Consider the following 56,695-nt stretch of genomic DNA (forward strand, 5'->3'; position numbering starts at 1 on the left):
ACACCCCAGTCCGTCGATCCGGCGACCACCACCGCGTCCGGCCGCTCGCGCAGCAGGCGCAGCGTCTCGGCCAGGGTCTCCTTGCGGAGGAACACGCTGTCGCTCTGGGCGTACGAGGTGGCCACCGGCGCGGGCGGCGCCTGCTCGCGGCGCTGCGCGAGAGGGTCCCCGTCGGTGGGCGCGCCGACGGCGAACGCGGCGTCGCGGATCGGCCGGTAGCCGGTGCAGCGGCACAGGTTGCCGCTCAGCGCGTGCAGGTCGAAACCGTTCGGGCCGTGTTCGGCGTCGCAGGCACCGTCGGCGCCCTTGTCGGCGCCGCTCTCCGTGCCGGTGTGGGCGCGGCGGTCGGGCCGGTAGTACTCGGCGGCCATGCTGCAGACGAACCCCGGCGTGCAGTAGCCGCACTGGGATCCGCCGCGGACCGCCATCTCCTCCTGGACGGGGTGAAGGGTGGGCGGGGTGCCGGGGGCTCCGGGGGTGGCGAGGCCTTCGGAGGTGACGACCTCCTGGCCGTCGAGGGCCGCGACCGGGACCAGGCAGGCGTTGACGGCCACCCAGTCGGTGGGCTTGTTCACGCCGGGTCGGGCCACCAGCACCGAACAGGCGCCGCACTCGCCCTCGGCACAGCCCTCCTTGGTGCCGGTCAGTCCGCGCTCGCGCAGGAAGTCCAGCACCGTGGTGTGAGGCGGAGCCGGTGCGAGGGGCGCCTCTTCCCCGTTGACAGTGATACGCGCCGTTACCAAGACGGGCCCCCGATGAAGTGCGCGATGGGTCGATGGATCATGTTCGCCAATGTCGGGCAGCTTTCTGTGCTCGGACGCGCCACAGGACAGGAGAGGGCGCGGAACGGCACGCGGCAGGCGTGCCGGAAGGGTGAAGGGCGAAGGGCGAAGAGGGGGAGAACCCGGGGAGGCCCCGGGGAAAGCACGGTGAACGGCGCCGTCAGCAGCCGTGGGCGATACGCCCGGGGACCCAGGCCGCGGTGTGGGCGAGGCGTGTCAGATCGGAGCAGGTGTCCATCCGCCGGTCGCCTCCTCGCGGGCGTCGTGGGTCGATGATGACCGCAAGCTAATGCCCGGCGATCACAGCGTCAAGAGCGTCCGCCTCACCCTCGAAGCCGATGAATCGGGCGAGATCGCGATGCGATGGACCATCCCGCCCTACGACTTCGACGCCGAAGACGGGTGACGAGCAGAGGTGTCCGGGCCCTCAGGGAGGGCGAGGAGGAGGGGCGAGCCCAGCCGGGCGTCCGGGTGCATGCCGAGCAGGTGGTGCACCACCCCGGACAGGCCGGGGAGCAGCCCGGGTGTGAACGCCTCCTTGGCGAGACCGCCGACCGGGCCCCGCTGTTCGATGCCGGTGAGCAGTTCGCCGTCGGCCCGCGCGGCCGACGGGCCCTCGTAGCCGTCCAGGGCACGCAGGCGGTGCAGGAGTTCCGACAGGCCGAGGTCGCCGTGGCACAGGGTGTGGCTCCAGCCGAAGCCCTCGCGCAGGCCGGCCGGGCCCGAGCGGAGCGCCGTACGCAGGTGCCGGGCATCGCCCGTACGCGCGTGGAGGTCGATCGCGGCCAGCCCGATGCCCGTACTCCCGTGGCACCAGGCGGTGGGGTGGTCCACGTCCCCTCCGATCCGCGCGTCGACCCAGGCGGCCACCTCCGGCGCGTACAGCGACTCCTCGAAGTCGTGTGCCAGGGAGCCGAGTTCCTGCCAGCGGTCCCGGTCGGCCGGACTCCCGGCCGCGGAGAGACCGAGCCGGGTCAGGGCCCATCCGGCCCCGGTGGCGCCATGGGCGAACCCGCCGATGCCCTCCGGGAACATGACAGTGGACCACCGCGCTCCGCGGTCGTTCACGACCGCCGTCCGCTCCAGCTGCCGGCCCGCCTCCGCTGCGACGTCCAACCACCTTTCCTCGCCGGTGAGTTCGGCGAGGTCGAGGAGTGGGACCGGTACGCCGGCCGCACCGCTGAGCACGTCCAGTGCCCGGTCCTCGGCCAGGACCGCCGGAGTCAGCAGCGCGGCTCTGGCGCGGGCCCGGTCCAGCAGTCCGGGCGTCCCGAGGAGGCGGTGCAGCGCGGCCCAGGTCCACACCTGGGAGGCGATGCCGGTGAACCCGCCGATCTGACGGGTCGGCGTCGAGTCCTCGGTGGCGGCCAGCACTTCCAGGGTGCCGGTCAGCACGGATTCGACGTCGTGCACCTGGTCGGCCCGTCCGGCGCGCTGCTCCCGCAGGTACGCGGCGAGCGCGACGGCGACACCGCCCTGCCCGGTGTAGAGGTCCGCGCCGAGCGGGCGGATCGCCCAGCCGTAGTCCGTGAGTACGGGACTGATCCAGGTCGCTGTGGCGTCGGTGCCGCGTACGGCGGCCGCGCAGACCGTCCCCACGGCCTCAGCCGCGAGCGCGCGCCGGCGTCGGTCCAGGTCGTTGGCGTGCGGGGAGCGGGCGGGTGTGCGTACCCGTCCGGGAAGGCGGCGCTCGTTCAGGTAGGCACCGACCAGCGCGCTGCGAATGGTGTCCCGCTCGCGTGGCAGGTCCGCGTGCCGCCACCCCGCCAGGGAGGAGGACAGCAGCTCCGCGTCCACCCGCGTGTCGAACACGGGGACGTCTCCGACGAGGAGGTCCGCGATCTCCAGGTCGATCACCGCCGGTTCGCGGGGCGCGCCCGGGGCGGCGAGGGCGTTGCGGTGGAGGATGTCCCGGGCCCGTGCAAGGGCGGCGTCGGGGTCGTGCAGAGAGGCGGGGTGCCAGAGCATCCGGCCGATGTCCGTGTACGTCTGGGTGGGCCGGCGGATCCGGCGCACCCGGCAGCCCGCGAACCTGTTTACGAGCGGGCCGAGTTCGCCGGTCGCGTCGAGCCCGGCCAGGGCTGCGGCGACCGCGTCGAAGCCGGCCAGCACCCGGTCCCAGTGGCGGATCAGCACAGGCTCGGGGCTGGGGTGGTTGCGCGCCGGCGGCAGGTCCACCTCGTCGACCTCCAGCCGCGCGGTGTCCCGCCCTCCGTCCGTGATGACCGGGACGCGGATGCGCGGCTGCTGCCCGGGCAGGCCGCCGGCCGCCGAGAGGTCCACCCCGGCCAGGGCGTACCCGTCGGTGCGCAGCGGAAGGATCCCGGTCCGCAGCACGGTGGTGCGGATCGTCCGGGCGGCCTGGTCGACGGCGTCGCCCCGCCCACTCGGCGCGACGTCGATGTCCGGGGTGAACAGGGCCTCGGCGTCGACCACGACGGGCACCGGGCCGTCGGCCACCAGGTTCTCGGCGTGGAGGTCGGTTCCGCCGAGCAGGCGCATCACCGCCAGCCAGCCGCCCAGGCCACGGTAGAAGCGGGCCAGCTCCGCCTCGTCCCGGCAGTAACGGTGCTCGACATGCTCGGCCCAGCCGTAGCCGTCGCGGACCACCACCCTCGGCACGCCCAGGTCCTCGGCGCCGGGGACGGCTTCGACGAAGGCACGGAGGGCGGCGTCCACCGCCACAGGCCGCGGCTTGTACATGACGGCGGCGTCCTCGAAGACCAGCCGGGCCACGGCCCGCCCGCCGTGATGGGTGTCCCCGCGGGCGAGTTCCACGCCGCGCAGCGGACCCGGATCGGCGCCGAGCAGACCGGCGACGGCCCGCCGGTCGTCGCCGAACCGGACCCCCAGCTCCACGGCCCCGTCGATCAGCAGCCGCCCGGAGTCGAGGGCCCGCGGATGCAGCGCCGGGTACCGTCGCCGCAGGGCCTCGCCGAAGCACGGGGCGCAGGCGCGCGTGAGGAAGGCGTCCCAGCGGGCGGACGGGTCGGCGCCCGGCAGCTCGCCGGCCAGGGAGGCGGCCCGTAGCTCCAGCAGCAGTACGCGGTTGAGCCGAAGCTGGAGGGTACGGCGGAGGGCGTCGCGTGCCGCCTCGCGCAGCACCTCGCGCTCCTCGGGGGCCAGCCCGGTGATCTGCGGCAACCGGCGGTCCAACTCCATGAACAGAGGCTCCGCGAAGGTGTCGACCGGACCCGCGAACCACCCTTCGGGGGGCGGCCCTTCGGCCGCGCGGGCCGCTGCCACGGATTCCACCATGTTGAGTCCTCTCCTGACGGCTGGGGCGGTCTGCCGCGCACCGGGCCGCCCGGACGCTGAGGCCCGGCCGGCCCGGCCGGGGAACCCGCGGCGGGCTCCCCGGATGGTGCGTTCGGTGCGGTGCGGCGGCTCGTCAGCAGCAGTAGCTGTGCAACGAACCCGTACAGCTGCTGCACCCCGTCAGCAGGGCCTCCGTGCCGTCGGTGAGCGCGGCCTCGCCGGCGGCGCCGCCGACGTAGAGCGGGCCGGCCGGATTGTCGGAGCCGAAGGCCGTTTCGGCGCCCTGGAGCCAGGCGGTGACGATGTCGTCCGTACGCGTCGCGGACATGAGGGGCATGGATTCCTCCTGTGTTTCGACGGAATGGCGCGGAGCTCCAGAATCCACCGGAGGCACCTCATCCGGGATCCGCCAGAACCGGCCAATCACCCGAGGGCGGTCCACGCGGCGCCAGGCCGCCCTGACACCTTCCTCACGCCGTCGGCAGAAACGTGCCGAGGCCGGGCGCGGCAGGGGTAAGCCGCTGGGTAGAAGGCATCCCGCCCCTCCGGACCACCGGATCCCACTGCACCGCCGCGTGCCCCCGAGCGTACGGCGACCGCGCCCGTCACGGGGCGCGGTCCACGTACATCCAGCCAAGCACCGTCCGGCAGACGGACACCGTGAGAATTCGAGCCGCCACCGGCCCGGGTGGGCTGCCCGACGGGGCCGCTGCCGGGCCACCCGAGAGGCGTCAGGCGGGACGGCGCGGCTCGTCCGTGCCAGGGGCGGGCGGGGCCGGGGCCGTCGTCCCGGCCCGGTGGGCCGGTCCCGCGCCGTGGTCCGGCGTCGCGTGGCCCGCCGGCCGTGCCGCGGTCGTACCGCCTCCCGCGGGGACGCTGTCCAAGGCGCCGGGCATCGTGAGTCCGAGGGCGGCCAGGCCCGCGGCCACGACGCGGGTGCGCCGGGGGAGGCCGGCCCGCCCGCCGCGCCGGGCGGCGGCGCGGGTGCGTGCGGTGCTCGCGTGGTGGGCCGGGCGAGCCGGCACCCGCGGGTCGGCCAGGGCCCGGGCACAGGCCCGGGCGTCGGGCCGGACCTCGGGCGCCTGGGCGGTCATCGCCCTGAGGAGTCCGGCGAGCTCTGCCGGCAGGCCCTGCGGGAGCACCGGAGGGCGGTCCAGATGCGCGAGCGCGGCCTCCAACGGCGTTCCCCCGTACTCCGCTTCGCCTTTCAGGGCTTCCAGGAGCACGAGACCGAGGCTGTACACGTCGGCCGAGGGGCCCGTGGGCCGGGCCAGGGCCTGTTCCGGAGCCATGTAGGACGCGGTGCCCGTCAGTCCGCCGTGATCGGCCGGAGCGGGCCCGTCGGCCGTGCCGAAGGGGCGGGCTATGCCGAAGTCGACGAGGTGTGGGGCGTCCGCGCCGTCCAGGATGATGTTCGACGGTTTGACGTCGCGGTGGACGACACCGCGTGCGTGCACATGGGCGAGCGCCGAGGCCAAGGACGCCCCGAGGCGGCAGGTCTCGGCGGGGGAGAGGGGGGCGCGTTCGATGCGCCGGCGCAGGGTCGTCCCCCGCACGAGCTCCATCACCAGGTACGGGTGGCCCTGGTCGCGGCCGGAGTCGTAGAGGGTCACCAGGCCGGGGTGCCGCAGCCGGGCCAGCAGCCGGCCCTCCTGCTCGCACTGCGCCTCCGGCCGGCCGGCGGGCGAGGACCGGAACAGCTTCACGGCCACGGCCCGTCGCAGACGCAGGTCCAGCGCCTCGTACACGTCGGCGGCGCCGCCGCGTCCCACCATGCCGTCGAGCCGGTAACGGCCGGCGACGTCGTGAACCGTCAGCCGGAGATCCGGATGGATGGGCCTCGCACGGACCTGCATCGGTTCTCCCTGGGGGTGATTTTCGGCCTTGAGGTGCCGGCCCTCGGCCGGTGTCGCGCCGTGCTCGGGCGCGTGGTCCTCCAAGTGACGCGTGCCCCGTCGAGCCGTGAACATCCCCGTGCGCACACGGGGACGGGGTCGCCCACAGCGTGTGGCCGATCGGCGTGAACCACGGAAGCCCGGGTACGCGGACGTCATCCAACCCCGATGGAGGGAGCAACCATGGGTCTGGGAGCGTTCATCATCCTGATCGCCGGCGGGGCCATCCTCACCTTCGCCACCGACTGGGAGCTCGAAGGAGTCGACCTCGATCTGGTCGGGATCATCCTGATGGCGGTCGGCATCATCGGAACCGCCGTCTACACCAGCGTCCTTCGCCGCCGCCGCTTGGTCGTCCCGCCCGTGGCCCCCACGGCCACCGAGGACGAGCGGCGCGGCCTGCTCTGAGCGGTGCGGCTCATGGCGCGGAGGTGTGCGGAGACCCGCACCGTCCGCGGCGGCGCACTCCACTCACCCGTACAGAAGCGACGGACACGACTCACGCGAACCGATGGAGGGTGGCACAGCAGTGACCGACCACGGATGGACCTACAGCATCGAGTCCGGCCACCTGGCGGGCACCGATCTCACCGGATGGCGGGTCGAGGCGGCCGACGGCCACATCGGAAAGGTGGACAAACACTCCGACGAGGTCGACGACGCCTATCTGGTCGTGGACACGGGAGTCTGGATCTTCGGCAAGGAGGTGCTGATCCCGGCGAGCGCGGTGACCCGCGTCGACCTCGACGCCCACACCGTCCACCTCGGCCTGGCGAAGGAACAGGTCAGGGAGGCACCCGAGTTCCACTCCGACAAGCACCTCGCCGACCGGCAGTACCGCGAGGACCTCGTGGCGTACTACCGCGGCGGCGGCCCGTTCTAGCGCCGCGCTGCGCGGGGCGGACGTCCCGCGCGAGGAGGTTTGCGGCGGGCGGGCCCGGCGAGACGAGTCGGGGAGCGTGGTCACACGCCGGTTCTGAGGGAGGCGGGATCCCCGCCTCCCCGGTCGGCCGCGCACTCCCTCCTCGCGCGCCCCGTGCACTCCGCCCCCCCGTGCGCCGTTTGCACTCTGTCCCCGTGCGCCCCGCGCACGCCACCCACCCCGTCCATCCGTCCCTGGACACCCGATACTTCAGGAGGTTATACGTATGATTCCCCTGCTGCTCGTTCTCCTTCTCGTCCTGCTGCTCTTCGGCTTCGGCTTCGCGATCAAGGCGCTCTGGTGGATCGCTGTGATCGTGCTCGTCCTGTGGCTGCTGGGCTTCGTGGCCCGGCCCAAGGGGGGTACGGGCCGTTGGTACCGCTGGTAGGCGGCCCGCCCCCGGCGAGTCCCGTAGGGCATGAGCGAGCCCGGCGCCTTCCGGAAGGAGGGCGCCGGGCTCGTCCGTGTGCTCAGGCGGTCAGTACGGAGTCGTCCTCGGGGCGCGCGCCCGGGAGGCGGTGGCGGGCCGCGATCAGCGCCGTGTCCACGTCGCGTGTGCCGGTGGAGACGCACAGGGTGTACGCCAGGTCGTCCATGCGCCGGCGCACCTCGTCGCCGCCTTTCTCGGCCTGGAGCGCCTGGAGCGTCTCGTACTGTTCGATCAGACTGCGCAGAACCACGGGATGGGCCATGAGCACGTGTTGCTCCCCTCGTCGGCGGGGCGTCGGCCGCCCGGCTCGACGCGTCGTGTACCCGGGCCCCGGCACCGCATGCCGACGAGCGCCGAGCCGGCCGGCCGACGACGTGTTCCGGCCGCCTGACGCAGCACCGCTCTCCTCCTGTCGATCACGGAAGGGTAGGGTCGTCATCATTGCCATACGGCAACGGTCTGAGGCCGGAGCCGTCATGGGAACGCGGGTGGCGAAGCACGGCATCGTGTCCTCGCCGCCCGTGAGCGGAAGCCTGACGGCGAACGAGGATGGGCATGTCTGAGATGACGATCAAGGGCTCCTCGATCGAGGGGCGGCCCGGGCCGGGCGCCGTGCCGGAGCCCCAGCTCCGGCAGTTCCTGGCCGGCCTCACGGCGGTGCGGGACGGTGACTTCGGCACCCGCCTGCCCGACGAGGCGGACGGCCTGATGGGCGAGATCTCCAGGGTCTTCAACGGCATGGTCGACCAGCTCTCCCTGTTCACGTCCGAGGTCACGCGGGTGGCCCGCGAGGTCGGCACGGAAGGAACGCTGGGCGGGCAGGCCGTGGTCCCCGGCGTCTCCGGTTCCTGGGCCGACCTGACCGACTCGGTGAACGCCATGGCCGGCAACCTCACCACCCAGGTCCGCGACATCGCCCAGGTGGCCACCGCCGTCGCCAGGGGAGACCTCTCCCAGAAGATCGACGTGGACGCGCGGGGAGAGATCCTCGAACTCAAGAACACCATCAACACGATGGTCGACCAGCTCTCCTCCTTCGCCGACGAGGTCACGCGCATGGCGCGGGACGTGGGCACGGAGGGCATCCTCGGCGGTCAGGCCGACGTGAAGGGTGCTTCCGGCACCTGGCGGGATCTGACGGACTCGGTCAACTCCATGGCGGGGAACCTCACCGCACAGGTGAGGGCGATCGCCCACGTCGCCACCGCCGTCGCCAACGGCGATCTGTCGAAGAAGATCGCCGTGGACGCGCGTGGCGAGATCCTGGCGCTGAAGACGACCATCAACACCATGGTCGACCAGCTGTCCTCGTTCGCCGCCGAGGTGACCCGCGTGGCCCGGGAGGTCGGCAGCGAGGGCCGGCTCGGCGGGCAGGCGGAGGTGGAGGGCGTCTCGGGCACCTGGAAGCGCCTGACCGAGAACGTCAACGAACTCGCCGGGAACCTCACCCGCCAGGTGCGCGCGATCGCCGAGGTCGCCAGCGCCGTCGCCGAGGGCGACCTGACCCGCTCGATCACCGTCGAGGCCTCGGGCGAGGTGGCCGAGCTCAAGGACAACATCAACGCGATGGTCGGCTCGCTGCGGGAGACCACCCGGGCCAACCAGGAACAGGACTGGCTGAAGTCCAGCCTGGCGCGGATCTCCGCGCTGATGCAGGGCCACCGTGACCTGGCCGTCGTCGCCGAAGTCGTCATGGACGAACTGACCCCGCTCGTGGCCGCCCAGTACGGCGCCTTCTACCTGGCGGAGGAGGGAGCGGACGGCGTCGAGCTGGGACTCGTCGGCTCCTACGGACGTCCCGCCGGCGACCGGGGCAAGGACCGCTTCCGGCTGGGCGAGTCGCTCGTCGGGCAGGCCGCCCGCAGCCGCCGCACCATCGCGGCCGAGAACGTCCCCGCCGACTACGTCACCATCTCCTCGGGTCTCGGCCACACCTCCCGCGGCAGCCTGGTGGTGCTGCCGATCGTCGTCGAGGACCAGGTCCTCGGCGTCATCGAGCTGATGTCCTTCAGCCCCTTCACCTCCGTGCACCGGGACTTCCTGGAACAGCTCATGGAGACGGTGGGCGTCAACCTCAGCACGATCGTCGCCAACGCCCGTACGGACGAACTCCTGGACGAGTCCCAGCGGCTGGCCGGCGAACTGCGTTCCCGGACCGAAGAGCTCCAGGTGCAGCAGGAGGAACTCCAGCGCTCCAACGCCGAACTGGAGGAGAAGGCGGCCCTGCTCGCGACGCAGAACCGCGACATCGAGGCCAAGAACCTCCAGATCGAGCAGGCCCGGCAGGAGATCGAGGACCGCGCCCAGCAGCTCGCGCTGGCCTCGAAGTACAAGTCCGAGTTCCTGGCCAACATGAGCCACGAACTGCGCACCCCGCTGAACAGCCTGTTGATCCTGGCGCAGCTGCTGGCCCAGAACCCGACGCGAAACCTCACGGCCAAGCAGGTGGAGTACGCCGGCATCATCCACTCGGCCGGATCCGACCTGCTCCAGCTGATCAACGACATCCTCGACCTGTCCAAGGTCGAGGCCGGGAAGATGGACTTCAACCCGGAGCGCGTGCCGCTGCGCCGGCTTCTCGACTACGTCGAGGCCACCTTCCGGCCCCTCACCTCGCAGAAGAGCCTCGCCTTCACCGTCTCCACCGCCGCGGGCATCCCCGTCGACCTGGTCACCGACGACTCGCGGCTCCGGCAGGTGCTGCGGAACCTCCTGTCCAACGCCGTCAAGTTCACCGAGCACGGCAGCGTCGAACTCCGCATCGAACCCGTGTCGGACGACGCCCTCCCGGCGACCGTCCACCGGAGCGGCCCGGTCGTCGCCTTCCGCGTCACCGACACCGGCATCGGCATCGCCCGCGAGAACCTGGAGGCGATCTTCGGCGCCTTCCAGCAGGCCGACGGGACGACCAACCGCAAGTACGGCGGCACGGGCCTCGGCCTGTCCATCAGCCGCGAGATCGCCTATCTGCTCGGCGGCGCCCTCACGGTCGCCAGCGTGCCCGGAGAGGGCAGCACCTTCACCCTCTACCTGCCGGTCACCCGCCCCGACTTCACCGAGCACCCCGCGTCCGCCGGCCCGACGGCGGACGGCCGAGCGCTCCCTCCGGCCGAAGGGCCGGACCGGGACGACACGCCCACCCTCCGCACGCGGCCCGGCGCGCCGTCGGCCCGGCCGGCGCGGCGCCTGCTCGTGATCGAGGAGCGCCCGCGCGGGCTCCTCGCGCTCGTCGCCGAGAACGCCGTCACCGAGCTCGCCGCCGACGGCGGGCGGGCCGACCGGGAGGACGTCGAACTGATCGCGGTCGTCGGCCCCCAGGAGGCGGCCACCGCGCTGGCCACCGAGCCGTTCCACTGCGTCGTGCTCGATGTCGACATGGCGGACGGCGACGCCCTGCGCTTCCTGGACGCCATGGACGGCGACGAGGCCCTGCGTACCGTCCCCGTCCTCGCCCACAACAACCGCCGCATGGCCGCCGAACAGGAGCGCGCCCTGCAGGAACTGGCCCGCCGGCGGCCGTTGGAACTCCTGTCCAGCCTCGACGAACTGCGTGAGCGGATCGCCCTGCACCTCTCCGCCGAGCAGCCCGGCGACGTCGTGCCGCTGGTCCGGGGGGAACACCAGGCCCCTGAACCGCAGACCATCGACACCACGCTGCGCGGCCGCACCGTCCTGGTGGTCGACGACGACGCCCGCAACCTCTACGCCCTCAGCGGCATCCTGGAACTGCACGGCATCGCGGTCCTGCACGCCGAGAACGGCCGGAAGGGGATCGAGGCCCTGCTCGCGCACCCGGCCGTCGACCTGGTCCTGATGGACGTGATGATGCCGGAGATGGACGGCTACACGGCGACCGCGCGGATCAGGGAGATGCCGCAGTTCGCGCGCCTGCCCGTCATCGCGGTCACCGCCAAGGCCATGCCGGGGGACCGGGAGAAGAGCCTCGCCGCGGGTGCCAGTGACTACGTGACCAAGCCCGTCGACGCCGACGAACTCATCGCCTGCGTCGGCCGCTGGCTGAACGACGGCTAGTCCCGTGGGCGCCCTTACCGGCCCGCACCGCACCCCGCGGCGGGCACCGCGTCTTCCCGGCGCGCCCCGTCCCCGTCCGTCCGGCGGCCCCGATGCCGCCCTACCCGAGGAGCCGTCGACGTGAGTGGCCCCGACCGCCGTGGCGGAGACCTGTCCGCCGTCCCCCTCGGGGCGGGTGCTCCCGCGCCGGACGCGGCCGCGGCGGCCGACCGCGTACCCGCCCCCACCGACGGCGAACGGCTGACGGAGCGGGAGCGCGGGACGGTCGGCCGGCTGACGGCCACCGTGGAACGGCTGCGTGGCGAGGTGCGGGCCGCCCACGCGGCGGCCGAGGGGCGTGCCCTGGTCGAGCTCGCCAAGGGAGTGCTCGTCGAGCGCCTGGGGTGCGGCCCCGCCCAGGCGGACCGGCAACTCGCCGAGCTGGCCGCGCGGGCCGGGCTCTCCCCGCTGGAGCTGGCCGCGGACATCATCAACCAGGCGGCCCGTGACCGGGTCGCCGAGGTCACCGGCGACTTCCTCAGGGCGGCCGTCGGCGAGGACGAGGCTGCGGGCGAGCCCGGCGATCACGGTGCTTCCGGCCCGGCCGCCGGGTCCGACGCCTCGGTCGGGGTACGCCTGCGTACGGCCGAGAGCGCGGCGCTCAGCGCGGGCGACACCCAGTCCGTCGCGGAGTCGCTGCTGGCCCACGCCCTCGAACCCCTGGGCGCCGTCGCCGTCGCGATCTGGACCACCGGCCCGGACGCCTCGCTGAGCCTGCGCGGCCACGCCGGCTTCGGCTCCGACGAGGCGGCCCGCTGGCACCACGTACCCCCGGGCGTGACCACCGCCGCCCGGCAGGCGCTCACCGCCCGCCGTACGGTCCGGTATCCCTCCCTGGCAGCCGCCGGGATCCCTTCGATCGGACGCGCACGCCACCCCGACGGCGGCCGGGTCGTCGTCCCCGCCGGGACCGGCGGCCGCATCCACGGCGTGCTGGAGATCTGCTGGGCCCGCCCCCTGGACCCGCAGCCCCAGGCCGTGGAGCGCCAGCTCGAAGCCCTCGCCGAGCTCTGCGCCCACACCTTGGAAGCCCTTCCCCCGCAGGCCGCGCCGACGGGTCTGCTCGTCCCCGGCGCGGACGCGGCGCTGGAACTGGCCGAACTCGCCGACGGGCTCCACGACCCCGCCCTCGTGCTCACCCCCCACCTGGACGAGGAGGGGAGGCTGGCCGACTTCCGCATCCGGCACGCCAACGCGCGCTTCCAGGACCCGGCCGGCCGGCCCCGGAGCGCCGTCGACGGGGCGCTGCTCCTGGAGGCGTACCCCGCGACGGCGGGCGGGACCGAACTCTTCGAGAGGATCGAGCGGGTCTACGCCACGGGCGAGCCCTTCCGGTCCCGGCGGACGCGGCTGACCGCGCTCGTGGACCAGGTGCCGCTCTCCTCGCTCGCCGACATCAGCATCAGCCGGCACGGGGGCAGCGTCTTCCTCATCTGGCGCATCGAGGACGAGTCGGCGCGCCTCGCCAGCCTCCTCCAGCATGCCCAGCGGCTCGGCCGGGTCGGCGCGTTCGAGGAGGACGTGCTCACCGGCGAGATCACCTGGAACGGGCAGCTCTTCGAGCTCTTCGGGCGGGAGGAGAAGGAACCACCCGTCTCCCTGCGTGACCTGGCGGCCCATGCCCATCCCGACGAGGCGGACACCATACGGCGGTTCCTCCACTCCGTCCTGCACCAGCGGCGGGCGAGCTCGACGGCCTTCCGGCTCCTGCGCCGGGACGGGGTCACGCGTCACATCCGGGTGATCGCCGAACCCGCCTTGGGCGCCGACGACCAGCTCCAGGCGGTCCGGGGCGCCTACCAGGACATCTCGGCGCAGCACTGGACCGAGGTCGCCCTCATGGCCACCCGCGACCGTCTCGTCGCCACGGAGGAGGAGGCGGCGGAACGCCACCGGCTCACCCTCCAGCTCCAGCACGCCATCATGCCCCCGGCCAAACCGCCGCTCGACGCGCCGGGACTCGCCGTCGCCGTGCGCTACCGCCCGGCCGAGTCGGAGTCCATGGTCGGCGGCGACTGGTACGACGCCGTCGTGCTGCCGTCCAAGAAGGTGCTGCTGTGCGTCGGTGACGTCGCCGGCCACGGCGTGGAGGCCGCCACCGGGATGGTCGTGCTGCGCAACGCCCTGCGCGGTCTCGCCGTCACCGGCGCGGGGCCGGGACAGCTGCTGACCTGGCTGAACACCGTCGCCCACCATCTCACGGCCCAGGTCACGGCCACCGCCGTCTGCGGCGTCTACGACCCCGAGAGCCGCACCTTGCGCTGGGCCCGTGCGGGGCACCTGCCGCCGGTGCTCGTCCGGGGGAGCGAGGCGGCCGACCTGCCGCTGCTCGGGGGAATGCTCCTGGGGGCTCTCGCCGAAGCCGAGTACGAGGAGGCGGAACTCCGGCTCGAACCCGAGGACACCGTCCTGATGTACACCGACGGTCTCGTCGAGCGGCGGGACACCTCCGTGCACGATTCCGTCGCCCAGCTGCTGGCCACCGCCCGACTGCCCGCCGACAGTCTCGAAGGGCGGCTGGATCTGCTGCTGTCGCGCAGCAAGTCGGACACGGACGACGACACGTGTCTGATCGGTGTCCAGGTGACCTGAGCGCCGATCGCCCACCCCCACCCCCGGTCCCCACCTTGGAAAGCAGGGAACATGTCCGAGCGAGAACCCAACCTGGACGTCGGCGTCACGATCCGTGACGCCGACACGGCGGTGCTGGCCCTGGCGGGTGAGCTCGACATGGAGAGCGCCCACCTGCTCCAGGACGAACTGAGCGAACAGCTGCGGCAGAAGCGAGCCCATCTCGTCCTCGATCTCTCCGCACTGGGCTTCATGGACTCCTCCGGTCTGAACGTCCTGATCAGAGCGCTCCACCAGGCACGCGCGCTCGGCGGAGACGTGCACCTCGCCGCGCCGACGTCGGCGGTGCGACGCATCCTGGAGATCACCGGCGTGACGACCACGATCCCGCCGCACGCCGACCTGGCCGAGGCGCTGGCCGCCGCCGGCGCCGCGAGATAGACCACGCGACGGACACAGGTGGCGGGACCGGTGCCACGGGACCGCGCCACGGGAAGAAGGAAGCGGGAGAACGTGCACGAGATCGCCGACGTGGAGCAGGCGCTCCGCAGGGCAGCTCCGCACCGGCTGGTGAGCGTCGTGGAGGACGCCCTGCGGGAGCACTACGGCGCGCTGGGGGTGGAGTTCCGTCTGGCCGACTACGGACTGCGAACGCTCCAGCTCGTCGAGCGCCCACCCGGAGCGGTGTCGTCGGTCCCGATCCACGACAGCCCCCAGGGGCGTGCCTTCGGCGCCCAGGAGCCGTACGTCACCGACGGAGCCGACTCGGTCCGGGTCCACCTGCCCGTCACCGTGAGGGGGGACCGGATGGGCGTCCTCACCGCCGGGTTCCCGTCAGGGGCCGACGTCGGGGCCATGCTGCCCGGACTCGGTCAGGTCTGCGAGGCGCTCGGGCACGAGATCCTGGTGGCCGAGCGCGACACGGACCTGTACGTCCTGGCGCGGCGGGCGACGCGGCTGACCCTCGCCGCCGAGATGCAGTGGCAGCTCCTTCCCGGCCGCTCGTGCGCCCGCCCCGAGTTCGCCCTCGGCGCCCATCTGGAACCGGCCTACGCGATCTTCGGGGACAACTACGACTGGTCGGTCTCGGCCGGTCGGCTGACCCTGACGGTCACCAACGGCATGGGGGAGGGGATCGAGGCCGCCCTGCTGACGAATCTGGCGATCAACGCGCTCCGCAACGCCCGCCGGGCCGGTCTGGGCCTGGCGGACCAGGCCGCCCTGGCCGACCAGGCCGTGTACGCGCAGTACCGGGGCAGCGCCTTCGTGTCGGTACTGCTGCTCTCCTTCGACCTCGTCACGGGTGAGGTGGAGGCCGTGGACGCGGGCTCGCCCCGTCTGTGGCGGCTGCGGGGCCACACCGTCGAGTCCGTCTCCTTCGAGGCGCAGCTGCCCCTCGGGATGTTCGAGGACTCCCCCTATGTGACGGAGCGCTTCACCGTGCGCCCGGGGGACCGTCTGCTCTTCGGCAGCGACGGGGTGTACGCCGCCGTCTCGCCCGACGGGGAGAGTTACGGGGAGCGGGCCCTGGCGCGCGCGCTGAGCGGGACCCGGCTGCTCCCGCCCACGCACGTGCCGCAGGCGGTGCTGCGTGAGCTCGCCGCGTACCACGGCGGGACCCCGCTGGAGGACGACGCCCTCGTCGTCTGTCTCGACTGGCACGGGACCCCGTCATCATTTGCCGCGTGACAACTGTATCCTTGAGGCAACATCTGGCTCGTGCCCGGTCGGACGCGGCAAGGATCAGCGGAGGGGTGGCAGTGGGGACATGGGGTGTGCGGCCGGCCGGAGCCGGCGGCGCGCGGCGATCAGGCCGAACTGACGTCCTTCAGCGACGTGCCAGGGCGTGACGAAGCCGACGGCGCGTCCTGCTCCAGTGCCTCCTGGAACCCGGTGAGTCCCCGCAGCAGCGCCTTGCGGCTCGTCGGCGACATGGCACCGATGACCGCGAGCAGGGCCTCCTCGCGCTGGTCCCGGAGGTCCCGCAGGTACGCCTTGCCGTGGGCGGTCAGGCGCAGCTCCAACTGCCTGCGGCTCACGGAACTGGGCAGCCGCTGGACGAAACCCAGCGCCTCCAGCCGGTCGCACATGCGGCTCACCGATGGCGGCGCCGACCCGAGCAGGTCGCCCAGTGTGCGGAGGCTGATCCCCTCCTCGCGGTCCAGGCTGTACAGCACGCGCAGCTGACTCGCCGACACCGGCGTCGGCGACACCATGTCCCGGCCGCGTTCCCACAGCACCTCCAAGAGCTCGATGAGCTCCCGGGCGGCCTCCGTCGTCTGCTGCCGCTCCCGCTGGGACGGGGCGGGGTTGCTGTTCATGCCTGCCGACACTCCTCGGGCGTCCGGGGCCGAGGACGTCGGCCTGCTGACGGACCGGTCATCCCCACATCTCTCCAGAAGGCGGTACGGACTCGGTGGATCGACACGTGACAGTGGAAAGCGCACTGCGCGGGGCGGCACCACACCTCCTCCTGGACTCCCTCCGTACCAGTCTCGCGCAGCTGTACGCCGCGTCCTCCGCCGACCTGCTGCTCATCGACTACGGGTGCACGTCCCTGCGGCCCGTGCGGCCCGTGCAGACACCCGCCCGGGTGCGGCACGTGCCGGTGGACGCCGGGCCCGCCGGTCGCGTCTTCCGCACGCAGCAACCATATCTTTTCCGTGATGACGGGCCCACGGCGACCGTTTTCCTTCCCGTCACCGTCCGCGCCGACCGGCTCGGCGTCCTCGTGGTCGTCCTCCCCCCGGAGCGCGCCACCTCGCTGTCCGTCGCGAGCCTCGGCCGCGTCGCGGAGACGCTCGGACACGCCCTGCGGGTCGCCGACCGCCACACCGACCTGTACCGCAGCACCCGCAGGACGCGCGCCCTCACCGTCGCCGGGGAGATGCAGTGGGACACCCTGCCGGGCCGGGCCTGCACCGGTCCGGCGTTCGACCTGCACGCCTACTGGGAGCCCGCCTACACCTCGGGAGGGCACCTCCTGGACTGGAGCGCGACCGAGGACGAGCTGCTGCTCGTCGTCGCCGAAGGCACCGGCCCCGGCACACCGGCCGCCCTGGTCAGCACCCTCGCCCTGAACGCGATCCGCAACGCCCGGCGGGCCGGACTCGACCTGGTCGGTCAGGCCAGCCTCACCGACCAGGCCCTCTACGGCCAGCACCGGGGGAAGAGCTCGCTCGCCGCCCTCCTGCTGCGCGTCGACCTGACCAGCGGCGCCGTCGAGATCGTCGACGCGGGGTCGCCTACGCTCTGGCGGATCCGAGGGACGACGACCGAGCGCATCGAACTGGACCGCCAACTGCCCCTCGGCATGTTCGAGGACACCGTCTACGCGACACAGCGCCTGCGCCTCCAGCCCGGCGACCGGCTCGTGTTCGTCGCCTGCGAGCCGGCCGACCCGCCGTCCGACGGGCCCGGCGAGGCACTGCCGGACGGCCCGGTCGCGCGGGCCTTGGCGCCCGCCCGCCATCTGAGCTGCGCGGACGCCCCCAGAGCCGTCGTCCGGGCGCTGCGGGGGACATCCCCCGGCCTCGCCGTCCCCGACGCCGCCCTCGTCGTCTGCCTCGACTGGCTCGGCCCCGAGACCGGGTGACCCGGTGCCGCACCGCCCTCAGGCGGCAGCGGTCCGCCCCGGCCGCCGCCGGCTCCCGGGCGCGACGGTGACGGAACATGATCCCGGATACGGGCGGTGTGGAAACCGTGAAGTGGGAAAAGCGTTGTACGAGGTGCCCAGCGCGCCCGCCCATCCGTACGAGGGGAGTGCCAGGGCCATGACGGACGCCATCACCGCCGAGCGAGCCACGTCGGAACCCCTGCTGTCCGCGAGCGCCGTGTTCGACGGCACCGCCGACGACGGCGTGATCGGGGCCGCCCGCGCGTTCACCGTGGACTTCCTCACGGCCGCGCCGGCCGTCCGGCACCGACCGGTGACGCAGGACCGTGTCGACCTGGCGACGCTGGTGGTCAGCGAACTGGTGACCAACGCGGTCCGGCACACGTCCGGCCCCTGCCGGCTCCTCCTCGAGCTGCGGCAGGACGTCGTGGAGATCTCGGTGTTCGACCGTGCCGCGGCCGCCCCCGTACCCCGCGGACACGATCCGCGCCGGATCGGACAGCACGGCCTTGAGATCGTCGTCGCCGTGTGCGAGAGCGTGGCGGTGGAGCCGGACGCGGAGGGCAAGCGGGTCCGGGCCCGTCTGTCCCTCCTGGCCCGAGCCCCGGGGACGGGGTGAGGGACTGGCCCCGGGTCAGGGTGAGGGAGTCCGGCCCCCGCACGGTGCGTGCGGGGGCCAGTTCAGGTTCCTAGGGGGACGCCGTCCGGACGTCAGCGCCGCTCGTCGGAGGTGCGGCGTACCCGCCGTCGCAGGGAACGGCGTTCGTTCTCGGTGAGGCCGCCCCACACTCCGGTCACCTGACGGGAGTCGTCCATGGCCCAGCGCAGGCACTCCGCCCGCACCGGACAGCGCTCACACACCTCCTTGGCCTCCTCGGCCTGAGCGAGCGCGGTGGGGCCCACCCCCACGGGGAAGAACAGATCGGGGTCCACCTCGCGGCAGGCCGCGTCCGCCCGCCAGCTGTCCATGCGGCGCTCTCCGTTGCCCATGTGGTCCTCCTGGCGCTTGAGTCGGGACTCGTCTCTCCGTTCGCCTGACCGCGCGTCCCCGGTCGAAACCGCCCGGCCCGGATTCGTCCGGCACGAAGAGGGCACCAGGAGGTCGACCGAGAGGAGCTAGTCGACATGACGCAAGCGAAGGCGGGAACGCCCGGGACCCTGACCGGGAGAACGGTCCGCGACGAGGCAGTTCGGGTGGGTGCCCGGGCCGGTTTCGCCGCGCGAGGCGTGCTGTACCTGCTCGTCGGAGTACTGGCCGTACGCATCGGCCTGACCGGGACGGACGAGCAGGCCGACCGGGGAGGAGCCGTCGCGCACATAGCGGCCACCCCGTTCGGCGCCGTCCTCCTCTGGGCCCTGGGCATCGGACTCGCCGGGATGGCGGCATGGCGCCTGTCGGAGGCGATGCTCGGCGCGGACGGCCCCGAGGGCGGCACGGGGCGCAGGCGCGCCCTGTCCGCCGGCCGGTGCGTCTTCTACGCCGGCTCCGCCTTCCTCGTCCTGGCCTTCGCGACAGGGCAACGGGGGAGTGGCGAGGGCTCGACCGACCGGCAGAGCCGGGACCTCACCGCCCGCCTGCTCGAACTCCCCGGCGGCCGCTGGTGGGTCGGCGCGGTCGCCGTCGGCGTACTGGCGGCAGGGGTGTGGATCGCCGGCCGGGCGGTCTTGCGCACATACCGGGACCACCTGGCGTGGGGGCGTCTGACGACGTACCAGCGTCGCCTCATGGACGTGACCGGGGTGGCCGGCGGCGTGGGGCGCGGTCTCGTCTTCGCCGCGCTCGGGTTCTCCGGCGTGAAGGCGGCGGCGGCGTTCGACCCGAGCCGGGCCAAGGGCATGGACGACGCGATCCGTTCGTACGCGCAGACCCCGGCGGGCCCCTGGCTGCTGCTCGCCGTGGCCGCCGGCCTCGTCCTCTTCGGGCTCTTCTCCTTCGGCCAGGCGAAATGGCGCGCGCTCTGATCCGGCCGCGGCGTACGCGGCCCGCCGAGGCCTCCCGCACCGAACCCGCACCGGTGTTCACGCGTCGGCCACAGGATCGACACATCCATCTCGCCCGCACGAGGTGTGACGCACACGGGAGGGGTCAAGCGGACAGCGCACCCGCTCGCCAGGCCCGAAGCAGGAGGACCCCATGCCCCAGCACCCCGTGACCCCGCTCCCCGCACCGCGAACCCTCAAGCGTCACATGCCCATGGAACTCCTCACCCCGGACGCCTCGGTCCCGGTCGACACCACCGTCGGCTACGCGTCCCGCGATCCCCACGCCCTGAGCATCGCCTTCCATCTCCCGGGCGAGCACCCCATCGTGTGGTGGCTGGACCGGGAGATGGTCCTCACCGCAGCGCACACCCCCACAGGCGCGGGAGAAGTCCACCTGCGCGCCACCCCCGGCGGCGACTTCCTCATCCGGCTCGGGAGCCCGGGCGAGTGCGCGACGGTCCGCTGCGCCCGGGACGGGCTCACCCGTTTCGTCCACGAGACCCTCGCTCTCGTCCCGCCGGGCACGGAGGAGCACCACATCGACTGGCAGCCGCTGCTCGCCTCCCTGAGGCGCTGACCCAGGAAGGTGCGTCGTTCGGACCGTGCGGCATTCGAGCCGGATCCCGGGCCTTGAACTGGAACGAGCTCTTCCACTGATCAGCGGCACGGAATCCGACGCTGAATGGTCGATCCGCCAACGGCCGCTCCCGCCCGTTGGAGGTACTGCCGGACATCCAACGCGACGCCTGGGCAGGCCTTGTGACCTGCGTGAAGACCCGGTGAATAAGATGATCATGGACGGATGGAGGCACTTAGCCTGCCGGAATGAATCTCATGCTCGGGCGAAGAAACCGCCTCGTCCAGTTCGCACTCGGCGCGGCCGTCGCCGCCTCGGTCCTGCTTCCCGCCCAGCCGGCCCAGGCCGCCTCGGGTCTTGACCCGTTCACCGCGAACTTCAAGCTCACCCGCGTGGACGGGGACAAGACGGGCCTCATCGACTCCGCCGAGGCCGCCGGAGTCGCCAAGGCGTCCGTCACCGACGTCCTGGGCACCCGTACGGGACGTCCGGGGCTCTGCCACGCCACCGGACTGAACGGCGCCCTCAAGCCCGACGGGTTCTGCTGGGACGACGAGGACGACCGGTCCAACTACGCGGACGGCGGTGGCGGCTGGATGCCGCAGGGCTTCGCGGGTTCGCATGCCGCCACCGCCGACGGGCTGTACGCGGGGCGCTCCCTCACCGCCACCGCCTGGTACCACGGCACGTGGGTCGCGGGCCGGAATCCGGAAACCGTCGAGGACTATGCGCGGGTCACGATCACGGAGTCGACCGGCGGCCAGGTCACGTACGGACACATCGCGCTTGTGGAGCCGGTCAACGGCAACTTCAAGCCCCTTGAGTACACCTCACACTCGGACGGCGTCGCCTGGTACGGCAACCGGCTCTTCGTCGCCAACGGCGCGGAACTCCAGGTCTTCGACCTGACGCGCATGTGGCGCATGAACGACACCACGAGCGCCCTCACCCGCCTGAACGCGGGCAAGACCTCCGCCCGGTTCCACCTCTGGGCGATGCCGCTCGTCGCCCGCTACAGCACCATCAGCACGGCCGCGGTCGACAACGTCTCCACGGCCTGGGTCAACAACAGCCCCCGCGCCTGCGGTCCGACCGTCAACGACGAGCTGTGCCTGAGCAGCCTCAGCGTCGACCGATCCGGCGCGACGCCGGCCCTGGTCTCGGTGGAGAACCGCAGGGGCGCGGGCGCCCGCATCGTCCGCTGGCCCCTGTCGGCCCTCGGCACCGGCCTTCCCGCCACGGTGGCCTCGGAGACCACGGGCTACTCCTCGCCCGTCTGGGGCATCCAGGGCACGGCCACGGACGGCACCAACTACTACATGAGCGGCACGTGCCCGACGTACTGGCCGGGCGGCACCGAGCTCTACTCCTGCATCCACGTGGCCAAGCCCGGCGAAGCGCCCCACGTCCTCACCCAGGCGCCGCAGCTGACCCAGGGTCTCTCCTGGGACCCCCTCGCCAAGCGGCTCTGGGGCGCCAATGAGGCGCTCGTGGACTCCAGCGGACCGCGCAGGGTCGTGTTCAACATCGAGCCCGACGCCGGCAAGCCCGTCGACGGCTGGAGCTGGCTCACCAACTTCCACCAGGCGGGCTCCGTCTGCGCGACACCCCAGGGCAACGGCACCGCCAACGGCACGCCGATCACGGTGTGGACCTGCACGGGAGCGGACGCCCAGCGCTGGAAGTACGAGAACGGGCTGATCGTCCACAAGGCGAGCGGCAAGTGCATCACCCCCGAGGCGAACGGCGCGAACACCAACGGCGCGCTCCTGACCCTGTGGACGTGCAACCCCTCCAGCGACGTCCAGCGGTTCGCCCCCTCGGCCGAGGGAAGCGCCGTGAACGCCTACGGCAAGGCCATCACGCCGAAGGGCAACTCCTTCGGCAACGGCGTCTGGCTGACCCTATGGACCCAGGGCAGCCCCACCCCTGACGTCCAGGACTGGGTGGTCAAGGGCTTCTAGCCCCCCGGCACCGGGGCTTCCGAGCCCCGCACTCGCCCCCCGGACACCGACAAGGGGCCGGCCCGCTCAGGGGCCGGCCCCTCGTGATCACGGGGCAGGACACGCAGTCCGGGAGGAGGAGGGACGCATCCCGTACGGGTTCGTCCGCCGTCTCCGCCGGCACCAGGGCGGGTCACCATGAGTGATTCCACCGATGACCGCCGAATTCTCGACGCGATCGAGCGCCCCCTCACTCACGACGACCCCGCCCTCGCGACCCGGATCGACGCGCTGAACAAGCAGTTCGCCCACATATCCCGCACACGCGAGGGCGGCCGGCCCCGGAGACGAGGGATCAGTGCCGCACTGCACCGTGGGCGCGTAGGGTGAATCGTTCCCGGGTTCGACCGGGGCGTCACGAGGGGAGTCGATCGTGGGGGAGCTGGACGGTAGGACCGCGCTGGTGACGGGCGGCTCGCGGGGGATCGGGCGTGCGGTCGCTGTGCGGCTCGCCGCCGAGGGGGCGCTGGTCGCGGTCCACTACGGGGGCAACGAGCCAGCTGCCGCGGAGACTGTGGCGCGGATCGCCGAGGCCGGCGGCCGGGCGTTCGCGGTGCGGGCCCTGTTCGGCGAGAACGGGGCGGTGGACCGGCTGTTCGAGGGACTCACCGCCGGGCTGGCGGAGCATGACGCGGACGGCCTGGACATCCTGGTCAACAACGCGGGTATGCACTCGGTCAGTTCGATCGGGCAGCTCACCGAGGAGGAGTTCGAGCGGCTTCTGGCGGTCAACGTGAGCACGCCGATCTTCGTGGTTCAGAGGGTGCTGCCCTTGCTGCGCGACGGCGGACGGATCGTCAACATGGGCTCGGCGGCCACCCGGATCGCGAACCCGCTCCAGATCGGCTACACCGTCACCAAGGCGGCGCTGGCGGCTCTCGGCCCGTCGCTCGCCAACGAGCTGGGCCGACGCGGGATCACCGTGAACACGGTTGAACCCGGGGTGGTGCTGACCGACATGATCGCCGCCTATGCTGCGGTTCCCGAGGCGGTCGCCGGACTTGAGTCGATTACCGCGCTCGGACGGATCGGCGAGCCGGAGGACGTCGCGGATGTGGTGGGCTTCCTGGTGGGCCCGCAGGGCCGCTGGGTGACCGGTCAAACCATCGACGTCTCCGGTGGCACCTACCTCGGACCGATGACGGCTGGGTGATCCACCCGGGGCGCGTACCGGGACGTTGACGTCGGACAGGGCGGCCTCGGCGACGTGCGGTGGCGACCCTCCCGGGCCCGCCCGGTAATCACCCAACAACTTCCCAGCTCAGCCCCCCCCGGGCCAATCAGCAAAATCCCCGGACCGGCAGCTCGTCATCACTCGAATGGGTGCGTCTGAATGGTGGTACTGCACTCGGCGACTCTACGGTCGGTTCAGATCTCGGTTCCGAGACAGGGGGCTAGCCAGGGAGGCCAACCATGAACCGACTTCGCACCCTCGCCATCGTGGCCGCGCCCGCCGCATTGCTGCTCGGTCTGGCGTCTCCAGCTTCCGCCGCACCCGTGCCGCAGGCGCCGGCAATGCCGGCCGCCAGCTGCTACAGGCCGGGGGCTGACCAAGTTCTCACCGCCCAGCAAGGCATCGAGCTCGTCAACGCCTGCAAGACTCAGAGGGCTGACCCCTCATGGCACTGGATGGGCAACTACGGCTCGGTCTACGACGTGGTGAACGTCGCGAACAGCAGGGGCGTCGGACCCGGCGGGCTGGTAACGATACCGAATGCCAGTGGCGGCGGCTTGATCCCGACGTTCATGTATTACTGAACGGGCAGCTGGAGCGTGCTTCTTGGATCGGTTGGTCGGCTGATCGGACGGATCCGTCCGATCAGTGATCACTGATGCGATGTGGGACCGGATCGAGCCCCTGGTGCCGGCCGATCCGGTCCACCGTCGGCAATGGACCCCCACGTGTTCGCGGGCATCCTTGTCGCCTGGATACTCCTGGACCTGCTCGACGCCAACAGGGGCAACACCGTCGGGGGGTGGTTCCATTCAGCCGCCGACTGGCTGGCCGGCTGGTCGATCGGGCTCTTCGACTTCGCCGGACACACCCTCCAGGTGCTGCTTGACTACGGTATCCCCGCGGTCGTCTACGTCGCCGTCGCCCATCTCATCGCCAGCAGGGCGTTCTTCCGGGCCTGAAGGCGCCGCCGAACCGACCCCCTCCGTCGTACGCCTGCCGCGAGCGCCGTTGGACATGAGCGTGGGAACCGCGCTCTGCACACCACCCGCCGCCGTCGCGTACGACGGCGGAATCGGCCCGTCAGGCTCGTGGAGTAGCTGCTGCTGCCCCGCCCCGCCCACCGCCGGCCTTGGAGCCCTGGTCAAGGCTTCTCAGGAAGAGGCGGGCCGCTGCGGGGAGCGGAGGACGAGCAAGGTGATCTCGCTCGGGGCGAAGACGCGGAACGGCGGGCCCCAGAACCCGGTGCCGCGGCTGGTGTAGAGAAGAGTGCGCGCGCCGTGGCGGCTGAGGCCGGCGACGGTGGGCTGGTCGATGCGGACCATGTAGTGAAACGGCCAGATCTGGCCGCCGTGGGTGTGGCCCGAGAGCTGGAGGTCGATGCCGTGTTCGGCCGCCCGGTCGACGAACTTGGGCTGGTGGGCGAGGAGGAGGACGGGCAGGTCGGGGTCGGCGCCCTGGAGGGCCCCGGCGAGGTGGGCCCGGTGGCCTTCCAGCCCGGAGGACTCGGCCGTGACGTCGTCGACGCCCGCGACCACGAGGGTGTCACCGCCGCGTTCGAGCAGCAGGTGACGATTGCGCAGCGGCTCCCAGCCCAGCTCGTCCATCAGGTCGACCCAGCCCTGAGCCTCGCTGTAGTACTCGTGGTTGCCGGTGACGTAGACGCGGGCGCGCGTCGCCTTCACCGTGCCAAGCGGGGCCGCCTGGGTGCGACGGCGTTCGGCCGTGCCGTCCGCGATGTCGCCGGTGTGGCAGACGAGATCGGCTTCCAGGGTGTTCACCGTCTCGCAGACCCGTTCCGACCAGCGGGCGCGGTCGAGCGGACCGTAATGGGTGTCGGTGATCAGAGCGACACGTGTGCCGTCCAGCCCGGCCCCCAGGCGCGGGAGCGTCACGTCGAGACGCCGCACGCGCGGCACGCGCCGGGCCTCGACGTACCCCCATGCGAGCAGGACGGCCGTCACACCGAGGACGGTCCAGGTGACGATGCGCGCCCGGTCCTGTCCGTCACCGACACCGACCACGGCCAGGGCGAGCCGCAGCAGGACGCCGAGCAGCACGGACCAGGTGAACAGGACCCAGACACCGCCCAGCAGCGTGGCACCGACGATCGCCGCCCGGTCCTGCTGGCGACGCCCGTGGCCACGCATCATCGCGAGCGGCATCCCGATCAGGCCCAGGACGAACAGTGCGGTGCCGCTCAGTGCCACGGGAACCGGCCAGCGCTGACCGGTGTGGAGGAGAACCCAGCACGGTACGGCCCACAGCAGGAGGGGGGCGACCAAGGGGATGTAGCGCATCAGGCGCTGCAGGGGGCTCCGTGACGCCGCCGGCGCGTCACTCGCGGCGGATTCGGTGTTGCCGGTCTCGGTCATGCGTCCCCTCTGGAGGCTCTGTCCGGCGGATCCTGAGGAGCGGAGCCGGCCGGCGGACACGGTACAGCCGTCGTCCCGGCCATCCACCAATGGCCTCACATGTACCGCCGCCCACGCCTGCTTCCGCTCCGGCCTTGCTTGCCGGAAACTCTTGCACCGCCCATTGTCCGCCTTGACGGCCCTGACCCCGGCAACCGGCCCCGACGCCCTCCCCGCTACCCGATGGGAAGGATCCGTGCCCAGACGGGCGGAGCGTCCGGCGTGCAGTCCGCGTCGTCCTCCTTCGCGGAGTCGGACGCACGCGGGAAGAGGCCGACGACCGGGCGGCAAGGCGGCTGCGCGGAGGGCCACGGCGTCTGCCCGTCCGTCAGGGCGACGATCCAGCAGCGTGCTGCCCAGCTCCGCGTCGCTCACCGACCCGGAGGTGTGGATCACGACGCAGACGCGGGGTGGCATGCGTCGCGGGCTCGCCGGCATGACGCCGGGCACGCCGGCCGAGCGCCGGGACGGGCGCCGGTAGCTGTGGTCCTCGCCGCCCCCCGGCGCCCGCGGCCGGGCGGACCGCCGTGCCGAGCAACTGCCGCCACGGCTGAGGGGGGTGGAACGCCTTGTCCGCCCACCGCCGCCACCCCTCCGGAGCTTCCCCCGGCCGGCCGGCGACCGCCTCGGCCACCCGGAAGCGCGCCGCCCCCCGCTGCTGCCGGCTCAAGCCGTTCGACCCATGCGGGCCCCAGCTCCCAGGGCCCCGCATACCCGTCCCCACCACTGCCACAGTCCAACCAGGCCAACCGAGGGGCGCGGCCGCCCGCCATCGAGAACCTCCGCAGGTACTCCTCCATCAGCAGCCCGTCCGGCAGGCCCAGCATCGACGCCCGAGACGTCCGCGCCGCCTTGGCGGAGTACCGGGCCTGGACCGGTTCGAGTTCACTTCCTGAACCTTCGGCCGCCACCGGAAGCGCCCCCGCCGCTCGGGGGGCCGGACGGCAGAGGCCCGTCGGGCTGGGTGAAGAAGGCTCCCGGTGAGCTGCTCGCTGTCCGCAGCGCGACGAGCTGGTGCCCTTCCGGACCTGGGTCGGCTCCCCAGGCGACCCGCAGTCCTCTTTCTGCACCGCCGAGCGGGATGCGGTAGTGCCTCGCTCGCGCTCCGATGGCGCCCAAGTCGGAGGATTCGCCATGGCTGCCGTGGACGAGCCGGGGTAGACGCGACGGAGAGACGCATACTCCGCGGAGGCGGACGTCACCTCACGGTCTTACCGCCTTCGTCCCGGCATCCATCAAGGCGCGGCTCCCATCGTGAAGAACGACGCACGGCGGCGCCGGTAGGGAAGACCATGAAAGCGGCAGTGTACGAGGGGCCCCGGTCCGTGACGGTCAAGGAAGTCCCCGACGCGAAGATCGAGCACCCTGCTGACATCCTGGTGAAGGTCACCACCACCAACATCTGCGGCTCCGACCTCCACATGTACGAGGGCCGCACCTCCTTCGAAGCGGGCCGGACCCTCGGCCACGAGAACCTCGGCCAGGTGGTGGAGGTGGGGAAGGCCGTCAGCAAGGTCAAGGTCGGCGAGTGGGTGGTCCTGCCGTTCAACATCGCCTGCGGCTTCTGCAAGCAGTGCGAGCAGGGCCTGACGAACTACTGCCTGACCATGCAGCCCGAGCCGGACAAGGCAGGCGCCGCGTATGGCTTCGCCGAAATGGGCCCCTATCAGGGCGGCCAGGCCGAACTCCTGCGCGTTCCCTACGGTGACTTCAACGCCCTGCGTCTGGGGGAGGACGCCCCCGCGCGGCAGCTCGATTACGTGATGCTGGCCGACATCTTCCCCACTGGCTATCACGCCACCGAGATGGCGGGGGTCAGGCCCGGCGACCAGACCATCGTCTACGGCGCGGGCCCGGTCGGCCTGATGGCCGCCTATTCCGCGATCCTCAAGGGCGCCGGCCGCGTGTGGGTCGCCGACCACCAGCCCGACCGGCTTCGAAAGGCGGAGGAAATCGGCGCGATTGCGATCAACGCGGCAGAACAGGACCCGGCCGACGTGGTCAAGGAGGCCACTCTGGGGCTGGGTGCGGACAACGGCTGCGAATGCGTCGGCTACCAGGCCCACGACCCCCAGGGAACCGAGGACGCGACGCTGACGATGAACGGGCTCATCGACACGGTCCGGTTCACCGGAAGCATCGGAGTAGTAGGCGTCTTCCTACCCGAAGACCCCGGCGGCGCCGAAGCCCAGGGCGAGCTCGAAGCCCAGGGGAAAATACCTCTGGATTTCGGAATGCTGTGGTTCAAAGGCCAACGGATCGGAACCGGCCAGGCCCCGGTGAAGCGGTACAACCGGGCCTTGCGTGACCTGATCGCCGGTGGCAAGGCCGAGCCGAGTTTCCTCGTCTCCCACGAGCTGGGCCTCGACGAGGCCCCCTCCGCTTACGAGCACTTCGACAACCGCGATGACGGATGGACCAAGGTCGTCCTCCACCCCGGCAACCACAGCACCTCCCACCGCACGCTGCAGGAGTTGCGCCACGAGGCCACAGCTCAGGGCATCGAAGGCCGCTCGCATATGAACAAGGAACAACTGGAACGGGCACTCCGGGCTTGAGCAGCGGCAAGTGCCACGCCCCTTCCGTCGGCTTCCTCGGCGCGGGGCCTGAAGCTCCGCCCGGTCGGCGTCCGTGACCCGCCTGCCGGCCGGCCCCTTTCTGGGCCTGCCGCCGTGCTGCCGTGCCGCAGTCCTGGGCTATCAGTGGTCGAGGGCGTTCTTCAGTTGTTTCTTGTTCATCGTCGAGCGGCCGTCGATATTGCGCTTCTTCGCCTCTTCGTAAAGCTCGTCCTTGGTTCGCTCGGACGAACTGCTGCCACTGCCGCCTGACTTCTGGCCGCCGCGTTGTGAGGCGGACTTCCGTATCCCACATCGAACGGATATGGGATCGGGTGGAGCGCGGCTCAGTCCCAGGCAGGGGAGACTGGGGTGAACGAAGGGGTGGGCAAGGAGGTGGCTCGATTGCCCCGGACGGCGCTCATCGTGATCGACATGCTCAACACCTACGCCCATGAGGACGCCGAGGTGCTGGTTCCGTCAGTTCGCGAGGCGCTGGCCGGTATCACGGCGTTGATCGGGCGCGCCCGCGCGTGCGGGTCGCCGGTCGTCTACGTGAACGACAATTTCGGAGACTGGCGCTCCGATCACGGGGAGATCCTGCAAGCCGCACTCGCGGGCCGCCATAAGGACCTGGTCGAGTCGGTAATCCCAGATGACGATTCACTCTTCGTGGTCAAAGCCCGGCATTCGATCTTCTTTGAAACGCCTCTGGGCTACCTGCTGGGACAACTGGGAGTCGAACGCTTGATCCTGTGTGGGCAGGTGACCGAGCAGTGCGTGCTGTACTCGGCTCTGGACGCACACATTCGCCACTTCGACGTCGTGGTGCCGACCGACGCTGTGGCCCACATCGATGGCGAGTTGGCCGGCGCGGCGCTGCAGATGATGAGCCGCAACATGTCTGCGGTGATCTGCGAGGCGGACGACGTCGTCTTCGATGTCCCGTAGAGATGTCCGGTAGAGACGTGCGGTAGAGATGTGCGGTAGAGATGTGCGGGAGTGGTCGGGGCGGCTTCCCGCTCCCCAGTGAGCTGCGACGTACCGGATTTGGTTTTTGCGGGCTGGCAGGGGCAGACGCGGGCCATGGACCAGTCGAAGGCGCCTGTGCTTGATGCCCCGGGGCTCCGCACTGGTCGCCCCGTGTCCGTCCCGCCGCCGTCCCGGCTGCGACTGGAGCAGGCGGTGCTGCCGCGAGACGCCTTTTTCGGACGCACGGAGCAGGTGCCCTGGCGGGAGGCGGACGGCCGGATCGCCGCCGAGATGTTGACTCCGTACCCGCCGGGTATTCCGGCAGCGCTGCCCGGCGAACGCCTCACCGGGGACGTCTTGCGCTACCTGCGTTCCGGCGTGGACGCGGGCACGGTCGTGCCGGACGCTGTCGACACGGACGTCACCAGCATCCGCGTACTGCGGGAAGAGTGATGAGTCCGTTTGAGTCCGTCGTGTCCCGGTCCGACGCTGAGGAGGTACGCGATCGGCGCGACCTAGCGCCCGCCGTAGCCGGCGCGCGACGGACGGCGATCAGAGGTGAAGATCGCCGTACGGCCGAATGAGGTGCCCCACCCGGGGCAGGCGCAGTGAGTGATGAACGTCGAGGGCCTGCGTGTGCGCATGGCCCGCTCTACCTTCGGAGGTGCACGATGTCCGGTACGGCTGTGTCCTTGAGGAGGCTGCCGGATGGCCTCGTGGTCCTGCCAAAGGTGTACCGTCCGCAGGCCGACACGCGGCTGCTCGCCGAGGCGCTGGCCCGCGAGGAGCTCCATCCGCGCACTCACGTGCTGGAGATCGGCACCGGAACCGGCGCGCTGGCGTTGCATGCCGCGCGAAGGGGCGCCGCGGTCACGGCGGTCGACGTTTCCTGGCCCGCGGTTGTCACGGCGCGCGTGAACGCCCTTGTGCAGCGGTTGCCCCTGCGGGTCCTGCATGGGGACTTCGCGGAACGTGCCACAGGCCGCCGCTACGACTTGATCGTCACCAATCCGCCCTACGTTCCCGCCCCGGGCGCAGTCCTGCCGACACGTGGCGCTGAGCGCGCCTGGGACGCAGGTCCTGATGGGCGTCTGGTGATCGATCGGATCTGCGCGAGTGCCTCGGCTCTGCTGCGGTCCGGCGGGGCCCTGCTCATGGTGCAGTCGGGCATGAGCGGGGCGCAGGAGACCCTGGACCGCCTGACCCGTGCGGGGCTGTCCGCGGAGGTCACCGCCAAGGCCACCGTGCCCTGGGGGCCCGTCCTGCGTTCGCGACGTTGCTGGCTGGAGAAGCAGGGGCTGGCCGAGTCGGCCGAGGAATGGGAAGAGCTGGTGGTCATCCGTGCCCGAAACAGCAGCTGACGCCGACGCCCGCCCGCCCCGCGGAGCCTCCGTGCGCAGAGTGCAGGTGGATCCACAGGGACCGATCCTCATCGAAGGGCCCGTCGAGATCGTCTTCGAAGACGGGACCACTGCTCGCTCTGACCGCTTCATGACTGCCGTGTGCACCTGCCGCCGCAGTCGCATGTACCCCTGGTGCGACACCAGCCACCGCCGCCGTGAGCGAGCCGCCCCGGACCCGCACGACGGGAGCCGCTGATGTCTCCTCGCGGCCCGAAGCCTGTTCCCTCTGCCGTCGGCCCCTGCCTGGTCGAGGGTCGCGGCACCTTGTCCGGCGCCGTCGTGCAAGCCCTGCGGATGGGCGGCGCGCCACCGCCGTGCGGCAGTGAGGCAGCGGAGGCCGATCCGTGGGGAGAGGACTTCCAGTTGGCTCTGTACCTGCTGTACGAACTGCACTACCGGGGGTTCTCCGGTGTGGACGACGCACGAGAATGGGACCCTGACCTGCTGCGGCTACGGCAGACGATGGAAGCACGGTTCCTCCATGCGCTGCGCGGTGAGCTCCGCGAAGCGCCCCAGACCGTCGAGGCCGCCTTCGCCCCGCTGCTCGTGGAGCCTGTGGACCTGTCAGGAAGCCTCAGTCATCATCTCCAGACCGAAGGGGAACTGTGGCAGCTGCGTGAGTACGCCGCGCTTCGGTCGCTGTACCACCTCAAGGAGGCTGATCCGCACGCCTGGGTCATTCCCCGCCTCACGGGGAGGGCCAAGGCCGCCATGGTCGCCATCGAGTACGACGAGTTCGGTGCCGGACGCGCCGACCGGATCCACGCCCGGCTCTTCGCCGACCTCATGGCCGATCTGGACCTGGACGCCACCTACGGCCGATATCTGGACTGTGCGCCCGCGAGTCTCCTCGCGACCGTGAACCTGATGTCCCTCTTCGGGCTGCACCGCGCCCTGCGGGGAGCTCTTGTGGGGCACTTCGCCTGTGTGGAGGTCACCTCGTCCCCCGGATCCAGGCGCCTGGCCAAGGCCATGCGCCGCTGTGAGGCGGGGGCAGCCGCCGAACACTTCTACACGGAGCACGTGGAAGCCGACGCCGTACACGAGCAAGTCGTACGGCGCGAGGTGATCGGCGGACTCCTCGTCGAAGAACCCGCCCTCGAAGCCGACATCGCCTTCGGCTGCGCCGCGACGGTTCTCCTGGAGGACCGCCTCGCCGACCACATCCGCGGAGCCTGGGCTCACGGGCACAGTGCCCTGCGGCGGCCTCTGGAGGACTCAGCGGCACAGTAGAAGCCATGCGTCCCTGACGCGCACAGATGACCACGAGACAGCGCGCGCTCAGGGCCGCAACAGATGTGCCGGCGCGACCGGCACACGGTTCCGATGCACGCACCGGAGCCCTCTCTCCGTACCGGGTACCGGGTACCGGCTACGCGGCGGGACCGTCGGGCGAGCGTGGTTCGGCATGCTGGGGGAACAGGATGCCTTCCAGGACGTCCAGTCCGAACAGCATTCCCAGGAGCAGAGCCGGCAGAACCAGAAGAATCGTGACCATGACGCCTCCGACAGCAGGATCGGGAACGTTGCGACAGGCACTCTCGACTCCACACTGACCCGGATGAACGAACCACGCCCGCGCTCCGGACTGCCCTTAGGCCGTTCGGGTGCCGGGCGTGTCCGGTCATCCCCCGACGCCGGTGGAGGAATGCGCGGCTCCGACGGCCGCTGCGAGCGTCAACGCCGTCGCCAGGAGCAGCCGCGCCGCGGAGGCCCGGCCTGCCCGTGCCGTGACCGGGTCACTTCGAGCCGGCGCTGGGAACGGCCAGTGGATCGCGCGGGGCCTGCTTCTTTCCGGCCTCCAGCTCACGGCCCAGCTCGACGAGCCTGTTGCGGCCCATCGCGCTGCGCACCTGTGGGAACCAGTCCTTTTCCTCCTCTTCGACGTGGTGGCGGACCTGTTCCATCAGCACGGTCATCTTGGCCTTGAACCGTTCGTCGCCCGGGTCCATGCCTTTGATCTCCGACAGCATCCACACCACCGCGTGGTGCTCCTCGATGCTCTCCAGGACGTGGTCTGTCGTGTCGGGTGCTGCTTCGCGGGCGGCCGGGTAGAAGAACTTCTCCTCGATCCAGGCGTGGACGGTGAGCTCTTCGGTCACCTCATCGGCGATCCTGCGGCGTTCGGCTGTGTCCTCGTCGGACGTCTTCTCGAACCGTTTGAACAGCTTCTCGACGGTCTTGTGGTCTTCGCGCAGCAGCACGATCGCATCCATGCGGGCGCCCCTTGTCAGGTGTGAACGCGGCTGTTGGAACCGTCATGGCCGTCGGCCTGGTCGTCGTCGAACCAGTGGTCGTCGGCCGCCAGGTAGCGGAAGGAGTGGCCGCTGTGAGCCGGCAGGACAACCGTGGCCGCGCGCATGCCGTCGCGCCGGACCTTCAGCGGATGTGCGGCGGGGTTCCAGTGGTTGAAGTCCCCCACCACGCTGACCGGCCCGACCGGGCTGTCGGCGGGAAGGACGAAGGTGACCTGTGTACGGCCCTTGAGCTGCTTGCGTTCGAGCACGGGATCACTCCTGACGGGCAGAGCGGGAGAGGTCCCAGCACCCTCGCACGTCGCCCTCCCGCACCGCCCCCCACGCGCCGCCGCCGGCGGGACCGTCACCCACCTGGATGCCAGGACCCGCGGGGCCGACGCGTGCTGCGGGGGCGGAGCCCCGGCCCCCTGGCATCGTTGGTCACCTGAGTAGTCGTGTGCCCCTCTCCGAAGGCCGCAGGGGTCACGCGAACGAGGGCCACCGGTCGGCGGCCCACTCCCGCCAGTCGATCCACCCGGCCGGCGGGCCGGCGACCCTGCGGCCCCCCAGCTCCGCCGCGTCGGGCTCCTCGAAATGCGCGCGCCCGTGCAGGATGTCGGCCTCGGACATCGGCAACGTCTCCTCGGGGGTGGTCGCCCAGCGATGGGCGATACGGGCGCGTTGGGTCTCGTCGTCCACCGGCAGGTAGACCATGCGGAAGCACGCCCTTTCGGCCTCCACCAGCCAGCGGATCGCAGAGCGTTCGTCCCGTGACCAGCAGCCGTAGTCCACGACGACGTTGGTGCCCAGTCTGACCGCCTCCAGGGCGAGCCAGAGCATGCGCCCCTCCAGTACGTCGCGCTTCCCGTCCGCCTCCGCCTCACCGAACAGGGGAATCATCCAGTCGTCGGGCGTCAGACGCAGCGCGCCGTGCTCCGCGGCGAGCTGTCGGGCCCGCGTGGTCTTTCCGGCCCCTGGCAGGCCGACCATCAGGAACAACGAAGTCACACCCAGATCGTGGCAGTGAAGCCAATCAGGTGGCCACCGTTTTATCCGCCCGATCACGAGCTGAGCCACCGCCGGATGGCCGAGCCCGGCCCTGCGGACCAGTAGACGGCCCATTGACCAGGCCCACCTTCGATCGGCGGGTCTCGCGGTGAAGGCGGGATACGGCATCACCATCGGGGTAGTCGGACCGTATGACCACCACGACCGAAACCACGCCCTTGCGCGCCGTCGCGCTGGTATGCACGCTCTCCCCGGCGCCCAAGCCCTCCAGCTCCCAGCTGCTGGCCGAGCAGACCATGGCCGCCCTGGCCGATCACGGCGTCACCGGCAAGGTGATCCGGATCGCCGATCACGACGTCAAACCCGGTGTCGAGATCGACATGGGAGACGGCGACGCCTGGCCGGAGATCCGCGACACGATCCTGGGCTGCGACATCCTGATCCTGTCCACACCCATCTGGCTCGGTCACCCTTCCAGCATCGCCCAGCGCGTCCTGGAACGCCTCGATGCCGAGCTGGGCGAGAGCGACGACGAAGGCCGCATGCTCACTTACGGCAAGGCGGCGGCCGTGTGCGTCGTCGGCAACGAGGACGGTGCCCACAAGGTCAGCGCCGACCTCTTCCAGGGCCTGGGCGACGTCGGCTTCTCCCTCGCCCCGAACGCCGTCACCTACTGGGTCGGCGAGGCGATGCAGGGCACTGACTACCAGGACCTCGACAAGACGCCCGAGAAGACCGCCGCGACGACCAGAACCCTCGCCGCCAACACCGCGCACCTCGCCCGCCTCCTCAAGGGCGCCCCCTACCCGCCCTCTTCCTGAGCCTCGCCGAAAGGAGACCGTGATGCCCTCCCCCGAGCAGGCCCACCTCATCGACCCGGTGGGGCGGTACGCCCGGCCCCCGTTTCCCCAACAGGACCAAGATCACCCCGGCTCGACCGCGGCCATGGATCCCCGACCCGACCACGGCGAAGACACCTACCGGGGCCACGACCTGCTCTACGGTCGCAAAGCACTCGTGACCGGAGGGGACTCCGGCATCGGCCGGGCCGTCTGTCTGGCATTCGCACGGGAGGGCGCGGACGTCGTGTTCGCCCACCTGCCCGAGGAGTCGGACGAAGCCGAGGAGACCACCCGCCTCATCCGCGAAGCCGGCCGCAAAGCGGTGGCCATCGCCTGCGACATCCGACACGAAGACGAATGTTCCGCCCTCGTCGACAAGACGGTGAGCGAGCTGGGCGGCATCGACCTGCTCGTCAACAACGCCGCCTACCAGATGTCACAACCCGACGGAATCGAAGCAATCAGCACCGAGCAGTTCGACCGGGTGATGAAGACCAACCTGTACGGGATGTTCTGGCTCACCAAGGCCGCGCTGCGCCACATGCCGAGCGGCGCCTCGGTCATCAACACCGCCTCCGTGCAGGGCTACCAGCCGAGCCCGCATCTCCTCGACTACGCGATGACCAAGTCCGCGATCATCTCCTTCACTCACAGCCTGGCCCAGATGCTCGCCGAGCGAGGCATCCGGGCCAACGCCGTGGCACCCGGGCCGGTCTGGACCCCCCTGATCCCCGCGACGATGCCCGACCCGACGAAGTTCGGCGAGCAGTCACCCCTGGGCCGGCCCGCACAGCCGGCCGAGATGGCACCCGCTTACGTCTTCCTCGCCTCCGACCAGGCCTCCTACATCACCGGCGAGATCGTCAACGCCACCGGCGGAACCCCCCTGCCATGACCCCTGACGAAGCCCTGCGCCGGATTGCCTTCCTTCTGGAATGGCGCGGGGCGTCCCCCTACCGGGTCCGGGCCTTCCACACGGCAGCCGACGCCGTCCACCACCTGCCGGCGGGCCCGGTGGACGCCGCACAGGCCGGACGACTGCGCGGGGTGGGCCCCGTCACGGCCGAGGTCATCGCCCAGGCATCGACAGGCGCGGTCCCGAGCTACCTCGCCCGCCTGCAGTCCGAAGCAGACCCGAACACCCTCGCCGGCTGGGACCTCGCGGCCGCGAGCACCGGAGACTGCCACCTGCACTCTGACTGGTCGGACGGCGGCAGCCCGCTCGAGGACATGGCCGAAGCTGCCCAGGCCTACGGCCACCAATGGGCGGTTCTGACCGACCACTCACCCCGGCTGACCATCGCCCACGGTCTGAGCCCCGACCGGCTCAGACACCAAATACAGGTCGTGGCCGCCGTGAATTCCAGACTCGGCCCGGACTTCCGACTGCTGACCGGCATCGAGTGCGACATCCTCGACGACGGCTCACTCGACCAGGAGGAAGAGCTTCTCGGTCAGCTCGACATCGTCGTGGCGTCCGTGCACTCCAAGCTCCGCTCGGAACCCGAACCGATGACCGCCCGCCTACTCGCCGCGGCCGGCAACCCGCACGTCGACGTCCTGGGGCACTGCACGGGACGGCTCATCACCGGCAGAGGGCGCCCCCAGTCCCGCTTCGACGCCGAGGCCGTGTTCGCCGCCTGCGCGGAGTCCGGCACCGCGGTCGAGATCAACTGTCGGCCAGAGCGTCGCGACCCGCCGGACGATCTGCTTGCGCAGGCCGCCGCCGCAGGCTGCCTCTTCGCCGTCGACACCGATGCCCACGCCCCCCACCAGCTCCACTGGCAGAGCTCTGGCTACGCACGCGTGGCCCGCATCGGCCTGGGAGCAGACAGGCTGATCACCAACTGGTCGCTGAGCCGGCTCCTGGCGAGCCGAACCGGCTGACAACGGGGCGCCGAGTCGGGGCCACCTGGCCACACGCGCCACTGCCCGCACCCGCACCACTGCACGCACCCGCGCGCTGGCCGGGCGGGCCGTACCGTGGCTGAGCTGGCCGTCGGCCCAGCGAGTGCTCGCCGCCGGGCTGTCGATCCGTCGCCGGCGCGTCCGCACCGGACGCCGACGCATGAAACGCGCCTGGCCGGGCAGCGGCTTCGTGGGTGTGACCCGCGCCGGCCGCCGGAATCATGTCCGGTGGACAAGGGAGGCGATCATGAGTTTTCCGCTGCCTGACAACGTGGACGAGTTGAAGGCCATGATCGGGCGGGAAGTCGCCTCCCTGCGGGACGTCGTGCGCCGCACCACCGAGCGTCCGGCGTCCGGCGAACCGGGTGCGGAGGTCACCGCACCGGTGCAGTCGCTCGCCCCCGGTCCCGCCGCCGCACCGGCCGGGTCGCGCTGCCTGTGCAGCACGCACGACCAAGGCGCCACCGGGATGTGCTCCGCGCTCAGCGCGATCCCCGCGTCCGCCGTGCTGCTGGAGCCCCTCCACGACGACGACACCAGGGCCGTACGGGACTTCCGTATCGTCGCGGGCAACCGGATACGGTCCGCGGACTGGCTGGAGGCACCGGACCGGCAGGTCGGCCAGCGGTTCCTCGAAGCCCGGCCCGGAGCGGCGCGGAGCGGCCTGCTGACGGCGCTCGCCGACCTCGTCGCCAACGGCGGCTCCATGGAGGGCCGCGTCGTCGACTACACCGAGCAACGCCTCGGCAGACTGCACAGGGCCCCGCTGCTGTATTCGGCGGCGCTCTGCGGGGAACAGGTTCTCGCCACCTGGCGGCCCGTCCGAAGCCAGACCGAACTGCTGACCATCGATGCCCAGTACCTGGCCTCGCTGGGGTGGGGCCACTGGGATCTGCTGTCCGGGAAGGTGACGTGGTCGGAGGGGCTCAGCCGGATCTTCCACGCCGAGATCGGAATGCCGTGGTCGCTGGAGCAGCTGTGCGACACCCTGGTGCCGGACGATCTCACCGCGTTCTCTGAGTTCCTCACCTCCGTACTCGCCGGTGAGGAACCCGCCTGGACCCGGATCCGCTTCCTGGTCCTCGGCGAGGTGCGCACCCTCGACCTCCTCGGCCGCCCGGTCGCCGGAACCGACGGCAGGCCCTGGGCGGTCCACCTCGTGGCCCGCGACCTCACGCCGCAGATCCGCAGTCGGCGTCGGCTGGCAGAGACCGAGAGGGAATCGGACCGCCTGCGCCGCCAGTCCCAGGCCGAACGCCGGGTGGCGGACGCGCTCCGCGAGGCGCTGATGCCGACGCTGTCGGAGGCGCTGGCGGCCGTGGGGCTGACCGTGGCCGCCTCGTACCGGCCCGCCGAGCCCGACGCGGCCGTCGGGGGCGACTGGTACAAGTGCCGACTGCTGCCGGACGGCCGGGTGCTGGTGGCCATCGGTGACGCCGCGGGGCACGGTCTCGACGCGGTGGCGCGCATGGCCCAGCAGCGCCATGCGCTGGCGGGGCTTGCCCAGACCGGGGCCAGTGCGGGGGAGATCACCACATGGCTGAACGAACTGGTCTGCAGCGACCCGGCTGGAGAGACCGCCACAGTGGTCGCGGGCCACATCGACGACAGCCGCACCCTGCACTGGGCCGACGCCGGGCATCCCTCGCCCTTGCTGCTGCGAAACGGCCGGGCCACGCCTCTCGACGTCGGCCGGCGCGGCCCACTGTTGGGTGCCCTTCCGGGGTATGGGTACGAGACCTCCACGACCCCGCTCAGCCACGGCGACCTGCTCCTCCTGTACACCGACGGCATGGTGGAACACCGAGGCGAGGACGTGACGAAGGGCATCGAGCGCCTCGCGAACGCGATGGGGCGGTCCGCCGACCTCCCCCCGACGGAGCTGATCGACGTCCTCCTGGCCGATCCCGACCAAGCCGGACCCGACGACGACGCCTGCATGCTCGCGATCCGCGTGAACTGAACCACGCGGCCTCGCCGAGCCCGCGGGGACTATGGCGCGAGGGGCCAGATAGTGGGCGACGCCGCCGAGTGCTGCGGCGAAGAGAGAGCGCCGGAATCGCAACCTCGCCGTGCGCGCTCATGCCCTCTCCTCAGCGGCATCCAGTTCCGCGTGGCTGCCCCTCAGATGCGTGGGCATAGCCAGGCCGGCCCGGTCGCGCCCGCGGGGCGCGGTTCTCGGTCCACACCTGACAGTCGCGAGCTTGCCTCTGGCAGCACTCTGATGCGCAGGTGCAGTTCTGCGCCGCCCGTTGCTCCTGCGCCACCGCGCTCCGTCGCCTCCTGCTCGCTTCCGGGACGAGTGGCCCGTCGTGGGGCCCGTACCGGTGCGGAGATCGACCGGGTGGTCCGGGCCTCCTGAAACCCGCCCCCCGGGGCGGAGGGGAAAGATCATCTCGGGCGCCGCGATGCGGTTGACTGGCCCCTGCCACGGATCGCCGTGCGCATGCCAGGATGAAACCAAGGACATCGTGAGAAAAGCATTCATAAGGGCGTCGGTCGCGGCGTCAGCCGGCCTGTTGCTGGCTTCCGTCGTCGGCCCCGGGCAGGCCGTCGCCGCGGCCCAGCCGTCCGTCTGGGTCGAGAGCGGGGCCGACCACGTCTTCTCCTCGTCGCCGGCGCCCCAGCGAGCGACGCGAGCCGTGTCGCTCTTCGCGGCACGCAACGAGGTGCAGGCCGCGCAGATCGCCGTTCGCTCGGGGGACACGCTCAGCGACGTGTCGGTGCGGGCCAGCGACCTCACCGGGCCGGACGGGGCCGTGATCCCGGCCTCACGCATCACCGTGAACCGGGAATACGACCACCCGGACATCCGGAAGATCCAGAGCGGTCACCAGCAGGAGCCGCCGGACGGTGGCACGCGCTACTACGACGCGCTCGTCGCCAACGAGCTGGACCAGCTCGCGCCCGACACCACCCAGCCGTACTACTACAGCGTGGCGGTGCCCACCGGGCAGGCGCCCGGCACCTACACCGGCAAGGCCACCGTGCAGAGTTCGGCCGGTCCGGTGGACGTCCCGGTGTCCGTGAGGGTGTACGACGTCGAGCTGCCCCCGGCGAACCGGTCGACCTTCCGTATGAACAACTGGTTCACCTCCGTCGGCTGGGACTACACGTGGACGGCGACGTCCATCCCCGACCAGTACGGGATCACGGACTATTCCCCCAAGTGGTGGACGCTCATGGGGAACATCGCCGAGAACCACGCCAGGCACCGCAACAACGTCATCTACGCGGACTTCCAGGCCCTCGCCATCCGCGACACCACACTGGTGGACGGCAAGTACACCTTCACCTGGAAGAACTTCGACCGCTTCGTCGGACTCTTCCAGGACGCCGGCGCACTCCAGTACCTCTACACCCCCACCCTCATCGAGGGCCAGGGCGGCAGGAACCTGGAAGCCCTCGTCAGCGACGGCGACGGAGGGGTGAAGATGGGTTACCTCACCTCGGGTTCGCCCGAAGCCACCGCGTACCTCGACACCGTGCTCCCGGCGCTGAAGGCCCACCTCGACTCCAAGTGCCTCGACGTGGGCCCGACTTGCGCACCCGGGCGCCGATGGAGCGACGTGTTCTACCTGAGCGCGGTCGACGAGCCCAACAACTGGGACCAGCCCCAGGTCGACGCCTCGCGCTGGCTCTACGAGCGCTTCCACGCGTACTTCCCCCAGGGGCAGTCGAACGAGGCCCATCACGCGGCCGTGCCCGCCCTGGACGACGTCCTCGGCACGATCACGCCGCGCAACGACCACTACGACGCGGATCCCGGCTACTACCAGAACCGCCGCCTCGCCGGTAAGGATCTCTGGCTCTATTACTGCATCTATCCGCAGAGCCGCCACCTCAACCGATTCATCAGCTATCCGCTCTCCGACTCGCGGCTGACGCCGTGGATGGTGTCGGCGGTGGGCGGCAACGGCTTTCTGCACTGGGGCTGGAACATCTGGACGACGCCGGACGGCTTCAAGCACATCGACACGTTCGACGACCAGACCGACGGGGACCCGTTCCTGGTGCGCCCGAACAAGGACGCCCTCGACGTCTTCGACAGCATGCGCAGTGAGGCGCTGCTGGCCGGCATCCAGGACTACGAGCTGCTCCACCAGCTCGCCGCCGTCAAGCCGGTCCTGGCCCGGGCTCTCACCTCGTCCCTGATCACGAACAGCACCGCGTTCACCACCTCGGGCGCGGAACTCGACCACCGCCACCAGCAGATCCTGGACGCGCTCACCACCCAGGGCGCCGACGCCTCCTACCCGTTCGCCGACGCCTTCTCCTCCGGTGCCGACGGCGAGTGGCGGCACACTCGCGGCTCCTGGGCGGTCACCGGCGACCAGGCGTACGCGCAGAGCGACACCGCCGCCAACTGGGACACGGTCTCCGCCGTGGCCGGCCGGGCCTACGGCGACGTCGCCGCCTCCGTCGACGTACGGATCACCGGCGTCAACGCCGACGGCGGCAACACCAACTGGGCCGGCCTGACCGTCCACAGCCAGAACCCGACCGACCGGCAGACCGGCTATCTGGTGGCCCTGCGCGACAACGGCGAGGTCTTCGTCCAGCGCAGCGGCGTCACCCTCGCCAAGGCGCAGGTGCCCGGCTACAGCCCCGGCCAGACGGTCACCCTGCGGACCGTCACCCGCGGCTCCACCCTCACGGTGTACGCGGGCGCGACGAAGCTGCTCTCCCTCACCGACCAGAGCTACCCCGTCGGCAACATCGGCCTCGCGACCGGCGGGGCGAGTGCCCGGTTCGACAACGTACGACTCAACCCCGGCACCAACCCTGTCGAGAATGGCTCCGTCACGGCCTCCAGCAGCTACGAGGCCGACGGCTGGAGCAGGAACGCCCTCACCGACGGCCGCCGCTCCCTGCCCACCGGCACCATGGGCTGGAGCAGCATCGACAACCTGTCCGTCGACCACCCCGAGTCGGTGACCGTGGACCTCGGCGCGGTTCGCCGGATCGGCCGCCTGGACCTCTTCGGCCGCGCCGACGGCGCCAACACCGGCCTCGGCTTCCCCGTCGACTTCACCGTCCAGGTCTCCGCCGACAACACCACCTGGACCACCGTCGCCGACGAGCACGGCCGCCCGCGACCGGACGCGTCCGCGCAGTCCTTCCCGTTCACACCGACCGATGTGCGCTACGTCAAGGTCACCGGGACGAAGCTGCGCCAGGACCCGCACGGCAACTACCACCTGCAACTGGCCGAGATCGAGGCCGCCGGCGACGAACTGGCCGCCAACCGGCCGGTGACCACATCAAGTTCCGTCGAGGGCTCGGGCTGGAAGCGCACCGCCGCCACCGACGGCGTACGGAACTCGGCGCAGGGCTACTCGATGGGCTGGAGCAGCCTCAAGTCGCCCACGCCGACGGCGAACGAGTGGATCACCGTCGACCTCCAGGGACCGAGCCTGATCAGTCAGGTCCGGCTCACCCCCCGCACCGACGGCGTGAACACCGGCCTCGGCTTCCCCGTCGACTTCACCGTCCAGGTCTCCACGGACAACACCACCTGGACCACCGTCGCCGACGAGCACGACCACGCGAGGCCGGGTGCCGGCCCCCAGACCTTCTCGTTCGCGCCGACCACGGCCCGCTACGTGAAGATCACCGGCACCAAGCTCAGCGCCGACCAGTTCGGTGATTACTACATGCAACTCGGTGAGATCGGCGTCAGCTGACCTCACCGGATCCTCGCCATGGTCCGGACCCGGCTCACCGCCGGGTCCGGACCGGGCCCGGCGGGGCCGAGGCGCGGACACCGAGAGCGTCCGATGAGCTCGTTCTTGTGGCTACGTGACAGCTTCCTGACCTTCGACGAGGGAAGTCAGGCCGTCGAGGAGTGCCTTGAGGCCGAATTCGAAGAGAGCATCGAGACACAGGTCGTAGCCGTCCTCGAACGCTCCGACCACCTTGCCGAAGGTCGGGAAGCGGCCGGATTCCACCAGTTCCCGGAGAGCGGGGGCGCGGCCGTCCATCCACTGGTCCTCCGACTGGCCCGTGGCGGCTTCGGCGTGCGCTTCCATCTCCAGGTGCACAGCCAGGCCCTGGACATGGCTGTAGAGCAGGACGTGGATATCGAACAGCCTGGTGGGATCGAGTCCGTGGCCGTCGAGGGCTCGCAGCGCCCATTCGCCGTGGACCATCAGGTTGGGCACGAGCAGAGGGCGGGTGAGGGAGCCGATCTGGGCCAGCCAGGGGTGCTTGCGGTAGAGAGCCCAAAGGGTCCGAGCACCCAGTTCGATGCGGGAGCGCCACCCGTCGGGGGCGTCGGCAGGATAGGACTCCTCGCCGAAGGCGGTGTCGGCCATGAGCAGGATGAGGTCGTCCTTGCTGGGGACGTACCGGTAGGGAGACATGGCGGCGACGCCGAGCCGTGCCGCGACGCCGCGCATGGAGAGCGCCGACAGCCCTTCGCTGTCGGCGATGTCGATGGCCGTGCGGACGATCCGGTCGAGGCTCAGTTCCTGCTCGGGGTCCGGGACGGGTGACGGGCGCCTGCGGGCCGGCGCGGCGGGGGCCGTTCCGGCGACGACCGTGCCGATCCGGGGCCGGGCCTCGACAAGACCCTCCAGGCGCAGGGTGGTCAGGGCCTTGGTCGCGGTGGCGAGCGCGACGCCCCATTCCCCGGCGATCTGCCGGGTCGAGGGAACCCGGTCCCCGGGGGCGAGTTCACCTTCCGCGATGCGCCGCCGGATCGCGGCGACGATGCGCAGATAGGGGGGATCACCGACTGCTCTTGTGGTCTTCGTCACGTCCTGCCACTTCCCTGTCCTGTACTAGCGCAGAGGCTAGCAGCGGAATCGCCGGAAGCAAGCCGTCTGACCTAGTACAGACCTGGTAAATGGCCAGTTGGAGGGATCGCGCGTACGTCGTACGTTCAGTGTGCGTACACCGTACAAAGCGCTGGAGGAACTTCCCATGCAGACCGTACTCATCTCCGGTGGCGGAATCGCCGGGCCCGCCCTCGCTTACTGGCTGCGCCGTCACGGCTTCGCGCCCACCGTCGTCGAACGCGCCCCGGGCCAACGCCCCGGCGGCCAGGCGGTGGACATCCGAGGCGTCGCGCTCGAAGCCGTGGAGCGTATGGGCCTGCTGGAGCAGGCAAGCCGCGCGAGGACCCGGATGCGCGGCATGTCGATCCTCGCCCCTGACGGTCACGAGGTCGACCGCTCCACCGAGGCGACCTTCAGTAGCGGCCGGCTCGACAGCGAAGACATCGAGGTGTTGCGCGAGGACCTGGTACGGATCGTGTACGAGCACACCCGCGCAGGCGTCGAGTACCTCTTCGGCGACAGCATCACCGCACTCGACGAAATCCAGACCGGAGTGCGCGTCGACTTCGCGCACGGACCGTCCCGCACCTTCGACCTGGTGATCGGGGCCGACGGCCTCCACTCCACCGTACGACGCCTGGCCTTCGGCCCGGAGGAGCATTTCGCCCACCACCTGGGCAGCTACCTCTCGGTGTTCAGCGCGGAGAACTTCCTCGCCCTTGACGACTGGCAGATGTGGCTGCGAGACGGCGACGCGGGCTTCGGCATCATGCCCGTACGCGGCAACACCGAACTCAGGATCGCCTTCGGCTTCGAGTCCGCCCCCCTCGCCCGCGACGTTCGCGACGGCGGCGCCCTGCGGCAGCTCGTCGTGGACAAGCTCGCGTCGATGCGGTGGGAAGGGGCTCGCCTGGCCGAGGCCGCCCGGAAGGCGCCCGACTTCTACTGCGACGCCATGGCCCAGATTCGCATGGACCAGTGGTCGCGGGGCCGGGTGGCCCTACTCGGAGACGCCGGCTACTGCCCCTCCCCCCTCTCCGGGCAGGGCACCAGCCTGGCTCTCGTCGGCGCCCACGTGCTGGCCGACTGCCTTGCCCAAGCCAACGGCGACCACCGCACCGCGTACGCCCGCTACGAGCGGCGGATGCGCCCCTTCGTCACCCTCAACCAGGCACTGGCCACCGAGAATCCAGGCGGACCCGCCTCGGAGGAATCCGTCACGCACGCCAAGAACGCACTCTCCCTGGACAGCTGACCCCCTGCCCAGCCGCCGCACACCGATGCCCGCGGTCCGCTGCCCGCCGTGCCGCCGTCGTTCCGCGGTCCGCCGCCGCGCCACCGGGGTGTGTAGTTGACGAAGGGGGAGGGTGCGCCGCCTGGATCCGAGGTCATGGCCGACTCCCCGGCCCTCGAATTCGACGGCTACCTCGCCGCCGTCACCGGCCTTCCCATGACACCAGAGACCTGGAGACCGAGACCCCGCGGCAGCCTGTCACGTCCTCGTCACCGTGCCGACATCGCGCCCGGACTGGTGGTCCGGCCCCTCACCCATTCCGGTACCGGGGGGCCGTCGCCCGTCACGGCCGCCTCGCGGCGCCGTTACGTAGGAGCACGCACTGAGCCAGGCCCGGGACCGACGGGCCGCTGAAGACAGGTGACGGACATGCGAACTGAGGCCGCCCAGCGGGTCGAGCTGGTCTTCTCCCTCTTCGACGCCAACGGCAACGGGGTCATCGACTCCGACGACTTCGACCTCATGACAGGACGGGTCCTGGAGGTGGCGACCGCCTCGGACGGCGCGGCCAGGGAGGCACTCCGGGCCGCGTTCCGCCGCTGGTGGACGGTCCTCGCAGCGGAGCTCGACGCGAACGACGACGGTGTGATCACGGTCGAGGAGTTCCGCCCGTTCGTGCTCGACCCGGACCGCTTCGGCCCCACGATCAAGGAGTTCGCCCGCTCGCTGTCCGTGCTCGGCGACCCCGACGGCGACGGGCTGATCGAGCGGCCGCTCTTCGTCTCGCTGATGACGGCGATCGGCTTCGGGGAGGAGAACATCCACGCCCTCTTCGACGCCTTCGGCCCGGATGCCGAGGACCGCATCACCGTGGGCACCTGGGACGCCGGCATCGTGGACTACTACGCGCCGGAGAAGGCCGGGATCCCCGGCGACCAGCTCGTCGCCGTCCAGGCGGGCTGACCCGCCCGGCCCGCCTTAATGACTGGGGCCGTCCTGCCGCACGATGCCCATGCGGGAGGACGGCCCGGGCCGTCTCCGCTCGGCTCCCGAAGCATCCGCCGGGGGCGGCGGTCACACCGTCACGGCCGGGGCTTGTGCGCGAACACCCACCGGTTCCCCTCCAGCGCGTCGTTCGGCTCGGGCAGCGGTCCGCGGCCGTGCTTGCGGCTGAACTCGAAGGGCGTGTGCATCGACACGGACCAGCCGCGTGCCCGCAGGGCACCCGCCGAGTCCGGCCGCGGCCCCTTGTCGAAGAGGCGCAGCAGGTCGATGCCGATCTGCTCCCGCGTCGCCGAGTAGATCGGGCTGTCGCGATACGCCATCAGGTCCTTCTCCAGCTTGGCCTCGAAGGCGAGGGCGCTGCCGTCGGCGGCCAGCCGGTGCACCGAGTCGACGAGGGACGTCTCGGCGGCGCCCGGCAGGTAGAACAGCAGCCCCTCCGCCAGCCAGGCGCTCGGGACCACCGGGTCGAACCCGGCCGAGGTGAGCGCCGCGACCCAGTCCGAGCGGAGGTCGACCGGCACGGTCACCCGCTTCACCCGCGGGGCGGCCGACAGTTCCTGGAGCACCCCCTCCTTGAAGGCGAGCACGCCCGCCCTGTCGACCTCGTACACCACCAGGTCCGACGGCCAGTCCAGCCGGTACGCTCGCGTGTCGAGGCCCGCGCCCAGCAGTACGACCTGTCGGGCGTCCCGGCGGACCGATCGCAGCAGGAACTCGTCCAGGACCCGTGTCCGCAGCCCGAAGTACCGGGCGAACCTCCCCCACAGGTGATTGCTGTCCCCGCCCGCGACCTGCTCGACGCGGACCGGCCACCCCGCGCTTGCGGGGGCGGCACGGACGAAGTGCTCGGCATAGCCGTCCTGGGCGAGGCTGTCGTGGCGGTGGGTCTCGATCGCCCGCGCCGTGGCGACCAGAAGCGCGGTCAGACCCACGCCTCCGTCCACGCCCTCCGTCTCCGCCCCAGCGTCCGTGGTGGTGGTGTCCATGTGTCCTCCGTTGCCGGGAAGGGAAGTGTGGGCTGGCGGGCGGCGGGCCGCCGGGCCGCCGGGCTGGCGGGCTGGCAAGGTTGGCAAGGTTGGCTGAGGTGGCGTTTTTCGGCCGGCCTCGGGTTGGCCGGCCATGGGTTGGCCCAGCCTGGGGTCGGCCCGGCCCAGGGGTTGGCCGGCCGCCCGCGCGGTCACCCGAGGCTGCGCTCCGGCAGCAGCACGGGCTTGACCACGAGGCCGGACTCGCAGTCGCGTTCGGCCTCGTTGACGGCGGACAACGGGTAGGTGCGGATGAGCTGGTCGAAGGGGAAGCGTCCGGCCTGCCACAGGGTGGTCAGCCGGGGCACCAGGAGCGCGGGCACGGCGTCGCCCTCGCAGATGTGCCGGATGCCGCGGCCCCGGTCGAGCGTGCCCGTCTCGAGGGCGAGCGGCGAGTGGAGGCGCGCGACGAGGCCGAGGGTGCCGGTGGGGCGCAGGGCGTGCAGCGCGTGGTTGATGAGCGCGGGGGCAGCGGTGGTGTCCAGGGCGTACTGCGCACCGCCGTCGGTGAGGCGGCGGATCCGCTCGGTCAGCCCTGCCGTCGTGGCGTCGAGCGGGACCGCGCCGAACCGTTCGGCCAGGGCGAGTCGCCGGGGGTGCCGGTCGACGGCCACGGTCCGTACGCCGGCCGCCGCCGCGGCCATCACGGCGGCGAGGCCGACCGCCCCCGCGCCAAGGACGGCCAGGGTGTCGCCGGGTCCCGCGCCGAAGGTGTTCAGCACGGCTCCGGCGCCGGTGAGGAAGCCGCAGCCGAGCGGTCCGAGCAACTCGATCGGCAGGGCCGGGTCGACGCGGACGGCGTTGCGCGCCGGGACCAGCGCGTACTCGGCGAACGAGGACTGGCCGAACCAGCGCGGCGCCAGCGCCTTCCCCGCCGTGTCGGTGAGCCGGGGCGGCTCCTCGCCACGCCCCCCGAACAGGTTGAGCGAGGCGAAGGAGTCGCAGTAGGCGGGCGCCGCGCCGAGGCAGTTCCGGCAGCGGCCGCAGGAGTCGAAGGAGAGCACGACGTGGTCACCCACGCCGACCCCCACGTCGGGCCCGCCGCCGGACCGCACCACCACCCCCGCGCCCTCGTGCCCGAGGACCGCCGGAAGCGGGCTGCGGCCGGCGGACCGCCGGACGGCGAGGTCGGTGCGGCACATCCCCGCGCCCGCGACGGCGACCAGCACCTCGCCCGGCGCGGGATCCGCGCGCAGAGCGACCTCCTCGACGGTGAACGGCTCCTCGTACGCCCGCAGCACCGCCGCGCGGAACCTCATGCCCACCCCTCCCCGGGCCGGTGGACGACGAACGGGCGCAGGTTCCCGTACAGGCCCCAGGGGCCGCCCGCGACGCCGACGCCGCTGTCCTTGATGCCGGCGAAGGGCTGGGCGAGGGACAGCTCGGCATGGTGGTTGATCCAGACCGTGCCGCATTCGAGCCGGTCCGCGACCTCCCCGGCACGGTCGAGGTCGGTGCCCCAGACGGAGCCGCCGAGCCCGAAGCCGGTGCCGTTGGCCGCCTCGACGGCCTCGTCCACGCTCCGGTACGGCAGCACCGGCAGCACCGGTCCGAACTGCTCCTCGGTCACGACAGCGCTCCCCGGCGGGACGTCGGTGAGGACGGTCGGCGCGTAGAAGTGCCCCGGCCCGTCCAGCCGATGTCCGCCGGCCGCCGCCCTGGCCCCTTCCGCGAACGCCCGCTCCGTGACGCTCTCCACCCGGGCGAGCTGCGGGCCGTTGTTGAGCGGACCGATCAGGGTCCCCGGAGCGAGCCCCGGTCCCACGACGACGCTCTTCGCGTACTGCGCGAGGGCCTCGACGACCCGCGCGTGCAGCCCGGCGGGGGCGTAGACGCGCTTGACCGCCATGCAGACCTGACCGCAGTTGCGAAACGCCGCCCAGAACAGGCGCTCCGCGATCCGCTCCACGTCGATGTCGTCGAGGATCACGGCGGCGTCGTTGCCGCCCAGTTCCAGCGTGATCCGCGCGAGCGACGGACCTGCCGCCGCGGCGACGGCGCGCCCCGTGGGCACCGAGCCGGTGAAGGTCACATGCCGGATGCCCGGATGGGCCGCCAGCCGGGCACCGAGCGGCTCACGCCCGGTCACGACGGTCAGCACGTCCTCCGGCAGCACGCGGGCCAGGACCCGTCCGAGCTCCAGGGTGGCGAGCGGGGTGTACGGCGACGGCTTGAGGACCACCGTGTTGCCCGCCGCGAGGGCCGGCGCGAGCTTCGCCGCCGCCAGCTGGAGAGGGAAGTTCCACGGCACGATCGCCGCGACCGGCCCGAGCGGGCGCCAGCGCACCTCGCTGCGTACGGGCCGCCCGTCGTCGACCCTGCGGGTCCGGGGGGCGAGGCCGGCGAAGTACCGCAGCCGAGCCGCCGTCCGGGCGACCTCCGCGGCCGACTCGGCCAGCGGCTTGCCCTGTTCCCGGGTGAGGAGCCGGGCGAGCCCGTCGCCGGCCGCCTCCACGGCGTCGGCAGCCCGGAGCAGCGCGGCCGACCGGGCGGCGGAGTCGGCGCGCCACCCCCGCCACGCCTCCGCGGCGCGTGCCACCACGCCGTCCAGCGCGTCCGGCCCCAGGTCCGGGGCCTCGCCGACGACATCCCCGGTGGCCGGATCGACCACGGTGAAGCGCGGCGGCGCCTCCCCGCCGTCGGGGCCGCCGCCGGGCGCGGGCCTCCCCGCGCCGGAGGTCAGTGGGTGCCCCGGGCGCCGCCGGCGTACACCCGGGCCTGGTGGTCCATCTCAGCCCGGAAGGCCGCCACCAGGTCCGGCCGGATCCGCCCGGCATTGCGGTCGCCGCCCTCGCAGACCGCTCCGCGGACGCCCACGATGTCCGTCCCCATGCGGGTCAGCGGCCCCAGGTCCTCCTGCCGGACGCTGCCCGCCAAGGCGGCGAGCAGACCGGAATCGTGGCTCCTGCGCACGAACTCGGCGCAGATCTCCGGCGGTACGTGGTCGAACAGCCGCGTCCCGTCCTTGATCGCCGTGTCGAGCATCGCCGCGTCGGCACCGGAGCGGGCCGCGATGTCCGGCAGCGCCAGCGGGTTGACGCACCCCACGCGGTGGGCGTCGGCGTACCCGGAGGCGACGACCAGCGCGGTGGGACTGTGGTCCTTCACCGCCCGCACGACGGCCCGCATCACGTCGATGCCCTGCTCCGGCGTCGTGCATCCGTACAGCCCGACCTTGATGTACGTCGCCCCGGAGACGACCGCACCGAGCGCCGCCTGCGCCACCGTGCCGGGCTTGTACGGCACATCGCCGACGGTGGCGGAAACAGGCTTCTCCGCAGGCACGGCGTCGCGTATCTCCCTGATGACCCAAGGGAAGTTGGCGCCCAGCGAGCCCTCGTCGGGCTTCTTGACATCGACGATGTCGAGGTGCTCGGCCGCCTTGGCACAGTCGAGCGCCTCGTCGACGCCGTCCGGGGAGATGAGAAGCAACACCGTGAGCTCCTTCCGCCGCGGGTCCGCCCGCCCGGGGGCAGGGTGCGGACGACCGGGGTTCATGTGCGGTGCGTTCATCCTTTCCCCTGCCCGTGACCGCCGGAAGGGCGCGCGGGGGTTCGCGAGGGGGCGCATGCTTCGCCGCAGCGGCGCGACGGGCGGGCGGGGATGAACCGGCGCGTACTGGCATGCCCGCCCCCACCCTGGTAAGTCCCGGCCCGTCACCACCCACCTGCTCGGTCAGACGTTCGGCTAACTCGACGGCGCCGAGGCTCTGTCGAACATCCGATCGGCCGGGGAGGAAGCAGAGCAGGTGGCCCCGCACCGTGGGGTGGCCGGGCCTGGGCGGCCGACGAGCGTCCAGTCTTCGCCCCGCAGGGCTTCTTCGACGAAGGCGGCGGGCGCGGTCACGGGCCACGCCGTCCCACCCCCGGCCGGTAGCGGCGCCCCCGAGAGGCCGAGGTGTTCGAGGAGCGCAAAGTCAGTGAAGCTCATGAGGCCCGATCCGATGCGGCGCCCAGCCACCGCATGATGAACCGTCTCAGCGCGGGGGCTTCGGCCCTCGGCCTCCTCGGCAGCCGGATGCTGTCAGGGAGCTGCTCGGCACTCGCGGCCACCCAGGCATGGGTACGTACGGGCTGACAGGGGCCGCCCCGGCCTCCCCGCTCGCGCCCCTGCGGACCGCGAACCGGTGTTCGCGCCGCAGTAGCCCGGCTAAGCTCTGCCCGCCCCGCGATGCGCGCGAGGGCTGGCACCTGGGGGTGGCAGGGATGGCGCAATCCTTCAACAGTGAACGGTACGTCGTGAGCCTCGGCTGCAGGGTGAGCATCAAGGGGGTGGCTGTTACCACCGTCAAGTGGAGCGTCGCGCACCTGCCGACCGGCGGCGCGGACCGGCCGAGCAGCGGTGAACAGAGCGTGGGGATCACCTGCCCCCGTTGCTCGCGGAATTTCTCCGTCCAGGTGGAGAGCGTGGCCAAGGCGCGGCGCAAGAAGCTGATCTATCGTGCGGTGGGCTGGCTGGTGCTCCTCTCGCTCCTCGTCACCGTCCCGATGCTCTTCCACCTCGGCGGCCAGACCGTCGAGGAGGGCGACACGAAGTCGTCCGACCTCGTGGGCATCCTCTTCGGACTGGTCGCCCTGGCCGTGGTCGCCGGCCCGTCCTTCCTCGTCGCCGCGAACCGCAGCGGCGTCAAGAAGCTCCGTCTCGTCCGGAACGACGGCACCAAGACCGCCCTGGTCCAGGGCCATCGGATGTTCTGAGGCTGCGGCGGTTCCGCGGAGCACGTGCCGCGCCGCTGATGATCGAGACGATCATCACTGCTGAGACGCCCCGGGACACGATCGGGTACACCCTCGACGACCGCGTCGAAGCCGACAGGAGCATCTTCGGTTCGGAGGGCTCGACGCGGGTGGCCTGGCTTTCGGTCGCGCCGGCGGGAGCTTTTCTCTCCGGCGGTCAGGACACGGAGTAGAAGCGAATGGCGACCTCCGTGTCGTCGCCGCGGGCGAGACCGATGAAGACGGTCCGGGCCAGCCAGAGATGGGCGGGGGCGTCGGTACGGAAGACGGGGGAGGTGCGGTAGTACACGCCCGCCTCGGACACCCGCAGGTCGCCGTCGTACTGGGCAGGGCACGTGGGATCGTCCTCGTGGTAGTAACCGCGATTGGTGATGTCGATGACCGCTCCGTCATCGGCTTGAAGGAGATATCGGGCGTCGAGCTGATAGACCCCGCGGCGTCTGTCGCACCAGTCGCCTCCACCGGACAGGACGGTGCCGCTCAGGCGAGGGCCATCGACGGTGCCCCCGGTGATGGGGACGTACTCGGTTACCTCGCCGGCACCATGCCCGATGTGCAGAGAGGGGGCGAGGAGGACACGGATCTCGAAGGCGAAGTCGAGACCAGGAGCGAATCCCGGCCCGGCTACGGTCTGCGACTCTGAGGCAATCACGGCACTCCGTAAGGCTGCAGGGCTGGCGCGTCGGCGGTACGGCAGACCTAAGCAAGTCACACCAAGTCCGGTCAACGACGTTGACGTAACGGCGGCAGGTCGGACGGCCTCATTCCAGAACAGTCGGCCGTTGGCAACGGGTGTGTCGTCGGAGTGACGTGCAGCCGATGCGGACCGTTCCCTGCTCGCCGTGGGGCAGTTGGGCTACCCTCCTTGCTCGTGGATCAGTTGACCGCCGAAGACCCGCCCTACATAGGCCCCTACCGCCTCATCGCCCGCTTAGGCGCCGGCGGAATGGGCCGGGTCTACCTCGCCCGCTCCGAAGGCGGGCGCACTGTCGCGGTCAAGGTCGTGCAGACCGAGTTCGCCCAGCACACCGAGTTCCGGGCGAGGTTCGCGCGCGAGGTCACCGCCGCGAAGCGGGTCGGTGGGTCCTGGACCGCGGCCGTGCTCGACGCGGACACGGAGGCGGCGACGCCCTGGGTCGCGACCCAGTACATTCCCGGACCCGATCTGCATGCCGTCGTGGCCGAGCAGCACGGGCCGTTGCCCGAGCAGTCGGTGCGGGTCCTGGCGAACCGGCTCGCGCTCGCCCTGCGGGCCATCCACGAGGCGGGGCTCGTCCACCGTGACCTCAAGCCGTCGAACGTCCTGGTCACCGTGGACGGACCTCGGGTCATCGACTTCGGTATCGCCCGGGCGCTGGACAGCATCAGCGGGGACAGCCTGCAGACCCGTACGGGCATGGTGATCGGCTCACCTGGCTTCATGTCGCCGGAGCAGGTGCGCGGCCTCCAAGTCACTCCCGCCTCCGATGTGTTCTGCCTGGGGTCGGTCCTCGCCTACGCCGCCACGGGGCGCCAGCCCTTCGGGGCGACCGGCAACGGGCTGCACGCCCAATTGTTCCGGGTCGCCGAGGAAGAGCCGGACCTGGACGGGCTGCCTGAGGCGCTTCTCGAACTCGTACGGGAGTGCCTGCGGAAGGACCCGGCACAACGCCCCACGCCGGAGCAGGTCGCCGCCCGCACCGCCGCGGAGGGCGCCGACGAATGGCTGCCAGGCGCGCTACTCGGTCGGCTGGGGCGGCACGCGGCACAGTTGCTGGACTTCGACCCGCTGCGGCCGCACACGGCCCTCGTGCCGGGCCAGGGCCCCGCTCCGTCTGCGCCCGCCCGGCCTGTGCCCGCACCCCGGCCCACGCAAGCGCCCGCCACACCTCAGCCCGTGCGAACGCCCCCCGAGCGTCATCCGGTGCAAGCACCTGCCGCGTCCCCCTCGGACGCGCTCGCGTACGCGCCCACGGTGGGGCCGGGATTCGAGGAAACGGCCCGCTCGCACGTTCCAGCGCAGGCCCCGGACCGGCGGCGTCGCCCGGCCGTCGTGGCGGGGACGGCGGCCGTCGTCGTGCTCGTAGCCGTCGGCGGCCTGCTCGCGCTACGCCCGTGGCAGGGCGGGACGGGGGAATCGCCGTCGCAGAGTGCCCCGAAGGCGTTGCAGGGAAGCTGGGAGGCGCCGCTCGCCCTGAGGGACAGGGACGACCTCCGCATCGAGGGGGTGCTGGCGCGCCTGCTCGTCGACGCGAAAGGCACCGCCGAGTACTCCCTGCTGAACGAGGAGCGGCTGTGCGTCTGGGAAAGCACCATCACCCAGTCCAAGAGCGACGCGATCGCGCTCGGCACGAGCCGGCTGAAGAGGGCGATCCCCAAGTCCGAAGCGGAACGTTGCGTGGACAACACCGATGACTACGGCCCCTCGGCCCCGGACGGTACGGGGGCTTTCGTAGCCGTATGGAACGGTGCCTTCGAGTGGGAGCACGACCCGGGCTTCTACGACCACCAAAACGACGGGACCACCTCCTACAAACCCCAGATGTTCGAGAAGGTACCGCCCGCCAAGGGCGCGCTGCCCGAGAACTTCCGGGGCTCGTGGGGCGGCCGGGGAGAGGACGGCACCTACCGCTTCGAAGTCACGATGGGCGAGGGGGTGACGAAACGCGACATCCGTCTCGTGTCCACCAATGTGATGGGGGAGAGGTGCGCGTACAAGGCGGAGGTGTTCTCCCAGGAGTCGGCCCGGCTCCGCACCGCGCCCGCGGAGCTCGCGGACAGCAAGCAGCCATCGGGCTGCGCCAAGAGCACCTCCGCTTTGACGTTCTGGGTGAGCGAGGAAAAGGGAAAGCGGAAGCTGTCGACCGGGCCACTCCGCGGCGCCGACACACCCCTCTTCGAAGCTGGGCACTGGGTGGGAGAGCTGACCGCCACGGGCGCCTGACGGCCGCGAGTCGCAGGTCCGGCGTGCCCAGCCGTCTTCCCGTACGCGTCAGGACGGGAGCCACGCCCGCCAGGTGGACTCGTTGTCCTTCACCCATCGGCCGGCCGCCTCCCGCGGCGTCAGCTTCTGTTCGGCGATCATCAGGGCGACGTCGTTCTGCATGTCGGTCGTCCACCGGAACCTCTTCAGGAAGGCGGCGGCGTCGCCCCCGCCCTCGGCGAAGCGGGCGTTGAAGAACTTCTGGAGCGGCGTGTGCGGGTACGCGCAGGCCACCTTCTCCGGGTCGGCGTCGCAGCCCTCCTTGTAGGCCGGCAGCTTCACCTCCGTCATCGGGACCTTCTCGAACAGCCACTGGGGCTTGTACCAGTAGGTCAGGAACGGCTTCCGCTCCTTGGCGAACTGCTTGATCTGCGTGATCTGCGCCGCTTCCGAGCCCGCGAACACGACCTGGTAGTCGAGGCCGAGGCTGTCCACGAGCGCCTTGTCGTTGGTGACGTAGGACGGGGAGCCGTCCATCAGCTGGCCCTTGCCGCCGCTTTCCGCGGTGCGGAACGCCTCGGCGTACTTGTTCAGGTTCTTCCAGTCGGTGACGTCCGGGTGCTGCTCGGCGAAGTACGTGGGCACGAACCAGCCGATGTGACCGGTCACCCCGAGATCGCCGCCCCGTTCGATCGTCCCCTTGTCGTCGATGTACCGCTTCTCCTGGTCCGGGTGGCCCCAGTCCTCCAGGATGGCGTCGACCCGGCCCTGGCTGAGTGCGTCCCAGGCCGGCACTTCGTCGATCTGGACGGTGTCGACCCGGTAGCCGAGCTCGTGCTCCAGCAGGTACTGGGCGACGGCGACGTCGGCCTGCGCGCCCACCCACGACTGCACGGACAGGGTCACCGTGCGGGAGCCTTCGGCAGCGGCGTACGGGGAGGTCTGACGGGTCATGTCGGCGGCGCCGCAACCGGTGAGTGCGGTCAGCGCGACGGCGGCCGCGAGAGCGGCGTCACGTGTGCGAGCCATGTCAGGCCCCCTTTCCGGCGAGCTCACGGCGTTCCGTGGGCTGGGTCACCCGGTCCAGCGCCAGACCGAGGCAGACGATCGCGGCACCGGCGACCAGACCGGTCGCCAGGTCGCCCCGGGCGAGGCCGAAGACCGCGTCGTAGCCGAGCGCGCCCCCGCCCACGAGGCCGCCGATGACGACCACGGCGAGGACGAGCACGACCCCCTGGTTCACGGCGAGCAGCAGCGCGGGCCGGGCCAACGGCAGCTGGACCTGGAGGAGCTGCTGGCGGCCGGTCGCTCCGAGCGACCGGGCGGACTCCAGGGCCGCCGGGTCCACGGCGCGCACGCCCTGGGCCGTGATCCGTACCACCGCGGGCAGCGCGTAGACCACCGCCGCCGCGACCGCCGGGGCGCGGCCCACCCCGAACAGGGCGACCACGGGGATCAGGTACACGAACTGCGGGAGCGTCTGGAAGACGTCGAGCACCGGACGGAGCACGCGCCCCAACCGGCTGCTGCGAGCCGCGGCGGCCCCGAGGGCGACGCCGAGCACCAGGGTCACGGCGACGGCGGCCAGGACCTGGGACAGCGTGTCGAGCGCCGGGGTCCAGACCCCGAGCACACCGATCACGCCCATCGCGAGGACGGCGGTCGCCGCGGTGCGCCAGGTTCCGATGAGCAGGGCGAGCGCGCCGACGCCGATGAGCACCGCCCACCAGGGCAGCCACTGAAGACCGTCGCGCAGCGGGTTGAGGACCCAGACGGTGAACCGCCCCGCCCAGTCGGCGGTCCCCCCGACGAGGGGCACACCGGAGTAGAGGTGGGCGGTCATCCAGTCCACGGCCCGGTTGACGGTCCCGGCGACGTCCACCGTCCACGCGGCGGGCCAGGAGAGCCGGCCGGACAGGCTCCCCGCGATCGCGACGGCGGCGGTCACCACGACGGCGACGGCCCAGCCGAGCCGCGCGCGGGGGACCGGCGGCGCGCCGATCCGTGCTCCCGCCGCGGCGGTGACGCGGTCCAGGACGACGGCGAGCAGCACCACCGGCACACCGGCGGCGAGCGCGGCACCGACGTCGACCGAGGCCAGCGCCTGGTACACGCGGTCGCCGAGGCCGCCCGCACCGATGACGGACGCGATCACGGCCATACCGAGGGCCATCATGATCGACTGGTTGACGCCGAGCAGCAGCTCCTTGCGGGCCAGGGGCAGCCGAGCGGTCAGCAGCCGCTGCCTCGCGGTGGCGCCGAGCGACGCGGACGCCTCCATGACACCGGCGTCTGCTCCGCGCAGTCCGAGCGCGGTGAGCCGGGCCATGGGCGGGGCGGCGTAGACGACCGTGGCGAGGACGGCCGCGGGCACGCCGATGCCGAAGACC

Annotated in this window: 50 protein-coding genes and 3 pseudogenes (2 of these 53 only partly in view); 32 read left to right on the forward strand and 21 right to left on the reverse strand. The window is 71.5% G+C overall.

Annotation, left to right across the window (positions count from 1 at the left end):
- From ACZ3ZE_RS27830 to ACZ3ZE_RS27845, 4 genes are all read right to left on the reverse strand, one after another.
- Positions 1–743: the 5' end (the start) of a xanthine dehydrogenase small subunit gene (locus tag ACZ3ZE_RS27830; RefSeq protein WP_467261174.1), read on the reverse strand. The gene continues 745 nt to the left of window position 1, outside the view; the window shows 743 of its 1,488 coding nt (coding positions 1–743); its start codon is at positions 741–743; its stop codon lies off the left edge, out of view.
- Positions 744–1,160: 417 nt separating this feature from the next.
- Positions 1,161–4,040, reverse strand: a complete 2,880-nt coding sequence (locus ACZ3ZE_RS27835) for a type 2 lanthipeptide synthetase LanM family protein (RefSeq protein ID WP_467261176.1) — start codon at positions 4,038–4,040, stop codon at positions 1,161–1,163.
- A gap of 133 nt (positions 4,041–4,173) precedes the next feature.
- A complete protein-coding gene (locus ACZ3ZE_RS27840) occupies positions 4,174–4,377 on the reverse strand; it encodes a DUF6229 family protein (RefSeq protein ID WP_361630262.1) in 204 nt (67 codons plus the stop codon).
- A gap of 394 nt (positions 4,378–4,771) precedes the next feature.
- Positions 4,772–5,896 (reverse strand): serine/threonine-protein kinase, encoded by a 1,125-nt coding sequence (locus tag ACZ3ZE_RS27845; RefSeq protein ID WP_467261178.1) that lies wholly within the window; start codon positions 5,894–5,896, stop codon positions 4,772–4,774.
- Positions 5,897–6,118: 222 nt separating this feature from the next.
- Between ACZ3ZE_RS27845 and ACZ3ZE_RS27850 the strand changes: the two genes are divergently transcribed.
- The 3 genes from ACZ3ZE_RS27850 to ACZ3ZE_RS27860 all read left to right on the forward strand — a co-directional run bounded on the left by ACZ3ZE_RS27850 (position 6,119) and on the right by ACZ3ZE_RS27860 (position 7,245).
- Positions 6,119–6,343, forward strand: a complete 225-nt coding sequence (locus tag ACZ3ZE_RS27850) for a DUF6458 family protein (RefSeq protein ID WP_361630268.1) — start codon at positions 6,119–6,121, stop codon at positions 6,341–6,343.
- Positions 6,344–6,464: 121 nt separating this feature from the next.
- On the forward strand, positions 6,465–6,818 hold the full coding sequence (locus ACZ3ZE_RS27855; RefSeq protein WP_467261180.1) for a PRC-barrel domain containing protein: 354 nt from the start codon (positions 6,465–6,467) through the stop codon (positions 6,816–6,818).
- 265 nt (positions 6,819–7,083) lie between these two features.
- Positions 7,084–7,245: a DUF5670 family protein gene (locus ACZ3ZE_RS27860; RefSeq protein WP_361630274.1), complete on the forward strand. Its 162-nt coding sequence runs from the start codon at positions 7,084–7,086 to the stop codon at positions 7,243–7,245.
- A gap of 82 nt (positions 7,246–7,327) precedes the next feature.
- On the opposite strand, the gene ACZ3ZE_RS27865 is transcribed toward ACZ3ZE_RS27860, so the two are convergent.
- Positions 7,328–7,555: a DUF5133 domain-containing protein gene (locus tag ACZ3ZE_RS27865; protein ID WP_361630277.1), complete on the reverse strand. Its 228-nt coding sequence runs from the start codon at positions 7,553–7,555 to the stop codon at positions 7,328–7,330.
- 287 nt (positions 7,556–7,842) lie between these two features.
- Between ACZ3ZE_RS27865 and ACZ3ZE_RS27870 the strand changes: the two genes are divergently transcribed.
- The 4 genes from ACZ3ZE_RS27870 to ACZ3ZE_RS27885 all read left to right on the forward strand — a co-directional run bounded on the left by ACZ3ZE_RS27870 (position 7,843) and on the right by ACZ3ZE_RS27885 (position 15,618).
- The gene (locus ACZ3ZE_RS27870; RefSeq protein ID WP_361630280.1) at positions 7,843–11,319 is read left to right on the forward strand and encodes a HAMP domain-containing protein; all 3,477 of its coding nucleotides are present in this window, start codon (positions 7,843–7,845) and stop codon (positions 11,317–11,319) included.
- Positions 11,320–11,439: 120 nt separating this feature from the next.
- Positions 11,440–13,950, forward strand: coding sequence for a SpoIIE family protein phosphatase (locus tag ACZ3ZE_RS27875; RefSeq protein WP_467261182.1), 2,511 nt, complete (start codon positions 11,440–11,442; stop codon positions 13,948–13,950).
- Between the two features lie 51 nt (positions 13,951–14,001).
- Positions 14,002–14,370, forward strand: coding sequence for an STAS domain-containing protein (locus ACZ3ZE_RS27880; protein ID WP_442306181.1), 369 nt, complete (start codon positions 14,002–14,004; stop codon positions 14,368–14,370).
- A 72-nt stretch (positions 14,371–14,442) separates the two neighbouring features.
- Entirely contained in the window at positions 14,443–15,618 is a 1,176-nt protein-coding gene (locus ACZ3ZE_RS27885; protein ID WP_363293467.1) for a PP2C family protein-serine/threonine phosphatase, read from the forward strand.
- Positions 15,619–15,737: 119 nt separating this feature from the next.
- On the opposite strand, the gene ACZ3ZE_RS27890 is transcribed toward ACZ3ZE_RS27885, so the two are convergent.
- Positions 15,738–16,250 (reverse strand): MarR family winged helix-turn-helix transcriptional regulator, encoded by a 513-nt coding sequence (locus tag ACZ3ZE_RS27890; RefSeq protein WP_361631132.1) that lies wholly within the window; start codon positions 16,248–16,250, stop codon positions 15,738–15,740.
- A gap of 107 nt (positions 16,251–16,357) precedes the next feature.
- Here ACZ3ZE_RS27890 and ACZ3ZE_RS27895 point away from each other — a divergent pair, with 107 nt between their 5' ends.
- Positions 16,358–17,524, forward strand: a complete 1,167-nt coding sequence (locus tag ACZ3ZE_RS27895; protein ID WP_361631129.1) for a PP2C family protein-serine/threonine phosphatase — start codon at positions 16,358–16,360, stop codon at positions 17,522–17,524.
- A 178-nt stretch (positions 17,525–17,702) separates the two neighbouring features.
- Positions 17,703–18,164, forward strand: a complete 462-nt coding sequence (locus ACZ3ZE_RS27900; RefSeq protein ID WP_467261184.1) for an ATP-binding protein — start codon at positions 17,703–17,705, stop codon at positions 18,162–18,164.
- A 92-nt stretch (positions 18,165–18,256) separates the two neighbouring features.
- Here ACZ3ZE_RS27900 and ACZ3ZE_RS27905 read toward each other — a convergent pair whose 3' ends face one another.
- A complete protein-coding gene (locus tag ACZ3ZE_RS27905) occupies positions 18,257–18,514 on the reverse strand; it encodes a WhiB family transcriptional regulator (protein WP_361174285.1) in 258 nt (85 codons plus the stop codon).
- Positions 18,515–18,670: 156 nt separating this feature from the next.
- Here ACZ3ZE_RS27905 and ACZ3ZE_RS27910 point away from each other — a divergent pair, with 156 nt between their 5' ends.
- The 7 genes from ACZ3ZE_RS27910 to ACZ3ZE_RS27940 all read left to right on the forward strand — a co-directional run bounded on the left by ACZ3ZE_RS27910 (position 18,671) and on the right by ACZ3ZE_RS27940 (position 24,244).
- Positions 18,671–19,507, forward strand: coding sequence for a DUF1206 domain-containing protein (locus ACZ3ZE_RS27910; RefSeq protein ID WP_467261186.1), 837 nt, complete (start codon positions 18,671–18,673; stop codon positions 19,505–19,507).
- 172 nt (positions 19,508–19,679) lie between these two features.
- Positions 19,680–20,105 (forward strand): SsgA family sporulation/cell division regulator, encoded by a 426-nt coding sequence (locus ACZ3ZE_RS27915; protein WP_361631197.1) that lies wholly within the window; start codon positions 19,680–19,682, stop codon positions 20,103–20,105.
- 248 nt (positions 20,106–20,353) lie between these two features.
- Positions 20,354–22,069 carry an RICIN domain-containing protein gene (locus tag ACZ3ZE_RS27920; protein ID WP_467261188.1) on the forward strand — a complete coding sequence of 572 codons (1,716 nt, stop codon included), beginning with the start codon at positions 20,354–20,356 and terminating at the stop codon, positions 22,067–22,069.
- Positions 22,070–22,246: 177 nt separating this feature from the next.
- Positions 22,247–22,438 carry a DUF3040 domain-containing protein gene (locus ACZ3ZE_RS27925; protein ID WP_467261190.1) on the forward strand — a complete coding sequence of 64 codons (192 nt, stop codon included), beginning with the start codon at positions 22,247–22,249 and terminating at the stop codon, positions 22,436–22,438.
- A 43-nt stretch (positions 22,439–22,481) separates the two neighbouring features.
- Positions 22,482–23,261, forward strand: coding sequence for an SDR family NAD(P)-dependent oxidoreductase (locus ACZ3ZE_RS27930; RefSeq protein WP_467261192.1), 780 nt, complete (start codon positions 22,482–22,484; stop codon positions 23,259–23,261).
- 260 nt (positions 23,262–23,521) lie between these two features.
- Positions 23,522–23,866, forward strand: coding sequence for a hypothetical protein (locus ACZ3ZE_RS27935; RefSeq protein WP_363293393.1), 345 nt, complete (start codon positions 23,522–23,524; stop codon positions 23,864–23,866).
- Positions 23,867–23,998: 132 nt separating this feature from the next.
- Entirely contained in the window at positions 23,999–24,244 is a 246-nt protein-coding gene (locus ACZ3ZE_RS27940) for a hypothetical protein (protein WP_467261194.1), read from the forward strand.
- A 192-nt stretch (positions 24,245–24,436) separates the two neighbouring features.
- On the opposite strand, the gene ACZ3ZE_RS27945 is transcribed toward ACZ3ZE_RS27940, so the two are convergent.
- Both ACZ3ZE_RS27945 and ACZ3ZE_RS27950 read right to left on the reverse strand, forming a co-directional pair.
- On the reverse strand, positions 24,437–25,657 hold the full coding sequence (locus tag ACZ3ZE_RS27945) for a metallophosphoesterase (RefSeq protein WP_467261196.1): 1,221 nt from the start codon (positions 25,655–25,657) through the stop codon (positions 24,437–24,439).
- A gap of 215 nt (positions 25,658–25,872) precedes the next feature.
- A pseudogene (locus ACZ3ZE_RS27950) lies at positions 25,873–26,526 on the reverse strand (DUF2201 family putative metallopeptidase); the annotation flags it as partial.
- Between the two features lie 462 nt (positions 26,527–26,988).
- Here ACZ3ZE_RS27950 and ACZ3ZE_RS27955 point away from each other — a divergent pair.
- Entirely contained in the window at positions 26,989–28,254 is a 1,266-nt protein-coding gene (locus ACZ3ZE_RS27955) for a glutathione-independent formaldehyde dehydrogenase (protein WP_363293390.1), read from the forward strand.
- Positions 28,255–28,395: 141 nt separating this feature from the next.
- Here the strand turns inward: ACZ3ZE_RS27955 and ACZ3ZE_RS27960 are convergent.
- Positions 28,396–28,554 (reverse strand): annotated as a pseudogene (locus ACZ3ZE_RS27960) (plasmid stabilization protein); the annotation flags it as partial.
- 102 nt (positions 28,555–28,656) lie between these two features.
- On the opposite strand from ACZ3ZE_RS27960, the gene ACZ3ZE_RS27965 reads away from it, so the two are divergent.
- The 5 genes and pseudogenes from ACZ3ZE_RS27965 (at position 28,657) to ACZ3ZE_RS27985 (ending at position 31,859) form a co-directional block, all read left to right on the forward strand.
- Positions 28,657–29,202 carry a cysteine hydrolase family protein gene (locus ACZ3ZE_RS27965; RefSeq protein WP_467261198.1) on the forward strand — a complete coding sequence of 182 codons (546 nt, stop codon included), beginning with the start codon at positions 28,657–28,659 and terminating at the stop codon, positions 29,200–29,202.
- Between the two features lie 162 nt (positions 29,203–29,364).
- Positions 29,365–29,676: pseudogene (locus ACZ3ZE_RS27970) on the forward strand (Orn/Lys/Arg family decarboxylase); the annotation flags it as partial.
- Positions 29,677–29,894: 218 nt separating this feature from the next.
- Positions 29,895–30,584, forward strand: coding sequence for a HemK2/MTQ2 family protein methyltransferase (locus ACZ3ZE_RS27975; RefSeq protein WP_467261200.1), 690 nt, complete (start codon positions 29,895–29,897; stop codon positions 30,582–30,584).
- A gap of 46 nt (positions 30,585–30,630) precedes the next feature.
- Positions 30,631–30,822 (forward strand): CDGSH iron-sulfur domain-containing protein, encoded by a 192-nt coding sequence (locus tag ACZ3ZE_RS27980; protein ID WP_467261346.1) that lies wholly within the window; start codon positions 30,631–30,633, stop codon positions 30,820–30,822.
- Positions 30,822–31,859 (forward strand): iron-containing redox enzyme family protein, encoded by a 1,038-nt coding sequence (locus ACZ3ZE_RS27985; protein WP_467261202.1) that lies wholly within the window; start codon positions 30,822–30,824, stop codon positions 31,857–31,859. Before ACZ3ZE_RS27980 ends, ACZ3ZE_RS27985 begins: the two co-directional genes overlap by 1 nt.
- Positions 31,860–32,365: 506 nt before the next feature.
- On the opposite strand, the gene ACZ3ZE_RS27990 is transcribed toward ACZ3ZE_RS27985, so the two are convergent.
- The 3 genes from ACZ3ZE_RS27990 to ACZ3ZE_RS28000 all read right to left on the reverse strand — a co-directional run bounded on the left by ACZ3ZE_RS27990 (position 32,366) and on the right by ACZ3ZE_RS28000 (position 33,871).
- A complete protein-coding gene (locus tag ACZ3ZE_RS27990) occupies positions 32,366–32,842 on the reverse strand; it encodes a hemerythrin domain-containing protein (protein WP_363293386.1) in 477 nt (158 codons plus the stop codon).
- Positions 32,843–32,856: 14 nt separating this feature from the next.
- Positions 32,857–33,132 (reverse strand): isoamylase early set domain-containing protein, encoded by a 276-nt coding sequence (locus ACZ3ZE_RS27995; RefSeq protein WP_361630528.1) that lies wholly within the window; start codon positions 33,130–33,132, stop codon positions 32,857–32,859.
- Between the two features lie 214 nt (positions 33,133–33,346).
- Complete coding sequence (locus ACZ3ZE_RS28000) at positions 33,347–33,871, reverse strand: P-loop nucleotide/nucleoside kinase family protein (RefSeq protein ID WP_363293385.1); 525 nt, start codon at positions 33,869–33,871, stop codon at positions 33,347–33,349.
- A gap of 191 nt (positions 33,872–34,062) precedes the next feature.
- Here ACZ3ZE_RS28000 and ACZ3ZE_RS28005 point away from each other — a divergent pair, with 191 nt between their 5' ends.
- From ACZ3ZE_RS28005 to ACZ3ZE_RS28025, 5 genes are all read left to right on the forward strand, one after another.
- Positions 34,063–34,692 carry a flavodoxin family protein gene (locus tag ACZ3ZE_RS28005; protein ID WP_467261204.1) on the forward strand — a complete coding sequence of 210 codons (630 nt, stop codon included), beginning with the start codon at positions 34,063–34,065 and terminating at the stop codon, positions 34,690–34,692.
- A 22-nt stretch (positions 34,693–34,714) separates the two neighbouring features.
- Entirely contained in the window at positions 34,715–35,608 is an 894-nt protein-coding gene (locus ACZ3ZE_RS28010) for an SDR family oxidoreductase (RefSeq protein ID WP_361630520.1), read from the forward strand.
- Entirely contained in the window at positions 35,605–36,600 is a 996-nt protein-coding gene (locus tag ACZ3ZE_RS28015) for a PHP domain-containing protein (RefSeq protein ID WP_467261206.1), read from the forward strand. Before ACZ3ZE_RS28010 ends, ACZ3ZE_RS28015 begins: the two co-directional genes overlap by 4 nt.
- A gap of 268 nt (positions 36,601–36,868) precedes the next feature.
- Positions 36,869–38,584 (forward strand): PP2C family protein-serine/threonine phosphatase, encoded by a 1,716-nt coding sequence (locus ACZ3ZE_RS28020; RefSeq protein ID WP_361630514.1) that lies wholly within the window; start codon positions 36,869–36,871, stop codon positions 38,582–38,584.
- 508 nt (positions 38,585–39,092) lie between these two features.
- Positions 39,093–42,308, forward strand: a complete 3,216-nt coding sequence (locus ACZ3ZE_RS28025; RefSeq protein WP_467261208.1) for a discoidin domain-containing protein — start codon at positions 39,093–39,095, stop codon at positions 42,306–42,308.
- A 111-nt stretch (positions 42,309–42,419) separates the two neighbouring features.
- Here ACZ3ZE_RS28025 and ACZ3ZE_RS28030 read toward each other — a convergent pair whose 3' ends face one another.
- The gene (locus ACZ3ZE_RS28030; protein WP_361630747.1) at positions 42,420–43,382 is read right to left on the reverse strand and encodes a TetR/AcrR family transcriptional regulator C-terminal domain-containing protein; all 963 of its coding nucleotides are present in this window, start codon (positions 43,380–43,382) and stop codon (positions 42,420–42,422) included.
- Between the two features lie 166 nt (positions 43,383–43,548).
- Between ACZ3ZE_RS28030 and ACZ3ZE_RS28035 the strand changes: the two genes are divergently transcribed.
- Both ACZ3ZE_RS28035 and ACZ3ZE_RS28040 read left to right on the forward strand, forming a co-directional pair.
- Positions 43,549–44,658 (forward strand): FAD-dependent monooxygenase, encoded by a 1,110-nt coding sequence (locus ACZ3ZE_RS28035; protein ID WP_363291606.1) that lies wholly within the window; start codon positions 43,549–43,551, stop codon positions 44,656–44,658.
- Positions 44,659–45,066: 408 nt separating this feature from the next.
- Complete coding sequence (locus ACZ3ZE_RS28040; protein WP_361630753.1) at positions 45,067–45,600, forward strand: EF-hand domain-containing protein; 534 nt, start codon at positions 45,067–45,069, stop codon at positions 45,598–45,600.
- A 119-nt stretch (positions 45,601–45,719) separates the two neighbouring features.
- Here the strand turns inward: ACZ3ZE_RS28040 and ACZ3ZE_RS28045 are convergent, their stop codons facing one another.
- From ACZ3ZE_RS28045 to ACZ3ZE_RS28060, 4 genes are all read right to left on the reverse strand, one after another.
- Positions 45,720–46,628: a class I SAM-dependent methyltransferase gene (locus tag ACZ3ZE_RS28045; RefSeq protein WP_467261210.1), complete on the reverse strand. Its 909-nt coding sequence runs from the start codon at positions 46,626–46,628 to the stop codon at positions 45,720–45,722.
- A gap of 191 nt (positions 46,629–46,819) precedes the next feature.
- Positions 46,820–47,926, reverse strand: a complete 1,107-nt coding sequence (locus ACZ3ZE_RS28050) for an alcohol dehydrogenase catalytic domain-containing protein (protein ID WP_467261212.1) — start codon at positions 47,924–47,926, stop codon at positions 46,820–46,822.
- On the reverse strand, positions 47,923–49,278 hold the full coding sequence (locus ACZ3ZE_RS28055) for an aldehyde dehydrogenase family protein (protein ID WP_467261214.1): 1,356 nt from the start codon (positions 49,276–49,278) through the stop codon (positions 47,923–47,925). The genes ACZ3ZE_RS28050 and ACZ3ZE_RS28055 overlap by 4 nt, the downstream gene beginning before the upstream one ends.
- A 68-nt stretch (positions 49,279–49,346) precedes the next feature.
- Positions 49,347–50,102: a (5-formylfuran-3-yl)methyl phosphate synthase gene (locus tag ACZ3ZE_RS28060; RefSeq protein WP_467261216.1), complete on the reverse strand. Its 756-nt coding sequence runs from the start codon at positions 50,100–50,102 to the stop codon at positions 49,347–49,349.
- Positions 50,103–50,938: 836 nt separating this feature from the next.
- On the opposite strand from ACZ3ZE_RS28060, the gene ACZ3ZE_RS28065 reads away from it, so the two are divergent.
- Together ACZ3ZE_RS28065 and ACZ3ZE_RS28070 are read left to right on the forward strand one after the other, a co-directional pair.
- Positions 50,939–51,364, forward strand: a complete 426-nt coding sequence (locus tag ACZ3ZE_RS28065; RefSeq protein ID WP_467261218.1) for a hypothetical protein — start codon at positions 50,939–50,941, stop codon at positions 51,362–51,364.
- Between the two features lie 38 nt (positions 51,365–51,402).
- Positions 51,403–51,576 (forward strand): hypothetical protein, encoded by a 174-nt coding sequence (locus ACZ3ZE_RS28070; protein ID WP_467261220.1) that lies wholly within the window; start codon positions 51,403–51,405, stop codon positions 51,574–51,576.
- Here ACZ3ZE_RS28070 and ACZ3ZE_RS28075 read toward each other — a convergent pair.
- Entirely contained in the window at positions 51,561–52,055 is a 495-nt protein-coding gene (locus tag ACZ3ZE_RS28075) for a DUF3237 domain-containing protein (protein WP_467261222.1), read from the reverse strand. The genes ACZ3ZE_RS28070 and ACZ3ZE_RS28075 overlap by 16 nt on opposite strands.
- Before the next feature lie 219 nt (positions 52,056–52,274).
- Here ACZ3ZE_RS28075 and ACZ3ZE_RS28080 point away from each other — a divergent pair, with 219 nt between their 5' ends.
- Positions 52,275–54,326 (forward strand): serine/threonine-protein kinase, encoded by a 2,052-nt coding sequence (locus ACZ3ZE_RS28080; protein ID WP_467261224.1) that lies wholly within the window; start codon positions 52,275–52,277, stop codon positions 54,324–54,326.
- Between the two features lie 48 nt (positions 54,327–54,374).
- Here the strand turns inward: ACZ3ZE_RS28080 and ACZ3ZE_RS28085 are convergent, their stop codons facing one another.
- Together ACZ3ZE_RS28085 and ACZ3ZE_RS28090 are read right to left on the reverse strand one after the other, a co-directional pair.
- Positions 54,375–55,334, reverse strand: a complete 960-nt coding sequence (locus ACZ3ZE_RS28085) for an ABC transporter substrate-binding protein (protein WP_467261226.1) — start codon at positions 55,332–55,334, stop codon at positions 54,375–54,377.
- 1 nt (position 55,335) lies between these two features.
- Positions 55,336–56,695 carry the 3' portion of an ABC transporter permease subunit gene (locus tag ACZ3ZE_RS28090; RefSeq protein WP_467261228.1) on the reverse strand. It continues 650 nt past the right edge of the window, so the window shows 1,360 of its 2,010 coding nt (coding positions 651–2,010); the start codon falls outside the window, past its right edge; it ends in the stop codon at positions 55,336–55,338.

Source organism: Streptomyces sp. NPDC023157 (assembly GCF_055560575.1).

Bases quoted from the DNA above. Each gene is read 5' to 3' on its own strand.
- ACZ3ZE_RS27975 (WP_467261200.1), top strand. From the start codon at position 29,895: ATGTCCGGTACGGCTGTGTCCTTGAGGAGGCTGCCGGATGGCCTCGTG.
- ACZ3ZE_RS28035 (WP_363291606.1), top strand. From the start codon at position 43,549: ATGCAGACCGTACTCATCTCCGGTGGCGGAATCGCCGGGCCCGCCCTC.
- ACZ3ZE_RS27955 (WP_363293390.1), top strand. From the start codon at position 26,989: ATGAAAGCGGCAGTGTACGAGGGGCCCCGGTCCGTGACGGTCAAGGAA.
- ACZ3ZE_RS28010 (WP_361630520.1), top strand. From the start codon at position 34,715: ATGCCCTCCCCCGAGCAGGCCCACCTCATCGACCCGGTGGGGCGGTAC.
- ACZ3ZE_RS27900 (WP_467261184.1), top strand. From the start codon at position 17,703: ATGACGGACGCCATCACCGCCGAGCGAGCCACGTCGGAACCCCTGCTG.
- ACZ3ZE_RS27990 (WP_363293386.1), bottom strand. From the start codon at position 32,842: ATGGATGCGATCGTGCTGCTGCGCGAAGACCACAAGACCGTCGAGAAG.
- ACZ3ZE_RS27845 (WP_467261178.1), bottom strand. From the start codon at position 5,896: ATGCAGGTCCGTGCGAGGCCCATCCATCCGGATCTCCGGCTGACGGTT.
- ACZ3ZE_RS28040 (WP_361630753.1), top strand. From the start codon at position 45,067: ATGCGAACTGAGGCCGCCCAGCGGGTCGAGCTGGTCTTCTCCCTCTTC.
- ACZ3ZE_RS27840 (WP_361630262.1), bottom strand. From the start codon at position 4,377: ATGCCCCTCATGTCCGCGACGCGTACGGACGACATCGTCACCGCCTGG.
- ACZ3ZE_RS27890 (WP_361631132.1), bottom strand. From the start codon at position 16,250: ATGAACAGCAACCCCGCCCCGTCCCAGCGGGAGCGGCAGCAGACGACG.
- ACZ3ZE_RS27905 (WP_361174285.1), bottom strand. From the start codon at position 18,514: ATGGACAGCTGGCGGGCGGACGCGGCCTGCCGCGAGGTGGACCCCGAT.
- ACZ3ZE_RS28005 (WP_467261204.1), top strand. From the start codon at position 34,063: ATGACCACCACGACCGAAACCACGCCCTTGCGCGCCGTCGCGCTGGTA.
- ACZ3ZE_RS28020 (WP_361630514.1), top strand. From the start codon at position 36,869: ATGAGTTTTCCGCTGCCTGACAACGTGGACGAGTTGAAGGCCATGATC.
- ACZ3ZE_RS28085 (WP_467261226.1), bottom strand. From the start codon at position 55,334: ATGGCTCGCACACGTGACGCCGCTCTCGCGGCCGCCGTCGCGCTGACC.
- ACZ3ZE_RS27915 (WP_361631197.1), top strand. From the start codon at position 19,680: ATGCCCCAGCACCCCGTGACCCCGCTCCCCGCACCGCGAACCCTCAAG.
- ACZ3ZE_RS27860 (WP_361630274.1), top strand. From the start codon at position 7,084: ATGATTCCCCTGCTGCTCGTTCTCCTTCTCGTCCTGCTGCTCTTCGGC.
- ACZ3ZE_RS27870 (WP_361630280.1), top strand. From the start codon at position 7,843: ATGTCTGAGATGACGATCAAGGGCTCCTCGATCGAGGGGCGGCCCGGG.
- ACZ3ZE_RS27850 (WP_361630268.1), top strand. From the start codon at position 6,119: ATGGGTCTGGGAGCGTTCATCATCCTGATCGCCGGCGGGGCCATCCTC.
- ACZ3ZE_RS27925 (WP_467261190.1), top strand. From the start codon at position 22,247: ATGAGTGATTCCACCGATGACCGCCGAATTCTCGACGCGATCGAGCGC.
- ACZ3ZE_RS27880 (WP_442306181.1), top strand. From the start codon at position 14,002: ATGTCCGAGCGAGAACCCAACCTGGACGTCGGCGTCACGATCCGTGAC.
- ACZ3ZE_RS28070 (WP_467261220.1), top strand. From the start codon at position 51,403: ATGATCGAGACGATCATCACTGCTGAGACGCCCCGGGACACGATCGGG.
- ACZ3ZE_RS27910 (WP_467261186.1), top strand. From the start codon at position 18,671: ATGACGCAAGCGAAGGCGGGAACGCCCGGGACCCTGACCGGGAGAACG.
- ACZ3ZE_RS28045 (WP_467261210.1), bottom strand. From the start codon at position 46,628: ATGGACACCACCACCACGGACGCTGGGGCGGAGACGGAGGGCGTGGAC.
- ACZ3ZE_RS27835 (WP_467261176.1), bottom strand. From the start codon at position 4,040: ATGGTGGAATCCGTGGCAGCGGCCCGCGCGGCCGAAGGGCCGCCCCCC.
- ACZ3ZE_RS27945 (WP_467261196.1), bottom strand. From the start codon at position 25,657: ATGACCGAGACCGGCAACACCGAATCCGCCGCGAGTGACGCGCCGGCG.
- ACZ3ZE_RS28050 (WP_467261212.1), bottom strand. From the start codon at position 47,926: ATGAGGTTCCGCGCGGCGGTGCTGCGGGCGTACGAGGAGCCGTTCACC.
- ACZ3ZE_RS27940 (WP_467261194.1), top strand. From the start codon at position 23,999: ATGGACCCCCACGTGTTCGCGGGCATCCTTGTCGCCTGGATACTCCTG.
- ACZ3ZE_RS27920 (WP_467261188.1), top strand. From the start codon at position 20,354: ATGAATCTCATGCTCGGGCGAAGAAACCGCCTCGTCCAGTTCGCACTC.
- ACZ3ZE_RS27935 (WP_363293393.1), top strand. From the start codon at position 23,522: ATGAACCGACTTCGCACCCTCGCCATCGTGGCCGCGCCCGCCGCATTG.
- ACZ3ZE_RS27985 (WP_467261202.1), top strand. From the start codon at position 30,822: ATGTCTCCTCGCGGCCCGAAGCCTGTTCCCTCTGCCGTCGGCCCCTGC.
- ACZ3ZE_RS28015 (WP_467261206.1), top strand. From the start codon at position 35,605: ATGACCCCTGACGAAGCCCTGCGCCGGATTGCCTTCCTTCTGGAATGG.